Raw genomic sequence first — 46,213 nt, forward strand, 5'->3', positions numbered from 1 at the left:
AGGCACCTCGGTCCTCCTGAAATACCGCGGCGTCTTTGTTGGGGCGGCTTTGCCACCCAGCGCGGGGCAAGCCCGCTCACTACAGATGATGTGTTCTACCCACCATTTAACTGACTGGCATCAGGCCCCTCCCACATTTTTTGTCGCAGTTCTTTTTCAGGTAAATGTTGCAAAGATCTACAACCCCGCCGCTTTTACCGCTAGTCTGCGGACATCTGCAATGCCGACAACAGCCTTCTACAAGAGCCCGGCGATGACTGATCTGTCCCGAATCCAAGGGCCTGCGAGCGCAGCGATTCCGACGCTGGAAGCGCGCTTCTACAGGCCGCCGCTGCCTGACGGCTACGTGCTGCGACCGCGCTTGTGCGAGCGTTTGAGCGCCGGGTTGGAGGGGCGATTGCTGCTGGTCAGCGCGCCGGCCGGGTTCGGCAAAAGCTCATTGGCGGTCGAGTTCTGCCAGGCCCTGCCCACGCACTGGCAGAGCCTGTGGTTGGGTTTGAGCCCACGGGACAGCGACCCTGGTCGATTTCTTGAGCGCCTGCTCGACGGTTTGCAGCAATACTTCCCGCAGCTCGGCGCCCAGTCCCTCGGCCTGCTGAAAATGCGCCAACGCCATCAGCCCTTTGCTTTCGAGGAGTGGCTGGACGGTTTGCTGGATGAGCTGACGGGCTACCTGTCCACGCAGACGCCTTTATTGCTGGTACTGGATGACTACCATTTGGCCCAGGGGCCGGTGCTGGATCGTTGCCTGCAATTTTTCCTCAATCATTTGCCTGACGGCCTGGTGGTGTTGGTCACCAGTCGCCAGCGTCCGGATTGGCACCTGGCGCGATTGCGCTTGTCACGGCACCTGCTGGAATTGCATGAACAGGACTTGCGCCTGACTCATGACGAGTCCCTGGCAGTGCTGGACCGCCATAGCAGCTCATTGCGCGGTGAGGCCCTGGATAACCTGATTCGCCGCAGCGAAGGTTGGGTCGCCGGCCTGCGTTTCTGGCTGCTGGCGGCGTCCGAAGCCGGCAACGAAGGTGCGCTGCCGCAAAGCCTGCACGGCGGGGAAGGGCTGATCCGGGATTACCTGCTGGAGGAGGTCATCGACTGCCTGCCGGTGGAGGTGCAAGCATTTTTGTATGACACGGCGCCTCAGGATCGTTTTTGCAGCGAGCTATGCGATGCCGTACGCGAAGCCCATGACAGTGGTGAAATCCTGCGCTACCTGCTGGCTCATCAAGTCTTCCTGGTGCCTTTGGACGAGCAGGGGCATTGGTATCGCTACCACCATCTGTTTTCCGACCTGCTGCGTACGCGTCGCGCCAAGAGCGCCACATTGCCCTTGGCCAGCCTTCACCTGCGCGCCTGCCGGTGGTTCAACGCCCAGGGCCTGATCGATGAGGCGGTCGAGCAGGCACTGCGGGCCGGCCATCTCGATGTGGCGGCGAACCTGGTGCAAAACCTGTCTGAAGAGCAACTGCTGGCCGAGCAGAACGTGGGCATGCTGCTGCGCTGGAAGATGGACTTGCCCGACAGCCTGTTGATCAGCACGCCACGCTTGATCGTGTTGTATAGCTGGGCCTTGGGCCTGGCCTGCCAACTGGACGCGGCCGAAGAGTTATCCAGCTACCTCAGCCGCTTCCTGCCGGCGCCGTCAGCGACCGCACAGAAATCCATGCTCGCCCAATGGTTGGCGCTGAGCGGCATCATTGCCCGTGGCCGCGGGGATCGCGAATCGACTCAACGTTATTGCAGCGAGGCGTTGGAAAGCCTGCCGCACAAGCGCTACGGCCAGCGCCTGATGTGCCTGTCGACCCTCTCCAACCTGGCCATCGTCGATGCCGACCTATGGCGTGCCCGGGGCTTGAATCGAGAGTCCCTGGAGCTGGCGCAACGCGTCGGCAACCCCCTGTTTGAAGCACTGGCCCATTACGACCGGGCGCGGGTACTGCAGGCGCGTGGCGAGATCCTGCGCTCGCTCGACGAAGTGCGCCAGGGCTTGCAGCGCCTGCATGACCTGGCGCCACAACGGTTGTATGCCGTGCGCGCGCGGCTGTCGTTGTATGAAGGTTACCTGCTGCTGGTGCGTTTCCAGCCCGAAGCCGGCCTCGCGCGGTTGCGTGCCGGGCTGGCGGAAGCCCGTGCCTGTCGGGATATCAGCGTATTGATCGGGCATTGCGTGATCGCCAACTTCGAAGGGCGACGTGGGGATTTCCCCAAGGCGTTTGCCGAGCTGGCCGAGGCCGAGCGCCTGATGCATATCTGGGATGTGCCACCCATCTACTATCTGGCGATGATCACGCTGATCAAATGTGAGCTGTGGCTGATCCAGGGGCGCACTGACCTGGCCGATGCCTGGCTGACTCGCCTGGGGCAGACCTACAACGGCGAGCACGCTGCCGCCGCGCCGGAGTTTCATCCTCACTTGCCGCAACATATCGAGCTGCAGCAGGCCGCGCTGGATGCAACGCGCCATCAATCCGAGGCTTCACTGCGACGGCTTGAAGCGTTGGCGCAGCTAGCTCATAACGATGGGCGCCAGATGATCGCGCTGATGGCACTGACCCAGCAGGCGCACTTGCTACTGGAGTGCGGCCAGGAGGCCAAGGCCCGGTCCATCCTCGTCCAAGCCTTGGAAGCCAGAGCGGGCGGTGCGCTGCAACCGTTCCAGCGCTTGCTGGAAAACTACCCGGACTGGATGCGCGAACAACTTGGCAGGGACTCCCATGGCCTGTTGAACCAGAGTTTGCTGGCGCTGCTTCCCGTGGTGGTGCCGGCCGGAACTTCGCCTGCTCACGAAACCCTGAGCGCCCGAGAACGGGCGGTCCTGCAATTGATCGCGCAGGGGTGTTCGAATCAGGAAATCAGCAATCAGCTGTTTATTTCACTGCACACCGTCAAGACCCACGCCAGCCACATCAACAGCAAACTGGGGGTCGAGCGGCGTACTCAGGCGGTGGCACGGGCGCAGGAGTTGGGGTTGATTGGTTAGCGCTTCGCCCCGTGTATGCAAGGATGCGCCGGTTCAGTTTTTCACCGGCTTGTTGCGCCGGCAGCGCTGCGAGCAGTAAAGCACTTCATTCCAGCAACGGGCCCACTTTTTTCGCCAGGTAAAGGAGAGGCCGCAAGACACGCAGGTTTTCACCGGCAGCTCGCTCTTTTTCAAAATGACTCACCCTCATCCAGCCGGGCCAGCAGACTCTGCCCCCGTTGCCAGAGCGCCTGCTGCTTGGTCTCCGTCAGGCGGTCGAGGTTTTTATACACCATGCCCATGCGGTGATTGCCGCGCAGAAGGTCAGCGTGACGCATGAGAAAGTGCCAATAGAGCGCATTGAAAGGGCAGGCGTCTTCGGTGGTGCTTTCACTGACCTTGTAGGCACAGGTACGACAGTAGTCAGACATGCGTTTGATGTACTGACCGCTCGCACAGTAAGGTTTGGAGCCCAGGTACCCACCGTCGGCGTGCATCACCATGCCCAGGGTGTTTGGCAGCTCGACCCATTCGAATGCATCCATGTAGATCGCCAGGTACCACTCGCATATCTGGGGCGGAGCGATACCGGCCAAGAGGGCAAAATTGCCTGTCACCATCAACCGTTGAATGTGATGAGCGTAGGCGTGCTCCAGGCTTTGGTTGATGGCTTGGCGCATGCAGTTCATCCGGGTAGCGCCTGTCCAGTAGAACTCCGGCAGTGATCTTGTATTGCCGAACGCATTACCGTCGGCGTAGTCAGGCATCCTCAGCCAGTAGACGCCCCTGACATACTCCCGCCACCCGATCAGTTGGCGAATAAAGCCTTCTGCGGCATTCAGCGCGATGTTGCCCGACCAATAGGCGGCCTCGACATCGCTGCACAGTTGGCGAACATCCAGCAGGCCGATATTGAGCGCGGCACTGATACGGGCATGGAACAAAAAGGGCTCATCACTGGCCATTGCGTCCTGATAGTCACCGAAGGCCGCCAGCCCCCAATCGAGGAAGTAATCCCAGAGAGCCTGCGCATCTGCATGAGTGACCGGGTAGTCGAAGTTGGCCAGGGTGCCGTAGTGGCTGGAAAAGTGTTCAGCCACCAGCGCAAGGACTTCCTGGGTGAGGGTGTCTGGCGGGAAGCGGGCCGGCGCAGGCGGTCGTACTCCTTTGGGCAGGGGCTTGCGGTTGTCCGCATCAAAATTCCACGCACCGCCTACCGGGCTGCCGTCACCGTTGAGCAGTATCCTGTTTTTACGGCGCATTTCTCGATAGAAAAACTCCATGCGCAGCTGCTTTTTGTCTGCGGCCCAATCGGCGAATTCGGCACGGCTGCAGAGAAATCGACTATCGCGATGCCACTCAATCGCCAAGCCACACGTACGGATTGACTGTTCCAGGCGCCAATCGCCACATTCGGTGATGTGCAGTTCATCGGGCTGCAACAGTGACTGCCAGCGCCGTAGCTCACTTGGCACCGAGCCAGTGTTCTGTGGGTCATCGAGGGTAACGTAGTGGACCTGCGTTCCAGCTTGCCTCAATGCTTCGGCGAAGTGGCGCATGGCGCTGAAGACCAGGGCGATCTTTTGCGGGTGATGAGGGACGTGGCGGGCCTCTTCCATCACTTCGACGAGCAGTACGCTATCGCGCTCTTTATCCAGGCCCTGCAGCGAGGCCAGGTCGAAAGACAATTGATCGCCCAGAACCAGGCATAGTCGGCGATGTGCAGTCATCGAGCAGTTTCCAGTGATGGAGAAACGTATAGGGCGCAGGCATGCCGGAGCCACGGTGAGAGGGCGCACGGATGACTGACTGCTCACCTATACTTGTACAATAAAAATAATTTGTACAATTTTTTCGACGAGACGTGCAGTGATTTTTCGCAGGGGCAAACGGCTCACTCGTTGAGCGGAAGTTTTACGAGGAAAGTAGTGCCTTGCGTTGCGTCAGAAGTGACGTCGATTGAGCCCTTATGGGCGGTCACGATTTCTGACGCGATAAACAGGCCCAGGCCCAAGCCTTCGGTAGGTCCGTTTTCAGTGGTAGAGCGCTGAGAAAAACGCCCCATGGGGTTGAAGATAAACGGTAGGGCATCCTCAGGTATCGGTTGGCCGCTGTTATGGACGCTGAATACCGCGACGTCCTCCGTGACCGACAACTGCACGGTTATGGGATGCTGGATATTGCCGTGACTCACAGCGTTGCTGATGATGTTTGAAAAGACCTGCTCCAATCGCGGGCCGTCAAACCTGCCGGGAACCGCAGTGCGTGCGACAAACAGCACGTTGGCTTCAGGATGAAATGCCTGGATTTCTTCCACCACTCTGCGGCACAGCGGTAAAAGGTCCAGGTCTGTCTTGGTGACGGGAATACCGGGCCCCATGTGGCAGCGTGTCAGATCCAGCAAATCGCCAACGATACGGCTCGCCCGGGTAACGCTGGTATGTATCTGGGTCGCGACTTTGGCATCCCGCGCCCCGAGACCCTCGGAATGCTTGAGAATGTCGCTGCCCAGTAAAATCGCCCCGAGCGGGGTGCGCAAATCGTGGCCGAGAACGCCCAGGAAAATATTGCGCGACACATCAACGGCTCGGGAGTAACTGGCGATAGACTCCGCGAGAGTCTGGTCAATCGCTTCGTGGAAGCGGGTCATATCATCAATATTCAGTGACGTGCCATTTTTTACCTGGCTCATCCACTGTCTGAGCACGCTCGCCCTGAGGGCGCGATATTCAGAAACCATTTGATCGATGGTGAAGCCCGCCAGTAAGCGAGCCACTGCATGGGTCTCAGCGGCGGTTTCGTGCTCTTCCACCGGCCCCAGGCCATGCGACTTATCAATCTGCTCTTGTGCGGTCTGTGCGGTTCGCAGGTCGGCGACGATCGCCCGCAGCATTTGCTCTGCATGGTCGCGCAATGCACTGCGGTCGAGATCCGCGCCAGGTGTCTCGATCGTTCTCGCGAAATCTTCCCAGGCCTGCAAGATGGGTTCGAGGTTTTCTAGAATGAAATCCGGCAGGCGCATGTCGATGTCCTGATCAGGTCCGTCACAGGCGGACTAAACGAAACTGCGTAGGTCGGGGGCAATGTGGTGAGCCAGTTTAGGAGGTTCTCCAGTGGATTTCAAAGCGCGACCAAGCCGGCTTTACCCGATGTAGGGTCCGATATAGGGAGCGAGCATCACGCATTTTGACGCTTGCCCTGAGCCGTCGTGCTGAGAGGCTGTTCTATAGGCCCGCTGTCAACAATCTCAGCCTTTTCTCGACGGCGCTGTCGAAATGGTTGGACAGCAACTCACAACGCTCCGGCGGGAGGCCGGCACAGCAGGTTATTCCCAGGACGAACCCTTCGGCCTTCGCGCCGGTTTTTACTGCGAAAATCATCGAGCCTGCCCGCTCTATATCGTAAAAAAGCCTATCGGCCTGACGCTTGATGGCATCAGGCAAGTCATCTGTGTATGGGTTCATGACCTACTCCACATGCTTACTTCTGCAATCTGGTCTGACGCATGGGCGCTGTGCCTCATGCAATAAATGACCGTGGGTCGATTGAGATGTTCGTAATTTCTGGCCTTGGCGAGCGCTTGGGATCAAACGGCGTTTGAGCGTGTTGCTATCTGCAATAGACGGCAGGTTCATTCGGGCAAGGTGCATGAGTTCAAATTGCCAATAATTTAAATAACCTATTGAAATATAAGAGGTTTAAATTTTTTTTAAGGTGGCACGGCAAATGCGATAGCACTAGGGAGATAGCCGCCAAAGAACGGCTGAACCCTTCCGTGATAGCCATAGTGAGATAGAAAAATGAATGCCATCGACCTTCTCAAAGCCGACCACGAAAAAGTCAAAGCCATCCTGACCCAACTGAGTGAATCGACTGAGCGTGGGGTAAAGAAACGCACTGAGCTGCTGGATAAATTAGAGATGGAAGTGTCCATCCACACCCAGTTGGAGGAGCAGATTCTCTATCCCGCCTTCAAGGCCGCCGGTGGGAAAGACGAGGCCGAGATGTACTATGAGGCAAAAGAAGAACATCGCACGGTTGACTCTCTGGTGCTTCCCGACCTGAAAGCAACTGATCCTACCTCCCCGGAATTCGCAGGTCGGGTGAAGGTGGTCAAGGAATTGCTCGAACATCACATCGAAGAAGAGGAAACAGAGATGTTTCCCAAGGCCAAGAAGCTTCTGGGCAAAGCCGAGCTTGAAAAGCTGGGTGAACAGATGCTGGCCATGAAGTCATCGTTGAAAAAGAGTTACGTGTCTCAAAAAGTTGCAGCCTGAACCCATAGGCTTTAACTGCGCCTGTAGAAAGATGAGCCCGACGCCACGTCGGGTTCATTTTTTTTGCCCCTCGGAATCGGCCTTTGAACGGTCGAGCTTGGGTTGACTCAGCCTCGCTTTCTAATTGCGGTGTGATTGTTCCTGGATACCCAATGGCTACTTTCCGGCGACATTTGCAGAGAAATCGACAATCGCCGTTCAGCAATCGTCTGCTAGGGTTTGAGTGTGCTCGGCCGTTGTAGAGCACGGCGCCCGCCGGGCATGGAATTTTTACCGTTTGTCGTGTTCCAAGCTCGGCACAGGTCCATTGCCAATGTCCTCTGCATCACAGAATGCAAAAGTAGGAGCTTCCTTCATGTTTACTCCGCGTCGTCTGCTTGTTGTCGCTACCGCCGTAGCCTTGTTGTCCGGCTGCGCTTCACCTAATCCTTATGACGGCAGCAGCCAGGGACAGGCAGGTAATGAGTCCGGCGGTATGAGCAAGACCGCCAAGTACGGTGGCCTGGGTGCCCTGGCCGGCGCATTGGCAGGTGCGGCCATCGACCATAACAACCGTGGCAAGGGCGCACTGATCGGTGCGGCTGTTGCCGGTATTGGTGCTGCGGGTTACGGCTACTACGCCGACCAGCAGGAAAAGAAACTGCGTGAAAGCATGGCCAACACTGGGGTTGAAGTTCAGCGCCAGGGTGATCAGATCAAGCTGATCATGCCGGGTAACATCACTTTCGCCACCAACTCGGATGCCATCGCCAGCAGCTTCTACCAGCCGCTGAACAATCTGGCCAACTCCCTCAAGCAGTTCAACCAGAACACAATCCAGATTGTCGGCTACACCGACAGTACCGGTAGCCGCCAGTTGAACATGGACCTGTCCCAGCGTCGTGCGCAGAGCGTAGCGAACTACCTGACTTCCCAAGGCGTCAGCCCTGCCAACCTGAGCGCCCGCGGGGCCGGCCCGGATAACCCGATTGCCAGCAACGCCGACGTGAATGGCCGCGCCCAGAACCGTCGTGTAGAGGTCAACCTCGGTCCGATTCCTGGCCAGCAATACGGCCAGCCTGGTCAGCAGCAACAGGCACCCCAACAGAACAACCAGTTCCAGGGTAACCCGTACCAGCAGTACCAATAAACACGGGCGACAAGCGACAAAAAAGGGCGCCGTGCAGTCAATGCACGGCGCCCTTTTTCATGGCTGTGGGTTACATCAATCGATGTATTCGAACACCTTCACGATCTTCTGCACACCCGACACGCCTTGCACGAGGTTGGCTGCACGCGCGGCTTCCGCCTGGGTCAGCAGGCCCATCAGGTAGACGATGCCGTTATCGGTGACGACCTTGATGCGCGAGCCGGGAATCGCGCTGTCGGTCAGCATCTGCGTCTTGATCTTGGTGGTCAGCAGGGCATCGTTGCTGATGGCCAGCAGGGTGATCGGGTCCATCACTTGCAGTTCGTTGTTAACCTTCTTGACACGCTGGACACTCGAAGCGGCTTGTTCAGCCAGGGCCTTGAGGTCGGCACGCGGGGTTTGCCCGGCCAGCAATACCACGCCGTTGAAGCTGGTCACGACGATGCGCGAAGCACCGTTGCCCAGGTCCGGTGCGGCCTTGGCAATGTTGACCTCGACCTTGGTTTCGATCAGCGAGTCGTCGATCTTGCTGCCGAAGGTACGAGTGCCCTTATCGTCCTGAATGGGGGTGTCACGTGTTGCGGTGATTGCCGTGCTGCAGCCGCTGATGGCAAGGCACAGCGTAATGCCCAAAAGGCTGAGGCGTTTAACGGTCATTCTTCACTCCCGAACAGTTGGCTGTCGATCAGATCGCACAGGCAGTGGATCGCCAGCAGGTGGACTTCCTGAATGCGTGCAGTGACATTGGCCGGGACGCGGATCTCCACGTCCTCGGGCAGCAACAGCGAGGCCATGCCGCCGCCGTCGCGGCCGGTCAATGCTACGACAATCATTTCGCGATCATGTGCGGCCTGGATCGCTTGAATAATATTCGCCGAGTTGCCGCTGGTGGAAATCGCCAGCAGCACATCGCCCGGTTGGCCCAGGGCGCGGATCTGCTTGGAGAAGATCTCGTTGTAGCTGTAATCGTTGGCAATCGAGGTGATCGTCGACGAGTCGGTGGTCAGGGCGATGGCCGGCAAGCTCGGGCGCTCACGCTCGAAGCGGTTGAGCAGCTCGGAGGAGAAGTGTTGGGCGTCACCGGCCGAACCGCCGTTACCGCACGAAAGCATTTTGCCTTCGTTGAGCAAGGCGTTGACCATGACCTGACTGGCTTGCTCGATGTGCGGTGCAAGTACGTCCATCGCCTGTTGCTTGGTGTCGATGCTGGCCTGGAAAAGCTGGCGAATTCGGGATTGCATGTCCATCTGTGTGACCTTAAGTGGCGCGGCTGATTGGCACGAAAATGTGCAGCCCGCAATGCAAAGAGCAAAAGTGTGTGATGAAGGTGTCCGGTGAATCAGCTGTCGAAGGCATCTTTGAGCCAGTTCAGATCAGCTGGGCCTAACGGTGTGCTTTCTATGGCAACCACATCGAAACGGCAGGGAGAGTCAGCCCAGCGATGCTCTGTTTGCAGGAAAAACTGCGCGGCGAGTATCAGCTTCTGACGCTTGCGCCCGTCGATACTGGCGAGCGCACCACCCCATTGTGCGTGTTTTCTGTAGCGGACTTCGACGAATACTACTGTATCGCCGTCAAGCATGACCAGATCAAGCTCGCCGCGTTTACACAACCAGTTTTGCGCCAGCAGGCGCAAACCTTGTCGTTGCAGATACTGGAGAGCTTGCAGTTCGGCATCCTTGCCGCTTTGTGCGCTGGACCGCTCGGGCATCAGCGCGGGGTGTCCGGCAGGCGCTGGATGTCGCCACCGACAAACTTCGCCCAAGGCATCTGACGGTCGACACGCTGGTTGGCGCTGACGCCCAGGCTGCCCGAAAGCCCGTCAACCCGAGTGTCGGGCAGCGCCTTGAGCTGGCCCAGGCGCGGTGCCAGACGGTAGGCATCGACTCCCATTGCGTACAGGCGACCGAGGCTGCCATTGGCCTGTGGCCATTGTGCGGCGACCTGATTGCGCAGTGGGTCGGTGCTGTTGAGCAACCATGGGGTCTCGCAGAACATCACGTTGGTCATGTCCAGGTACTGGTTCTTGTCGCCGCTGGCACTGAACACGTGGGAGGTTGCGTAAACCGGCACATCACCGGCGTACTGGAAGTTCAGGGTGGGTTTGATCTGCTGGGCCAGCTGCGGAGTAACTGCCAGGAAGATGAACTCGATATCCTGGCGACGCGATGGCTGAGCGGCTACGTCAGTACCGACGGTGCTTTGCAGGCTCTTGGCGCGGCCTTCGCTTTTACGCAGCTGGAACAGGTCGGCGATCTGTTGGGCGAGGGCGACGGGCTGATCGACGTACTCAACACCGACGACGGTGCCGCCATTGGCTTCCCAATCCTGGCGGAAGGCCTTGTAGACGCGCTCGCCCCATTCGCCACGAGGGACCATGGCGGCGGCACGGTGCAGGCCATCGGCACGAGCACGGCGCGACACTTCGCGGGCTTCATCTTCAGCCGCCAGGCCGAACTGGAACAGTTGGGCCGGGTTGTGTTCAGCCTCGCTGTAGTTCAGTGCCAGGGTAGTGATCGGCAATTGCGGACGTGCGCTGAGTTGTTTGACCAGCGGTTTCTCCAGTGGGCCAACCACCAATTGCACGCCGGCGGCCTGGGCCTTGGCGTAGAAGTCGTCAAGCGAGGTCAGGCGCGAGCTGTCATAGAACTCGATCACCGGCGGCTTCTGCCCGGCCTGTTCGGCCTGGTAGTGCGCGGCCATGAAACCTTCACGCAGCGCTTTGCCGACCGAGGCCAGTTGGCCTTCCTGCGGCAACAGCAGGGCGATCTTGTTCAGGGGCTGGCTGGCCAGTTCCTTGAGCTTGGTCAGTGGCAGCGGCAGTTGCACCGCCGCCGGATGCCCCGGGTTCTGCGCACGCCAGGTATCGATAGCGGCTTGCTGCTGCTCCAGGGTGCCGGCGCCCTTGACCGCCTGGGCCAGTGTGATCCAGCCGTCCAATACCGGGTTGCCGCTGGCTTGCAACTGATCGGCTGGCAGCGCGGCAATCAACGTCCAGATCGCTTCGTGGTTGCTCTTGGCGGCGTCGCCGCTGAGCAGCGGGGCCATGGCGACGCGTTCGCGAGCGGCAGCCAGGGTCTGGCCATCGGCTTCATAAGCACGGGCATGTACGGTGCCGGTACGGATCTGCTGGTCTGTCGGCAGATCCTTCAGGCTTTGCAGGCTCGGGTGGTTGAGCGCTGCCAATGCAGCCTTGGGCTGATTGCGGGCCATGGCCAACTCAGCGGCCAGGGTGCTGGCAAATACTTGTGCGGCCGGTTTCAGGACATCCAGCGGCACCTGCGCAAGAATCTGCGACGAGCGGCCAGGGTTGTTCTGGTGGAACGCCAGGTCAGCCGCACTCAGGCGCAGCAGCGCGGCCTTTTCTGGCGTCTTGGCGGTAGTTGCCTGTTCGAGCAGTTGCTCGATACTGGCATCCGGGGTCCGGGGCAGGTCGCCAAGGCTGGAAGAGGGCGAGCTGGCGCAAGCGGCCAGGAGGGCAGCGAGGCAGAGGGCGGAGAGCAGCCGCAGGCAAGCGATCATGTAAGTGTTCCTGATACCGATCAAATTAGCGTGGAATTGTACCCAAGCACTGGCTCAGGCGCGATGTTACTGGCGTGAAAGCGTCGATTTAGGTCGTGCAAATGTTGCAATCGCTCGTCGATGGCTGAAAAAGCATCCATCGTGATGGCGTATTTTCGAAGCGCCTACGCGCTACACTATGGCTTTTGCCAACCATCGAGGTGTGCGTTTTGACTGCTCCAGGTCCTTTGAATTCCACTGCTGGCTCGCTTTTTGTGGTTGCGACGCCGATTGGCAACCTGGACGACATCAGTGCCCGGGCGCTGAAGGTGTTGCGCGAAGTCAAGCTGATCGCGGCGGAAGACACGCGTCACTCCCAGCGGTTGATGCAGCATTTTGGTATCAGCACGCCATTAGCGGCGTGCCATGAACACAACGAACGCGAAGAGGGCAGCCGCTTCATCACCCGTCTGCTGGCGGGGGACGATGTAGCACTGATCTCCGACGCGGGTACACCGCTGATTTCCGACCCGGGCTACCATCTGGTACGTCAGGCGCGTGCCGCAGGTATCAATGTAGTGCCTGTTCCGGGTGCGTGCGCGCTGATCGCCGCATTATCTGCCGCCGGCTTGCCGTCGGACCGTTTTATCTTCGAAGGCTTTTTGCCGGCCAAGGCGGTTGGGCGGCGTGCGCGCCTTCAAGCCTTGAAGGAAGAACCGCGTACCTTGATCTTCTATGAGGCTCCGCATCGCATCCTGGAATGCCTGGAAGATATGGAGCTGGTGTTTGGCGGTGAGCGCTTGGCGCTGCTGGCCCGTGAGCTGACCAAGACCTTCGAGACCCTCAAGGGGCTGCCGCTGGAGGCATTGCGTGCCTTTGTCGAGGGTGACAGCAACCAGCAGCGTGGCGAGTGCGTAGTGTTGGTGGCCGGCTGGACCGCGCCGGAAAACGAAGACGCTGTCGGCAGCGAGGCGATGCGCATCCTGGATTTACTGCTCAAGGAAATGCCCCTCAAGCGCGCCGCGGCCCTGGCGGCGGAAATTACCGGCCTGCGTAAGAATGTGTTGTATCAAGTTGCGCTTGATAAACAGAAAGCCGAATAGTTCCGGGGTTGAACCTGTATTTCGTCTGAACGTGATGGCCATTCTGAACTTTTATTACTTGTCCTGAGGCCGTCGTGCCGTTAACCTGCGCGGCGGAGAGTCGATTGGACAGTCGCTGCCCTCTATGAAAATTAGGGGGGGGAGGAAAGTCCGGGCTCCATAGGGCGAAGTGCCAGGTAATGCCTGGGAGGCGTGAGCCTACGGAAAGTGCCACAGAAAATAACCGCCTAAGCACTTCGGTGCCGGTAAGGGTGAAAAGGTGCGGTAAGAGCGCACCGCACGACTGGCAACAGTTCGTGGCTAGGTAAACCCCACTTGGAGCAAGACCAAATAGGGTCCCAAGGCGTGGCCCGCGCTGGGACCGGGTAGGTTGCTAAAGATGTCCAGTGATGGCCATCGTAGACGAATGACTGTTCAAGACAGAACCCGGCTTATAGATCGACTCTCCACCTTTTTTCCTTCTGTCCGGATCTCGGGCAGAAAACCGGTAGTAACGCAAGACTCCCTCCCTGCCGAATCATTGGCAGATGCATCTTCGTAATACCAAAAAAATCTTACTCTTAATAAATCACTTTAACTTTAAGCCATAGCTCCATGAGCTATTTGCGGTTGTTGAGTCAAAAACATCGCCAAACTCTCGTTTCTCCTCCTTTTGCGCTCCTAAATCTCCGTTCTGTAAGGCTTTTCCTTGAATCCGCGCCTTGACGGTGTGGTGGGCGCATTCCTATAGTGTGCGCAAGTGGCGGAAAGTGGCACAAAGTGGGTTTTTTGAACGTAAAACGCTAAAATTTGGAGAAACGCAACTGTGTTTCGCGGAGCCAACGCTATCAGTCTCGATGCAAAAGGCCGTCTCGCCATGCCGAGCCGGTATCGTGACGAGCTCATTTCGCGAAGTTCAGGCCAGTTAATCATCACGATTGATGCTGTTGACCCTTGTTTATGTGTTTACCCCCTCGATGAGTGGGAGTTGATTGAAACCAAGTTGCGCGCTCTGCCTTCATTGCGTGAAGAAAACCGTCGCCTGCAGCGTTTGCTGATTGGTAATGCCGTCGACCTCGAACTGGATGGCAGCGGTCGTTTCCTGGTGCCTCCGCGTCTGCGCGAATACGCCAAGCTCGACAAGCGCGCAATGCTGGTGGGCCAACTGAACAAGTTCCAATTGTGGGACGAAGATGCCTGGGATGCTGTTTCTGCAGCTGACCTGGCGGCTATTCAACAACCGGGCGCCATGCCTGATGAACTGCGTGATTTGATCCTGTGACTATTGATAGCGGCTTTAACCACATCACCGTACTGCTTGACGAAGCCGTCGAGGCTCTCGCCGTACGCGCGGATGGCTGCTATGTGGATGGCACCTTCGGCAGGGGCGGGCATAGCCGTTTGATACTCAGCCAGCTCGGATCTGACGGCAAACTCCTCGGATTCGACAAAGACCCTCAAGCGATTGCCACCGGGCAAGCGCTAGCGGCCGAAGACGGCCGCTTTGTCGTTGTGCAGCGTAGCTTTGCCGAGTTGGGTGCCGAAGTGGCCGAGCGCGGCATGGCAGGCAAGGTGGCCGGGGTTTTGCTCGATCTGGGCGTGTCCTCGCCACAACTCGACGACCCGGAGCGCGGCTTCAGCTTCATGAACGATGGCCCCCTCGATATGCGCATGGACCCTACCCGGGGCGTCAGTGCCGCGCAGTTCATCGCTACGGCGCCGGTGGAAGAAATCGCCCGCGTGTTCAAGGAATATGGTGAAGAACGTTTCGCCGGCCGCATGGCTCGCGCCGTGGTCGAGCGCCGCGAGATCCAGCCGTTCGAACGTACCGCCGACCTGGCCGAAGTGCTGAAGGTTGCCAACCCTGCTTGGGAAAAAGGTAAAAATCCGGCCACCCGTGCGTTCCAGGGCCTGCGTATTCACGTCAATAACGAACTGGGTGACTTGGAAGCCGGCCTTGAAGCCGCGCTGGATGCACTCGAAGTGGGGGGGCGCCTGGTGGTGATCAGCTTCCACTCCTTGGAAGACCGCATCGTCAAACTGTTCATGCGTCGCCTGGTCAAGGGCGAGACGGATAACCTGCCGCGCAACCTGCCGGTGCGTTTCGAAGCCTTTGTGCCGAAAATCAAGATCCATGGCAAAGCGCAGTTCGCTTCCGAAGCTGAACTCAAGGCCAACCCGCGTGCCCGTAGTGCCGTCATGCGTGTTGCGGAGAAGTTACGGTGAGCAAGCTTTTCGCCAAGCCCCTCCCGGGCGGTAGCTTCTTTATGTTGCTGCTGTTTATAGGCGTGCTGGTGTCCGCGATCGCGGTGTCCTACAGCGCCCACTGGAACCGCCAGTTGCTCAATACCCTGTACGGGGAATTGAGCGTGCGCGACAAGGCTCAGGCGGAGTGGGGTCGGTTGATTCTCGAGCAAAGCACCTGGACCGCCCACAGCCGTATCGAGGTGCTGGCCACCGAGCAGCTGAAAATGCACATTCCGGGCGCGGCCGAAGTCCGCATGGTGGCGCCATGATGAAGCTCGAAGGCGCACTCTACCCATGGCGCTTCCGCGTGGTGCTCGGCTTGCTGGCGCTGATGGTGGGCGCAATCGCCTGGCGCATCATCGACCTGCAGGTCGTCGACCGTGACTTCCTGATTGGTCAGGGCGATGCCCGTAGCCTGCGTCATATCCCGATCCCGGCGCACCGTGGCCTGATCACCGACCGCAACGGCGAGCCTCTGGCCGTCAGTACCCCGGTGACGACCCTGTGGGCCAACGCCAAGGAACTGCAGACCGCCAAGGAAAAATGGCCGGAACTCGCAGCCGCCCTGGGCCAGGATCCGAAAGCCCTGGCTGAGCGTCTGGAAGCCCAGGCCAATAAAGAATTCATCTACCTGGTTCGCGGGCTTACCCCTGAGCAGGGCCAGCAAGTGCTCGACCTTAAAGTCCCCGGTGTCTACGGCATCGAGGAGTTTCGTCGTTTCTACCCAGCCGGTGAAACCACCGCGCATATGGTCGGCTTCACCGATATCGACGACCACGGTCGCGAAGGTGTCGAGCTGGCCTACGATGAATGGCTGGCCGGGGTTCCCGGCAAGCGACAGGTCATCAAGGACCGGCGCGGCAGGCTGATCAAGGATGTCCAGGTCACCAAGAACGCCAAGGCTGGCAAGCCCTTGGCGTTGTCGATTGACCTGCGTCTGCAATACCTGGCCAACCGTGAACTGCGTAACGCGATCATAGAGAACGGCGCCAAGGCCGGTAGCCTGGTTATCATGGACGTGAAGACCGGCGAAATCCTCGCCATGGTCAACCAGCCGACCTACAACCCGAACAACCGTCGCAACCTGCAACCGGCGATGATGCGTAACCGCGCCATGATCGACGTGTTCGAGCCGGGTTCGACCATGAAAGCCATCTCCATGAGTGCCGCCCTCGAAACCGGGCGCTGGAAGCCGAGCGACAAAGTCGAGGTTTACCCAGGCACCTTGCAGTTGGGCAAATACACCATTCGTGACGTGTCCCGTACCGAAGGTCCGGTGCTGGATTTGACCGGTATTCTGATCAACTCCAGTAACGTGGGCATGAGTAAGGTCGCCTTCGATATCGGCGGCGAAACCATCTACCACCTGGCCCAGAAGATCGGCTTGGGCCAACCCACCGGCCTGGATTTTCCGGGCGAGCGCGTGGGCAACCTGCCGAACTACCGCGACTGGAAAAAAGCCGAGACCGCCACACTGTCCTATGGCTACGGCCTGTCGGTAACGGCGATCCAGCTGGCGCACGCTTTCTCGGTATTGGCCAATAACGGTCGCATGGTTCCGTTGAGCCTGATCCATGTCGACGAAGCGCCGAAAGCCACCCAGGTCATCCCGGAAAAAGTCGCCAAGACCATGCAAGGCATGCTGCAACAAGTGATCGAAGCACCGCGTGGCGTATTCCGCGCCCAGGTGCCGGCCTATCACGTGGCAGGCAAGTCCGGTACGGCGCGTAAAACGTCGGTGGGTACCAAGGGCTATGCCGAAAACTCCTACCGCTCACTGTTCGCCGGCTTCGGCCCGATGAGTGATCCGCGCTACGCCATCGTCGTAGTGATTGATGAGCCGAGTAAAGCCGGCTATTTCGGTGGCCTGGTATCGGCGCCGGTGTTCAGCAAAGTCATGTCCGGCACCCTGCGTCTGATGAACATCACGCCGGACAATCTGCCGCCGACCCAACAAGCGAATGCCGGAGCGCCGGCCGCCGCTGCAAAAGCCAATGGAGGGCGCGGCTGATGTCTCTTAGCCTGAACAAGATTTTCGCCCACGCCGGTCACGACCTGTTGATTCGCGAGCTGAGCCTGGACAGCCGTAGCGTACGCGCCGGGGACCTGTTCCTGGCGGTGCCTGGCGGCAAATTCGATGGTCGCGAGCATATCGCCGATGCGCTGCAGCGCGGCGCTGCGGCCGTGGCTTATGAAGTGGAAGGCGCCACCGTGCTGCCGATCACCGATGTCCCGTTGATTCCGGTCAAGGGCTTGGCGGCGCAATTGTCCGATATCGCCGGGCGTTTCTATGGCGACCCGAGTCGCCAGCTGAACCTGGTGGGCGTGACCGGTACCAATGGCAAGACCAGCGTGACCCAGTTGGTCGCACAAGCGCTTGACCTGCTGGGCCAGCACTGCGGCATTGTCGGTACACTGGGCACCGGTTTTTATGGCGCGCTGCAAAGCGGCCTGCACACCACGCCGAACCCGATCGCCGTGCAAGCCACCCTGGCCGACCTGAAAAAGGCCGGCGCCAAGGCGGTGGCCATGGAAGTGTCCTCCCATGGCCTGCACCAGGGCCGCGTTGCGGCGCTGGCCTTTGATGTGGCGGTGATGACCAACCTGTCCCGCGATCACCTGGACTACCACGGCACCATGGAGGCCTACGCTGCTGAAAAGGCCAAGCTGTTTGCCTGGAATGACTTGAAGTGCCGCGTGGTGAACCTGGATGACGCGTTCGGTCGTCAGCTGGCGGCCCAAGAGGGTGAGTCGCGCCTGATCAGCTACAGCCTGGAAGACGCCAGTGCGTACCTGTATTGCCGCGAAGCCCAGTTCAATGATGAAGGCGTGCTCGCCACGCTGGTGACGCCACAAGGCGAGCACCATTTACGCAGCAGCCTGTTGGGGCGTTTCAACCTGAGTAACGTCCTCGCCGCCATCGGCGCGTTGCTCGGCCTGGATTACGCCCTCGACGAAATCCTGAAAGTCCTGCCGAAGCTGGAAGGCCCGGTCGGCCGCATGCAGCGCCTGGGTGGCGGTTCGCAGCCGTTGGTGGTGGTCGATTATGCCCACACGCCGGACGCCCTCGAAAAAGTCCTGGTGGCCCTGCGCCCACACGCCAAGGGCAAATTGCTCTGCCTGTTCGGCTGCGGCGGTGACCGTGATCGGGGCAAGCGTCCGTTGATGGCCGAGATTGTCGAGCGCCTGGCCGATGGCGTGCTCGTGACTGACGACAACCCGCGCAGCGAAAATCCGAGCCAGATTTTCGACGACATCCGTGCTGGCTTCAAAGACGCTTCCAAGGCCACGTTCGTTGCCGGTCGTGGTGAAGCCATTGCCCAGTTGATCGCCAGCGCCGGCGCTGACGACGTGGTGGTGCTGGCCGGTAAAGGCCATGAGGACTACCAGGAAATCAACGGCGAACGCCATGCCTTCTCCGATCTGGTCGAGGCCGATCATGCCTTGACCGCCTGGGAGGTTGCCCATGCTTAAGGCGATGAAGTTCAGCGAACTGGCCCAGGCCCTTTCGGCCCGCGTGTTGTCGAGCGACTGCAGCTTCGATGGCGTCAGTATCGACAGCCGTAATATCAAGCCGGGCCAGCTGTTCGTGGCTTTGGCCGGCCCGCGCTTTGACGGGCACGATTACCTGAACGACGTTGCCGCCAAAGGTGCAGTAGGTGCTCTGGTGCAACGTGAAATTGCGGACTGCGCCTTGCCGCAGTTGCTGGTCGCCGATACCCGCCTGGCCCTCGGTCAACTGGGTGCGCTGAACCGCGCCGCCTTTGACAAGCCTGTCGCGGCCATCACCGGCTCCAGCGGCAAGACCACGGTCAAGGAGCTGCTTGCCGGTGTGTTGCGCACGCGTGGGCCGGTGCTCGCTACCCGTGGCAACCTGAACAACGATTTCGGCGCTCCGCTGACCCTGCTCGAACTGGCCCCGGAACACACGGCGGCAGTGATCGAACTGGGCGCTTCGCGCATCGGCGAAATCGCCTACACCGTGGCGCTGACCAAGCCTCACGTGGCGATCATCAGCAACGCCGGTACCGCCCACGTCGGTGAGTTCGGCGGCCCGCAGAAGATCGTCGAGGCCAAGGGTGAAATCCTTGAGGGTCTCGACGCATCCGGCACTGCGGTTTTGAATCTCGACGACAAGGCTTTCGAGACCTGGCGTGTACGCGCTGCCGGTCGCAAGGTGCTGACTTTTGCCGTACTGAATGCCGCCGCTGATTTCCACGCCTCCGATATCTCTGTCGACGCCCGTGGCTGCCCGTCGTTCACCCTGCACACCCCGCAGGGCAGTGAGCGGGTGCAACTGAATCTGCTCGGCAACCATAACGTCGCCAATGCCCTGGCCGCCGCCGCCGCCGCGTACGCCCTGGGTGTGTCGTTGTTCGGTATCGCGACCGGCCTGGGCGCGGTGCAGCCGGTCAAGGGGCGCACCGTGGCGCAGTTGGCAAGCAACGGTATGCGCGTCATTGATGACACTTACAACGCCAACCCATCCTCCATCAATGCCGCCGTGGATCTGCTCAAGGGTTTCGACGGGCGCAAGGTGCTGGTGTTGGGCGATATCGGCGAATTGGGCGACTGGGCTGAACAAGGCCACCGTGAAGTCGGCGCGTATGCCGCCGGCAAAGTCGATGCGCTTTACGCCGTCGGCTCGAACATGGCGCACGCCGTCAACGCCTTCGGCGCCGGTGCGCGGCACTTCGCGACCCAGGCCGAATTGATCCAGGCGCTGACGGCGGCTGAACAAGACAAACACACCACTATTTTGATCAAGGGATCGCGCAGCGCGGTGATGGAAAACGTCGTCGCAGCCTTGTGTGGCTCAAGTACGGAGAAACATTAATGCTGCTGCTGCTGGCTGAGTATCTGCAACAGTTCTACAAAGGCTTCGCGGTCTTTCAGTACCTGACCCTGCGCGGGATTCTGGGTGTGCTGACCGCGCTGTCTCTGTCGCTGTTCCTGGGGCCATGGATGATCCGTACCCTGCAGAACCTGCAAATTGGTCAATCGGTTCGCAATGACGGCCCGCAGTCGCACCTGTCCAAGTCCGGCACCCCGACCATGGGCGGAGCGTTGATCCTGTCGTCCATCGGTATCAGCACCTTGCTGTGGGCCGACCTGCACAACCGCTATGTGTGGGTGGTGTTGCTGGTGACCCTGTTGTTCGGCGCCATCGGCTGGGTGGACGACTACCGCAAAGTGATCGAGAAAAACTCCAAGGGGCTGCCAAGCCGCTGGAAGTATTTCTGGCAATCGGTGTTCGGGCTCGCCGCTGCGATTTTCCTCTACACCACCGCGCCAAGCGCGGTCGAGACCACCCTGATCATCCCGATGCTCAAGGACGCCAGTATTCCCCTCGGCGTTGGTTTCGTGGTGCTGACCTACTTCGTGATCGTCGGCTCCAGCAATGCGGTGAACCTGACCGACGGCCTTGATGGTTTGGCGATCATGCCGACGGTGATGGTGGGCGGCGCGCTCGGCATCTTCTGCTACCTGTCGGGTAACGTGAAGTTCGCTGAATACCTGCTGATTCCCTACGTACCGGGTGCGGGTGAGCTGATCGTGTTCTGCGGCGCACTGATCGGTGCCGGCCTGGGGTTCCTGTGGTTCAACACCTACCCGGCCCAAGTCTTCATGGGCGACGTCGGCGCACTCGCGCTGGGCGCGGCCCTGGGAACCATCGCGGTGATCGTTCGCCAGGAAATCGTGCTGTTCATCATGGGCGGTGTGTTCGTGATGGAAACCCTGTCGGTGGTCATCCAGGTGGCTTCCTTCAAATTGACCGGGCGTCGTGTGTTCCGCATGGCGCCGATTCACCACCACTTTGAACTCAAGGGCTGGCCCGAGCCACGCGTGATTGTCCGTTTCTGGATCATCACCGTGATTCTCGTGCTGATCGGCCTTGCCACCCTGAAACTGAGGTAGAAACGAGTGTCCCTGATCGCTTCAGACCACTTCCGCATCGTTGTCGGCCTCGGCAAGAGCGGCATGTCCCTGGTTCGCTTCCTGGCGAGCCGGGGCGTGGCGTTCGCCGTGGCCGACACGCGGGAAAATCCACCGGAGCTGGTCACGCTGCGCCGTGACTATCCGCACGTGGAAGTGCGTTGTGGCGAGCTGGATGTCGAGTTTCTGTGCCGCGCCGACGAGCTCTACGTGAGCCCCGGCCTGGCGCTGGCGACACCGGCCCTGCAAGCAGCAGCGGCGCGTGGCGTGAAGCTGTCGGGCGATATCGACTTGTTTGCGCGGCACGCGAAGGCGCCGATCGTGGCCATCAGCGGCTCCAATGCAAAAAGCACCGTGACCACCCTGGTTGGGGAGATGGCCGTGGCGGCCGGCAAGCGTGTGGCCGTGGGCGGCAACCTCGGCGTGCCGGCCCTGGACTTGCTCGGCGACGACGTCGAGCTGTACGTGATGGAGCTGTCGAGCTTCCAGCTGGAAACCACCCACGACCTGGGCGCCGAAGTCGCCACCGTGCTGAACGTCAGCGAAGACCACATGGACCGCTACAGCGGCCTGCCGGCGTATCACCTGGCCAAACACCGGATCTTCCGCGGTGCCAGGCAGGTAGTGGTCAACCGTCAGGATGCCTTGAGCCGTCCGCTGATGGGCGAGGGCCTGCCGTGCTGGACCTTCGGTCTGGGCAAACCCGACTTCAAGGCCTTCGGTATCCGTGAAGAAAACGGCGAGAAATACCTGGCCTTCGAATTCCAGAACCTGATGCCGGTGCGCGAGCTGAAAATCCGCGGTGCGCATAACCAGTCCAACGCCCTGGCGGCACTGGCGCTCGGTCATGCCGTTGGCCTGCCGTTCGATGCCATGTTGTCGAGCCTGCGCACGTTCGGTGGTCTTGAGCATCGCTGCCAGTGGGTTCGCGACCTGGATCGCGTCAGCTACTACAACGATTCCAAAGCGACCAACGTCGGTGCGGCGCTGGCGGCCATCGAAGGCCTCGGTGCCGATATCGAAGGCAAGCTGGTGCTGATTGCCGGCGGTGATGGCAAGGGCGCCGACTTCAAGGACCTCAAAGAGCCGGTCGCCGCACATTGCCGCGCCGTGGTGTTGATGGGCCGTGATTCGGACCTGATCGGTGCCGCCATTGGTGACGCCGTGCCGCAGGTTCGCGTGACGTCCCTGGACGACGCCATTGCGCAATGCAGGGCCCTGGCCCAGCCGGGCGATGCGGTGTTGCTGTCGCCGGCCTGTGCCAGTTTCGACATGTTCAAGAACTACGAAGAGCGCGGCCAGTTGTTTGCCCGCGGCGTGGAGGCCTTGGCATGAGCATCAATTTCAGAAACATCATCAAGCCGTACCCGTCGCCGATCATCACCGGGCGTGGTATCGACCTCGACTTCCCAATGCTCGCCGGCTGCCTCGCGCTGCTGGGCCTGGGCCTGGTGATGATCACTTCGGCATCCTCCGAAGTTGCCGCCGTGCAGTCGGGCAACACCCTGTACATGATGATCCGTCACCTGGTGTACCTGGTGATCGGCCTCGGGGCCGGCGTTGTCACCATGATGATCCCCATCGCCACCTGGCAGCGCCTGGGTTGGATGATGCTGATTGGCGCGTTCGGCCTGCTGGTCATGGTGATCCTGCCCGGCATCGGTCGTGAGGTGAACGGTTCGATGCGCTGGATCGGCTTCGGTGCGTTCAACGTGCAGCCGTCGGAAATCGCCAAGGTGTTCGTGGTGATCTACCTCGCCGGCTACCTGGTACGTCGACAGAAAGAAGTGCGCGAAAGCTGGATGGGCTTCTTCAAGCCGTTCATCGTGCTGCTGCCGATGGCCGGCCTGTTGTTGATGGAGCCCGACTTCGGCGCAACCGTGGTGATGATGGGCGCGGCGGCGGCGATGTTGTTCCTGGGCGGCGTGGGCCTGTTCCGCTTCACCTTGATGGTGGTACTGGCGGTTGCGGCGGTGACGATTCTGGTCCAGGCGCAACCCTATCGTATGGCGCGTCTGATTACCTTTACCGACCCCTGGTCCGACCAGTTCGGTTCCGGCTACCAGTTGACCCAGGCGCTGATCGCCTTCGGTCGCGGCGAGTGGCTGGGCGTGGGCCTGGGCAACAGTGTGCAGAAGCAGTTCTACCTGCCGGAAGCGCATACCGACTTCGTATTCTCGGTGCTCGCCGAAGAGCTGGGCGTGGTGGGTTCGCTGTGCACCGTCGCGTTGTTCCTGTTTGTGTGCGTACGCGGCATGTACATCGGCTTGTGGGCCGAGAAGGCCAAACAGTTTTTCGCCGCCTATGTGGCGTACGGCTTGTCGTTCCTGTGGATCGGCCAGTTCCTGATCAACATCGGGGTGAACGTCGGCCTGCTGCCGACCAAGGGCCTGACCCTGCCGTTCCTCAGTTATGGCGGCAGTTCGTTGGTGATCTGCTGCGTGTGCCTGGGCTTGTTGCTGCGCATCGAGTGGGAGAGTCGAACCCACCTGGGCAGCGAAGAGATGGAGTTCAGCGAAAGCGACTTCGCCGAGGAGCCGTCTCATGGGCGCTAATGTGCTGATTATGGCGGGCGGCACCGGGGGCCATGTGTTCCCGGCCCTGGCGTGTGCGCGTGAATTCCAGAGCCGTGGCTACACCGTGCACTGGCTGGGGACGCCACGTGGCATCGAGAACGATCTGGTACCGAATGCCGGCCTGCCATTGCATTTGATCAACGTCACCGGCCTGCGTGGCAAAAGCAAACTGTCTCTGCTCAAGGCGCCGTTTGTGCTGCTCAAGGCGGTGTTCCAGGCACGCAAGATCATTCGGGAATTGAAGCCGGTCTGTGTGCTCGGTTTCGGCGGTTATGTGACCGGCCCTGGCGGTGTTGCCGCCAGGCTCGCCGGCGTGCCGGTGATCGTGCACGAGCAGAACGCCGTCGCCGGCACTGCCAACCGCCTGCTGGCGCCGTTGGCTGCGCGGGTGTGCGAGGCTTTCCCGAAGACCTTTGGTGTCTCGGACAAACTGCGTACCACCGGCAACCCGGTACGCACCGAACTGTTTATGGATATCGCGCGCCAGGCCCTGGTCGGGCGCAAGGCTCACCTGCTGATCCTGGGCGGAAGCCTGGGCTCCGAGCCGCTGAACAAGCTGCTGCCGGAAGCGGTGGCGCAACTCCCGGTGGAGCTGCGCCCGGAGATCTTCCATCAGGCCGGCAAGGATCATGGTGAAGTCACCGCCACGCGCTATCGCGAGGCGGGTGTAGAGGCGAACGTACAGCCCTTCATCAAAGACATGGCCCATGCCTATGGCTGGGCCGACCTGGTGGTCTGTCGCGCTGGTGCGCTGACCGTCAGTGAACTGGCCGCCGCCGGTCTGCCCTCGTTGCTGGTGCCTTTGCCCCATGCCATCGACGATCACCAGACCCGCAACGCCGAATATTTGGCCGGGGAGGGCGCTGCCTTCCTGCTGCCGCAAAGAACGACTGGCGCCGCCGATTTGGCCGCACGCCTGACCGAGGTTTTGATGCAACCGGAACGACTCAGCAACATGGCGAGCACCGCAAGCCGCCTGGCCAAACCCGACGCTACCCGAACCGTGGTGGATATCTGCCTGGAGGTGGCCCATGGTTGAGAATCAGAAAGCCATGCCACAACCGGAGATGCGCCGCATCCGTCGTATCCACTTCGTCGGGATCGGCGGCGTGGGCATGTGCGGTATTGCCGAGGTCTTGCTGAACCTGGGTTACCAGGTCTCCGGTTCGGACTTGAAAGAGTCGCCGGTGACCGATCGCCTGAAGTCCTTCGGTGCACAGATCTTTATCGGCCATCGTGCCGAGAACGCCGCCGAGGCGGACGTGCTGGTGGTTTCCAGTGCCGTGAACACCTCCAACCCGGAAGTGGCCACCGCCCTTGAACGGCGTATTCCGGTGGTACCACGCGCCGAGATGCTGGCCGAGCTGATGCGCTATCGCCATGGCATCGCCGTCGCCGGTACTCACGGCAAAACCACCACCACCAGCCTGATCGCCTCGGTATTCGCCGCCGGTGGCCTGGACCCGACGTTCGTGATTGGTGGCCGCCTGAATGCAGCCGGCACCAATGCACAGCTCGGCACCAGCCGCTACCTGATCGCCGAAGCCGACGAAAGTGATGCCAGCTTCCTGCACCTGCAACCGTTGGTGGCGGTGGTGACCAACATCGACGCGGACCACATGGCGACCTACGACGGCGACTTCAACAAGTTGAAGAAAACCTTCGTCGAGTTCCTGCACAACCTGCCGTTCTACGGGTTGGCCGTGGTGTGCCTGGACGATCCGGTCGTGCGTGAAATCCTGCCGCTGGTCAAGCGCCCGACCGTGACCTACGGCTTCAGCGAAGACGCGGACGTGCGCGCAATCAATGTGCGCCAGGAAGGCATGCAAACCTTCTTCACCGTGCTGCGTCCTGACCGTGAGCCGCTGGATGTCTCGGTCAACATGCCGGGCAACCACAACGTGCTCAACTCCCTGGCGACCATCTGCATCGCCACCGACGAGGGCGTCAGCGATGAAGCCATTGTCGAAGGCTTGTCGCGCTTTGCCGGTGTCGGCCGCCGCTTCCAGGTCTACGGCCAGTTGCCGGTAGACGGTGGCGACGTGATGCTGGTGGACGACTACGGCCACCACCCGACTGAAGTCGCGGCGGTGATCAAGGCCGTGCGCGGCGGTTGGCCGGAGCGCCGCCTGGTGATGGTCTATCAGCCGCATCGCTACAGCCGCACCCGCGACCTGTATGACGATTTCGTCAATGTATTGGCCGATGCCAACGTGCTGCTGTTGATGGAAGTCTACCCGGCCGGTGAAGAACCGATTCCGGGCGCCGACAGCCGCAAGTTGTGCAACAGCATCCGCCAGCGTGGCCAGTTGGACCCTATCTACATCGAGCGTGGCGTGGATCTGGCGCCGCTCGTCAAGCCGCTGTTGCGTGCCGGCGATATCCTGCTGTGCCAGGGCGCCGGCGACATCGGTGGCCTTGCCCCTAAATTGCTGGCGAGCCCGCTTTTCGCCGCTGCCGAAAAGGGGAAGTCGAAATGACCACTGACTACGGCTCCCTGTTTTCCAGAATTACCCCGGCCGACTTCGGCCGTGTAGCGGTGCTGTTCGGCGGCAAAAGCGCCGAGCGCGAAGTGTCGCTCAAATCCGGCAACGCCGTGCTCGAAGCCTTGCAAAGCGCCGGTGTGAATGCCTTCGGTATCGACGTGGGCGATGATTTCCTCGCCCGCCTGCAGGCCGAGAAGATCGACCGCGCCTTCATCATTCTCCACGGCCGTGGCGGTGAAGACGGCAGCATGCAGGGTCTGTTGGAGTGCGCGGGCATCCCTTACACCGGCAGCGGGATCCTCGCTTCCGCCTTGGCCATGGACAAGTTGCGCACCAAGCAGGTGTGGCACAGCCTGGGGATTCCAACCCCGCGTCACAGCGTTCTGTGCAGCGAAGACGATTGTATTTCCGCGGCCAAGGAACTGGGTCTGCCTTTGATCGTCAAACCTGCCCATGAAGGCTCCAGTATCGGCATGGCCAAAGTGAACTCGGCCGCCGAATTGATAGACGCATGGAAAGCGGCAAGTACCTACGATTCGCAAGTGTTGGTGGAACAGTGGATCCAAGGTCCCGAGTACACCATCGCCACCCTGCGTGGCCAGGTATTGCCGCCTATCGCATTGGGTACGCCCCACACCTTTTATGACTACGACGCCAAGTACCTGGCCTCCGATACCCAGTACCGGATTCCATGTGGCCTCGATTCAACCAAGGAACAGCAATTGATGGACCTCACGGCGAAAGCCTGTGAGGCACTGGGTATCGCCGGTTGGGCGCGGGCAGACGTGATGCAGGATGAGCAAGGGAATTTCTGGTTCCTGGAAGTCAACACCGCTCCCGGCATGACCGATCACAGCCTGGTACCTATGGCCGCCCGTGCCGCCGGTCTGGATTTCCAGCAGCTGGTGCTGGCGATCCTGGCCGCAAGCGTTGAGTCAAGAGGCTAAGAACATGAACGGCGCATCGCTTCGTCATCAGCCCCCACCCGTACCGAGCCGCAAGCCGGTGCCGCGGGGTGCCAGCCGAATGGTGGCTAAAGAGCCGATGTCGGTGCGCTTGCCCAAGGCCAACTTTGGCTTCCTCAAGGCGCTGTTCTGGCCGGTGTTGCTGGTGGCGTTGGGTTTCGGCACCTACGAGGGCGCCCAGCGTCTGCTGCCGTATGCCGACCGACCGATTACCAAGGTCAGTGTGCAGGGCGACTTGAGCTACATCAGCCAGCAGGCGGTGCAGCAGCGCATCGGCCCGTACCTGGCGGCGAGCTTCTTCACCATCGACCTGGCCGGTATGCGCTCGGAGCTGGAACAGATGCCGTGGATCGCCCACGCCGAAGTCCGACGTGTATGGCCGGACCAGGTGACGATCCGCCTGGAAGAGCAACTGCCCGTGGCCCGTTGGGGCGATGGCGCGTTGCTGAACAACCAGGGGCAGGCGTTTGCGCCTCGTGAAGTGGCCAACTATGAGCACCTGCCGCAGCTGTTCGGGCCGCAGCGGGCGCAACAGCAAGTGATGCAGCAGTACCAGGCGTTGAGCCAGATGCTGCGGCCGCTGGGCTTCTCCATTGCACGCCTGGAATTGCGTGAGCGGGGCAGCTGGTTTTTGACGACCGGGGCAGGCAGTTCCGGCCCGGGCATCGAGTTGTTGCTGGGACGCGACCGCTTGGTGGAGAAGATGCGCCGCTTTATTGCCATCTATGACAAAACCTTGAAAGAACAGATTACGAACATTGCGAGCGTCGACCTGCGTTACGCCAACGGCCTGGCCGTCGGCTGGCGTACACCGGCTGCGCCCACGGCAGCACAACCCGCTGTCGCGAAGAATTAAGAAGAGGCAGGACCCATGGCAAACGTGCAAAGCGGCAAAATGATCGTCGGTCTCGATATCGGCACCTCCAAGGTGGTGGCGCTGGTGGGCGAGGTCGGGGAAGACGGCACGATCGAAATCGTCGGTATTGGCACGCATCCGTCCCGGGGCCTCAAGAAGGGCGTGGTGGTCAACATCGAGTCCACCGTGCAATCGATCCAGCGCGCCATCGAAGAAGCGCAGCTGATGGCCGGTTGCCGGATTCACTCGGCGTTCGTCGGCGTTGCCGGTAACCACATCCGCAGCTTGAACTCCCACGGCATCGTGGCGATCCGCGACCGCGAAGTCAGTTCGGCCGACCTCGAGCGCGTCCTCGACGCCGCCCAGGCCGTGGCCATCCCGGCTGACCAGCGCGTCCTGCACACCCTGCCGCAGGACTATGTGATCGACAACCAGGAAGGTGTTCGCGAGCCCCTGGGCATGTCGGGCGTACGTCTGGAGGCCAAGGTCCACGTGGTGACCTGCGCCGTCAACGCCGCGCAGAACATTGAAAAATGCGTGCGCCGCTGCGGCCTGGAAATCGACGACATCATTCTCGAGCAACTGGCTTCGGCCTACTCGGTACTGACCGACGACGAAAAAGAACTGGGCGTGTGCCTGGTGGACATCGGTGGCGGCACCACCGACATCGCGATCTTCACCGAAGGCGCGATCCGTCACACCGCCGTGATCCCGATTGCGGGCGACCAGGTGACCAACGACATCGCCATGGCGTTGCGGACACCGACCCAGTACGCCGAAGAAATCAAGATTCGCTACGCCTGTGCCCTGGCCAAGCTGGCCGGTGCCGGTGAAACCATCAAGGTTCCAAGTGTCGGCGACCGCCCACCGCGCGAACTGTCGCGCCAGGCCCTGGCCGAAGTGGTCGAGCCACGCTACGACGAACTGTTCACCCTGATCCAGGCGGAACTGCGCCGCAGTGGCTACGAAGATCTGATCCCGGCCGGCATCGTGCTGACCGGTGGTACTTCGAAAATGGAAGGCGCGGTCGAACTGGCCGAGGAAATCTTCCACATGCCGGTGCGCCTGGGCGTGCCTCATGGCGTGAAGGGCCTGGGCGACGTGGTGCGCAACCCGATTTATTCCACTGGCGTGGGCTTGCTGTTGTACGGGCTGCAAAAGCAGACCGACGGCATTTCCCTGTCGGGCCCGAGCATTCGTGACAGCTACCGCAGCGACGACGATGAGAAAGCGCCGTTGCTGGACCGGATCAAAAGCTGGGTGCAAGGCAACTTCTAACGGTTTACCGCAACACCGCAACACCGTTCCAAGCAGTAGGCGAAAAAACTAGAGAAAATGAAAGGAGAGGGAACATGTTCGAACTCGTAGACAACATCCCCGCAAGCCCGGTCATCAAAGTGATCGGTGTCGGCGGTGGCGGCGGCAACGCTGTCAACCATATGGTCAAGAGCAACATTGAAGGCGTTGAGTTCATTTGCGCCAACACTGATGCCCAAGCGCTGAAAAGTATCGGTGCGCGGACCATCCTGCAATTGGGCACAGCCGTGACCAAGGGCCTCGGCGCCGGCGCCAACCCGGAAGTCGGCCGTCAAGCCGCTCTGGAAGACCGCGAGCGTATTGCCGAAGTGCTGCAAGGCACCAACATGGTGTTCATCACCACCGGCATGGGCGGCGGTACCGGTACCGGTGCTGCGCCGATCATTGCCGAAGTGGCCAAGGAAATGGGCATTCTGACCGTCGCTGTGGTGACCCGTCCGTTCCCGTTCGAAGGCCGCAAGCGCATGCAGATCGCCGACGAAGGTATCCGTCTGCTGTCTGAAAGCGTCGACTCGTTGATCACCATTCCCAACGAGAAGCTGCTGACTATCCTGGGTAAAGACGCCAGCCTGCTGTCGGCTTTCGCCAAGGCTGACGATGTACTGGCCGGTGCCGTTCGCGGTATCTCCGACATCATCAAGCGTCCAGGCATGATCAACGTCGACTTTGCCGACGTGCGTACCGTGATGAGCGAAATGGGCATGGCGATGATGGGCACTGGCTGCGCCAGCGGTCCGAACCGTGCACGCGAAGCCACTGAAGCGGCCATCCGCAACCCGTTGCTGGAAGACGTGAACCTGCAAGGCGCGCGCGGCATCCTGGTGAACATCACCGCAGGTCCTGACCTGTCCTTGGGCGAATACTCCGACGTGGGTAGCATCATCGAAGCCTTCGCTTCCGAGCACGCCATGGTCAAGGTCGGCACCGTTATCGATCCGGACATGCGTGATGAGCTGCACGTGACCGTGGTTGCTACCGGCCTGGGTGCAAAAATCGAGAAGCCTGTGAAGGTCATCGACAACACCCTGCACAACAGCCAGGCCAGCCAGCCAGCTGCGGCTCCAGCGCCCGTGCGTCAGGAACAGCCGTCGGTGAACTACCGTGATCTGGACCGTCCGACCGTGATGCGCAACCAGGCCCAGGCCGGTGCTGCGGCGTCTCGTAGCCTGAATCCGCAAGATGATCTGGACTACCTGGACATCCCGGCATTCTTGCGTCGTCAGGCCGATTAATGGAATGTATCAGGGCTATGAAGGTGATTGGTGTTCAGCAAAGGTCTGGTCTGGTATTATCGCCAGCCTTTGTTGATACCAGTTCGCAATTTGCGCTGAAGCGGTCCAATCCATGATTAAACAACGCACCCTGAAGAATATTATCCGTGCAACAGGTGTAGGTCTGCACTCCGGGGAGAAGGTATACCTGACCCTCAAACCTGCACCTGTCGACACCGGCATCGTGTTTGTTCGTGCCGACCTGGACCCTGTGGTGCAGATTCCTGCTCGCGCGGAAAACGTTGGCGAAACCACTATGTCGACCACATTGGTCAACGGTGACGTCAAAGTGGATACGGTGGAGCACTTGCTCTCGGCCATGGCTGGCCTGGGCATCGATAACGCCTACGTCGAGCTCTCCGCGTCCGAAGTCCCGATCATGGATGGCAGCGCTGGACCCTTCGTATTCTTGATTCAATCTGCCGGCCTGGAAGAACAGGACGCAGCCAAGAAGTTCATTCGTATTCTGCGGGAAGTGACAGTAGAAGACGGCGACAAGCGCGCCACCTTCGTCCCGTTCGAAGGCTTTAAAGTGAGCTTTGAGATCGATTTCGATCACCCGGTATTCCGTGACCGCACCCAAAGTGCAAGCGTGGATTTTTCCAGTACTTCGTTCGTAAAAGAAGTCAGCCGCGCGCGTACCTTTGGTTTCATGAGTGACATCGAGTACCTGCGCAAGCACAACCTCGCACTCGGCGGTAGCGTTGAAAACGCCATTGTGGTCGACGCGGATGGTGTACTGAACGAAGACGGCCTTCGCTATGAAGACGAATTCGTGAAGCACAAGATCCTCGATGCAATCGGTGACCTCTACCTGCTGGGCAACAGCCTGATAGGTGAGTTCAAAGGCTTCAAGTCGGGCCACGCCCTTAACAACCAGCTGCTGCGCAAGTTGATTGAGCAGACAGACGCTTGGGAAGTCGTGACCTTCGAAGATGCCAGCACCGCACCGATCTCTTACATGCGTCCCGTTGCGGCGGTGTAAGTAACAACTCTCTTTCTTTAGTTTTGAAAGGCCACCTTCGGGTGGCCTTTTTTTATTCGCTCATTGCTATCCGGTTACGGCCCGAGTACTTGGCCTCATACAACGCCTGATCCGCACTGAGCAATAACGTCTCCAGGGACATGTGGCTGTGTTTGTCCCAGGTGCTCATGCCGATGCTCACGGTAATCGGCTGCTCGGCGCCGGGCACCAGTGGCAAGTGTTCGACACTGCTGCGGATATGTTCGGCGATCACCCAGGCGCCTTTGACGTCGGTGTGCGGCAGCACCACCGCAAACTCTTCTCCACCGTAGCGCGCGGCCAGGTCTGCCGGGCGCCGGATGTTGTCGCTGATCACCTGGGCAACCGTGCGCAGCGCCTCGTCGCCACCGTGATGGCCGTGGCGGTCGTTGAACGCCTTGAAGTGATCGACATCGATCATCAGCAGCGTCAGCGGCTCGGTCGAGCGTTGTGCGCGGTCCCATTCCAGTTGCAGGCGTTGGTCGAGCACGCGGCGGTTGGCCAGGCCGGTCAGGGCGTCGGTGGCGGCCAACTCCGACAGCACTTGTTCGGCGCGATAGCGGCGGCGCAGTTCGCGGCGCAGCATCCAGGTCAGCCATAACAAACCGATGCACAGTACACCGGTGGCACCACTGGTCAGCAACGCGGCACGTTTCCAGGGGGCGAACACATCCTCGCTGGACAGGGCCACCACCACGATCAGCGGCAGGTCGCCCACGTTGGTGAATGTATATAGGCGCTCTATCCCGGTGAGGGTGGAGACTGCCTGGAAGCTGCCTTCGCCTTCGCGCAGCATGCGCTTGAAGTTGGGGCGATCACTCAGGTCTTTGTCGATCATGTCGCGTTCCAGCAACGGCTGCTGGGCCAGGAGAATGCCGCGGTTGCTCAGCAGATTCACGGAGCTGCCACTGCCGATGGTAAGGCGATTGAACAATTGATCGAAATACGCCAGGCGCATGGTCGCCACCGCCACCCCGGCAAATTCGCCATTAGGCCCGGATACGCGGCGGCTGAATGCGATACGCCACACTTGCTCGCAGTCGCAGTGGATCTTGAAGGGGCGGCTGATAAACAGCCCGGCGTCGGGGTTCTGTTGCTGCACCAGGAAGTAGTCGCGATCAGCAAAATTGCGCCGTGTCGGATGCAGGGTCGAGGAGTCGGCAATCACCGCACCATTGGCATCCAGTAGCAGTACTTCGCCTTTGAAGGGTGCCGCGTTGGATTGATCAAACTGCACCAGGTGCCGGATGTCCGCAGGCACCGACGTCAAGTCCTTGTACGAGGTGGCCGCGATCAGACCCTGCAATGCCAGATCGTAGAGTTCGACGTTGCGCAGCACATCGGCGTTGATCAGCTGGGCGATGTTGGTGGTCATGCGCTTGGCCGCCTGCAGGGTGCTGGCGTGTTCACGGCTTAGCAGCGCGGTGACGATCACCACGATCAGGATTACGGTCAGGCTACTGCCCAAAAGCAGCAACAGTTCCGAACGGACGGGCAGTTTACGAGTGCGGGGTTGGCTCATCGCGCAGACTTCAACAGGAAGATACTGGCAGTTTAGTTCTGCACGATGAAAATTAAATCATTGGTTAATAAGAAAAGTTTTTTGATCAGAACACATTGATCGGGTAGTCCACGATCACGCGGTATTCATCCACATCCCGGTCTACCGCCGAGTAGCCATTGCCCCCGCGGTTGGTCGCCCATTGCAGGCGCACGGCCAGGTTCTTGGCCTTGCCGCCCTGTACCACGTATTTGAGGTCGATGTCGCGTTCCCAGTGCTTGGCGTCCTTACCGTCGGCGCTATACCAGGCGCTGTAGCCACGGCTGTTGGGGTCGACCTTGGTCAGGTCGGTCTTGCCGCTGATGTACGAGACGGCTGAGGTCAGGCCAGGCAGGCCGAGGCCGGCAAAATCATAAGCATACTTGAGCTTCCACGAGCGCTCGCCAGGTCCGTTGAAGTCCGAGTATTGCTGGGAGTTATCCAGGTAAATGCTGTCGCCTTGGGTGATGTAGTCGAATGGCGTGTTGCCGTTGACCCGTTGGTAGGCGGCGGTGACGCTGTGATGGCCGATGCCCACGGTCAGGTGCAGGCTGTAGGTGTTGTTGTCGATGCTGCCCAGCAACGATTGCCCGGTGTCCTGGGTGTGATAGTAGTGCAGGCCAGGGTTGAGGCTGACCAGGTCGTTCAGCGTGTAGGTGTAGTCCAGGTCGTAGTAGTACTGATGCCAGATGTCCTTGAGTTCGGAGGCGTATAGATTGCTGGTGAGGCCCGCAACACCGCTGAACGATACGCCGGCCCAGTTCAGGTGTCGGCTGTCGGTGTGGTGCGGCAGGGTGCCGTAGCTGGTGCCGATACGGCGGTGGCCGCTCTGGTTGTAGAGCTTGGTGAAACTGGCCTGGCCGCCTTCGATCATCCAACCGTCGAAACTGTGGTTGGCCAGGCTCACGCCACGGAAGGTCTGCGGCAACATGCGGGTCATGCCGCCGGCGATTACCGGGTTGTTGAGCAACAGGTCACCGGCTTTCAGCTCGGTGTCCAAAGCACGCATTTTCAAGGTGCCGCCGGCGGTGGAGAACGAGCCGGGGGCTTTGCCGTTGCCGCTGCCATAAGGAAGGATGCTGGAACCGTCGGTGCCGCCACCGCCGTCAAGCTTGAGGCCGAGCATGGCATTGAGGTCCAGGCCGAATCCGACCGTGCCTTGGGTGTAACCGGACTCGAAGGTGCCGATAAAACCCTGGCCCCACTCCTTGCTGTCATCGGTGTGAATGTCGCGACGGTCGCGGTTCATGTAGTAGTTGCGGGTGTTGATGTTGAGGTGCGAGCCTTCGACGAAACCGTCGGCGGAGGTCGGGTCGGCGGCGTGGGCGAGAGAGGTGATCGTTGCTGCAATAGCGACAAATAACGGGGTGAATGTCAGCGAGGTTTTCACCAGTGAAGCTCCTTTGGTCAATCATTGACGGCCAATGTCGTAGGGGGTGCCTGGCCTTTTTTTACGGCAAAAAAAAGCCGCTGAAGTCAGCGGCTTTAAGACGAATTCCCAGTGTAGAGCCCTGGAAATAAGTCGAGGGAAATTCGGGTGAGCGGGAAGCTGTCTTTGCCATCGCGCTCATCGATGCGTCAAAGTAACGCAGGTGAGCGGTGCGATACAGAGTGTAACAAGATAATGACTGTTGCCAAAACCGCAACAGTTTGGAATGGATGGTGCGTTTTGTTTCAAGTGTGGGAGGGGGCTTGCTCCCGATAGCAGAGTATCAGTCGCTACATTCGTGACTGATGCACCGCTATCGGGAGCAAGCCCCCTCCCACATTTGCCGGCCGATTCAGATTGGCAGGGTGATGCCAAAGGTGTTGCCGCCACCCTCACTGCGTACAAACACATCCCCCCCATGCATCAGCGCAATCGCCTTGACGATGGCCAGCCCCAATCCGTGGTTCGCTCCGCTGTTGCTGCGCGACGCATCCACCCGATAAAAACGTTCGAACAAGCGGGGCAAATGCTCGCCGGCAATCTCGTCGCCAGGGTTGGTCACGCCGATCGTCACCTGATGCGCCTGCTGTTCAATGCTCACGTCGATGACCTGCCCCGGCGCGGTGTGCTGCACGGCATTGCTCAGCAGGTTGATCAGCGCACGGCGCAGGTGGGCCTTTTCGATATGGACCAAGGCGTCGCCACGTACCTGCACTTTGACCTGGGCATCTTCAAGGATGAAGTCCAGGTAATCGAGGGTGGTGGCCACCTCATCGGCCAGTGAGCTTTCAATCAGCTTGGTCGCCTTGCTGCCCTGATCGGCGCTGGCCAGGAACAGCATGTCATTGATGATTGAACGCAGGCGTTCCAGCTCTTCAAGGTTCGATTGCAGGACCTCGAAGTAATGCTCCGCCGAGCGCCCCCGTGTCAGCGCGACCTGGGTCTGGCCGATCAGGTTGGTCAGCGGCGAACGCAGCTCGTGCGCCACGTCGGCGTTGAACGATTCCAGGCGTGAGTAGGCTTGTTCCACCCGGTCCAGGGTGGAGTTGAACGAGTTGACGAACTGGCTCAGTTCCGGCGGCAGCGGCGACAACTGTAGCCGCCCGGAGAGTTTGGGTGGCGCAAGCTTCTGCGCTTCGTCCGAGAGCTTGCCCAAGGGCTTGAGCCCGATGCGCGAGACCCAGAATCCCAGCAGAGCCGCCAGCACTACACCGACAAAGGCCAGGCCGATCAGGGCCATCAACAGCTGATGCTGGGTGGCGCGGAAGTTCTCGGTGTCGATGGCAATCAGGAAGCGCAAGGGCGGGCGTTGTTCTTTGGCCGGAAACTGGCTCACCAGCACTTTGAACGGATATTCATGCCCCGGCAGACGCAGGTCGCGTTTGCCGGTGGGGCCGGCGGCGAAGGCGCGAATCCGTGCATCCGGCTCACCGTATTCATACTGAGAGTCGCTGCTGACCACCCAAAACCGGATGCGTTTGTCTTCCTCACCCAGCAGCTTGAGTTTGGCGGTGATCTTCGCCCAGTGCTCCGGAGTACCGAAGCGTGTCACCGAAGACTCCAGCACGCTGTAGCGGGCATCCAGCTCGGCGCCGGGCAGCAAGCCCAGGCCACGGTCCACTTGCTGGTACAGCGCGCCGCCGATCAGCACGAAGATCAGCAGCGCGACCAGGGTGAACATGCCGCTCAGGCGCAGGGCGATCGAGTTAGCGGCCACTTGGGTTCTCCAGCACACGGCTTTCCAGTACATAACCCATGCCGCGAATGGTGTGCAGCAGTTTCTCCTCGAACGGCCCGTCGAGCTTGGCGCGCAGGCGCTTGATGGCAACTTCCACCACGTTGGCGTCACTGTCGAAGTTGATGTCCCAGACCATTTCCGCAATGGCGGTCTTGGACAGGATTTCGCCCTGGCGTCGCGCCAATACACTGAGCAGCGAGAACTCTTTCGCCGTCAGGTCCAGGCGCACGCCATTACGGCTGGCCTTGCGGCTGATCAGGTCGATCCACAGGTCGGCGACGGTGACCTGCACCGGCTCATGCCCGCCACTGCGGCGGGTCAACGCTTGCAGGCGCGCCACCAGTTCCAGGAACGAAAACGGTTTGCCCAAATAGTCATCGGCGCCTTCGCGCAGGCCACGAATACGGTCCTCCACGCGCTCGCGGGCGGTGAGCATGATCACCGGCGTCTGCTTGCGCGCGCGCAATGCGCGCAACACGCCGAAGCCGTCGAGGCCGGGCAGCATCACATCGAGCACGATCACTGCGTAGTCATTCTCCAGCGCCAGGTGCAAACCCTCGACACCTTCGCGTGCCACATCGACGGTGTAGCCTTGCTCGGTCAAGCCACGGTGCAGGTAGTCCGCGGTTTTCTCTTCATCTTCAACAATCAGAACGCGCATGAGCCGTTTGCTCCAGGACGGGCCTCAGCCTCAATGTGGGGTCGCCAGCCCAAGCGCTGGCTTGGGCCGGTGGAAGATCTTCTCAAGGTACAAGTATATGACCGGCGTGGTGAACAGCGTCAGCGCCTGGCTCACCAGCAGGCCACCCACCACGGCAATGCCCAGCGGTTGACGCAGCTCCGCACCCGGGCCGGAACCCAGCATCAACGGCACCGCACCGAGCAATGCGGCCAGGGTCGTCATGATGATCGGCCGGAACCGCGTGACGCACGCTTCATAAATCGCTTCTTGCGGTGCCAGCCCGCGCACGCGTTGGGCTTCCAGGGCGAAGTCGATCATCAGGATGCCGTTTTTCTTGACGATACCGATCAACAACACCAGGCCGATCAACGCCATGATCGAAAAATCCTGGCCCAGCAGCCACAGCATGATCAGCGCGCCCAGGCCCGCCGAGGGCAAGGTGGAGATGATTGTCAATGGGTGCACAAAGCTCTCATACAGCACCCCCAGGATAATGTAGACCGCCACCAGCGCCGCGAGGATCAGCCAGGGTTGGCTGGCCAGCGAACTCTGGAACGCCTGGGCCGCGCCCTGGAACGTCCCGATCAAGGTTGCGGGCATGCCGATTTCATTCTTGGCCTGGTTGAGCATGATCACCGCATCCCCCAGTGCGACGCCGGGCGCCAGGTTGAACGACAGGTTGGCGGCCGGGAACATGCCGTCATGGCTGATGGACAACGGCCCGACACTGGGCGGGTCGACCTTGGCCAGGGCCGACAGTGGCACCATCTCGTTGGTCAGCGGCGAGCGCAGGTAAAAGTAGTTCAGGCTTTCAGCCTTGCCGCGCTGCTGGCTGTCCAGTTCCAGTACCACCTGGTATTGATTGATCTCGGTCTGGAATTCGTTGATCTGGCGCTGGCCGAAGGCGTCGTACAGCGCCTGGTCGACATCGGTGGCGGTCAGGCCGAAGCGTGCGGCGGCCTGGCGGTCGATGCTGATGTGGGTGATGCTGCCGCCCAGTTGCAGGTCGTTGGACAGGTCGCGAAACGCCGGGTTGGCGCGCAGTTTTTCGGTGAGGCGCTGGGTCCAGGTGTTGAGCGTCGGGCCGTCGTTGCTCTTGAGCACATATTGATACTGGGCGCGGCTGGGGCCGGAGCTGAGGTTGATGTCCTGGCCGGCGCGCAGGTACAGCACGATGCCCGGCACTTTCGCCAACTGCGGGCGCAGGCGATCGATGAACTGGCTGGCGGACACATCGCGATCACCGCGGTCTTTCAAGGCGATCCAGAAGCGACCGTTGGCGATGGTCTGGTTGCTGCCGGTCACGCCTACCGAATGGGAAAACGCTTCCACCGCCGGGTCAGCCTTGATGATCTCGGCCAGGGCCTTGTGTTTGGCGACCATGTCCGGGTAAGACACGTCGGCTGCGGCTTCGCTGGTCCCCAGTACAAAACCGGTGTCCTGCACCGGGAAGAAGCCCTTGGGGATAAACACATAACCGACCACGGCCAGGGCCAGCGTCACCAGAAAGATCGCCGCCATGCTGCGTTGATGGGCCAGGGCGCGGCGCAGGTTGCGCGCATAGCCGGCCAGCAGGCGTTCGCTGAAGCCCGGTTTGTCGTGGGCGTGGTGAGTCGGTGCGCGCATGAACAGCGCGGCCAGGGTGGGCGCCAGTGTCAGCGAAACCACCACCGAAATCAGAATGGTCGAGGTGGCCGTCAGCGCAAACTCCTTGAACAGCCGTCCGACCACGCCGCCCATGAACAGCAGCGGGATAAACGCCGCCACCAGCGAGAAGCTGATCGACACGACGGTAAAGCCAATCTCGCCGGAACCCTTGATCGCCGCTTCACGTTTGTCGAGACCCGCTTCCAGGTGGCGGTGAATGTTCTCCACCACCACGATAGCGTCGTCCACGACAAAACCGACCGCGATCACGATCGCCACCAGGGTGAGGTTGTTGAGGCTGAAGCCCAGCACATACATCAGCGCGAAACTGGCGACCAGCGACACGCCAAGCACGCTGGACACAATCAGCGTCGCCGACAACTGGCGCAGAAACAGCGCCATCACCGCCACCACCAGCAGGATGGCGATCAGCAGTGTCACTTCCACTTCATGCAGGGATGCGCGGATGGTCTTGGTGCGGTCGCTCAACACACTGACGTTGACCGAGGCCGGCAGCATGCCTTCCAGGCGCGGCAGCGCGGCCTGGATACGGTCCACGGTCTCGACGATGTTGGCGCCCGGCTGGCGTGAAATCACCAGGTTGACGCCGGGCGTATCGCCTGACCAGGCCTGCACGTAGGCGTTTTCCGAACCGTTGATGACTTTGGCGATGTCACGCAGTTGAACCGGTGCACCGTTCTTGTAGGAAACGATCAGTTGGCCGTATTCGTCCGGGTGAAACAGCTGGTCGTTGGTCGACAGTGTCGACACGCTGTTCTCCCCGTAGATCGCGCCCTTGGCAAGGTTCAGGCTCGACTGCTGGATGGCCAGGCGCACGTCCGCGAGGGTCAGGCCGATGGCCGCGAGTTTGTCCGGCGAGGCCTGCACGCGAATCGCCGGGCGCTGCTGGCCGGTGATGTTGATCTGGCCGACGCCGTCGATCTGGCTGATCTGGCGGGCCAGCAGGGTTTCCACGTAGTCGCTCAGTTCGGTGCTGGGCATGCTGTCGGCGCTGACGCTGAGGATCAGTACCGGGCTGTCTGCCGGGTTGACCTTTTTCCAGGTCGGCAGGCTCGGCATGTCCCTGGGCAGTTTGCCGGACGCAGTGTTGATCGCCGCCTGGACTTCCTGTGCCGCGGTGTCGATGCTTTTGTTCAGGGTGAATTGCAGGGTCAGCAGGCTTGAGCCCAAGGCGCTGCTGGAGGTCATCTGGGTCACGCCGGGAATGGCGCTGAATTGCACCTCCAAGGGCGTTGCGACCGACGAGGCCATGGTGTCCGGGCTGGCTCCGGGCAGGGTAGCGGTGACCTGGATCGTCGGAAACTCCGCTTCCGGCAGTGGGGCGACGGCCAGGCGTGGGAAGGCAATCAGCCCCAGCAACACCAGGGCGAAGGTCAGCAGCAGGGTGGCAACCGGATGGTCGACGCACCACGCGGAAGGCGAACGGCTGCCGCTCATGGTTGCACCTGAGGGGCAACGGTCTGGATCACTTGGGGCGGTTCCTTGAGCACCTCCACCCGCGCCCCGGCCTTGAGCCGCGACTGACCATCGCTGACCAGCACGTCCCCGGCCTGTACCCCCTTGATGATGTTGAGGTCGCTGTTCTGGTAGACCACTTGCACCGGCACCACTTCAACCTTGTCACCGCTGACCCGGTACACGAAGTGCGAGTCCAGGCCGCGTTGCACCACGGTCGGCGGTACCACCAAGGCATTGTTGTCCATGGCGGTCTGGATCTTGAGGGTCACCAGCTGCCCCGGCCACAGGCGCTGGGCGGCGTTGTTGAACTCGGCTTTGGCGCGCAGGGTGCCGGTGGTGGAGTTGATCTGGTTGTCGATCAGGCTCAAATGGCCTTCGGCGAGCAGGTCGCCGGTCTGGCCGTCGGTGTCGGCGCCCATGTAGACATCGACGTTGGCCTGGGTCGGCGCGGCGATCAAGCCTTGCAGGGTCGGCAGCATTTGCTGTGGCAGGGAAAATTCGACGGCAATCGGGTCGATCTGCGTGACGGAGAACAGACCCTGGGTATCACTCATACGCAGGAAGTTACCCTCATCCACGGTGCGAATACCGACGCGGCCGCTGACTGGCGAGTGTATCTGCGTATAGGAAAGTTGCACCTGAGCCGAGTCGATAGCGGCCTGGTTGCCCTGGACCGTGGCCTTGAGCTGATTGACCAAGGCTTGTTGCTGGTCGTAAGTCTGCTTGGATACGCCGTCGTCAACACTCAATGCCTTGTAGCGCTTGAGGTTGACCAACGCCACCTGCAACTGGGCCTGGCTTTCTCCCAATTGTGCCCTGGCCTGGTCGAGGCTGGCGCGGATCGAGCGGTCGTCGAGGGTTGCCAGCAGGTCGCCGGCCTTGACCCACTGGCCTTCCTTGACCAGCAGTCTGGTCAGGATGCCGTCGATTTGCGGGCGAATCACCACACTGTGCAGCGACAGCACCGAACCGATACCACTGACGAAACGCGGGACATCCTGTTGTGCAACGCTCACCACACGCACCGGAATGGCAGCCGGTGCAGCCAGTTTGGTCTTGGCGGGGCGGGTCAATNCAATGCCCAGGCTGCAACCGCCAGCACCAAAAGGACGCCCACCAGCAGGGCCGTGTTTCGTTTTATTTGCATAGGTGAGGCGCCAGGGCAAAGGATCGTAAGAATGAATGAACCTTTATAGCTCGCCGACCCGGTCAGCAAAGTGACCGCTGTCTGACGGCGCTGTCAGTTAAGGTCCGACCATTCGTACGACAATAGATAAAGATACGAGGGCCGCAGGTATACTGCGCGCCAGTGTGGCCTGCAAGCCGGTCCCTCTCCATTTTTTGCCCGCTCCGGAGCTTTCATGACTTCCCCGACCCAACCCGCTGTTGAAGCGACCGACCTCGTTGATACGGCCAATGCCGACGGCGTTGAAAAAGCCGAGATCCCGGCTTTCAAGTTCCCTTTCAAGCCGGGTGAACTGGCCGGGGCCAAGAATGCCGGCCAGCCTTGGTACAAGGGCGGTGTCAAGAACGGTCATACCAAGACGCCGGGCATGGCGCCACCCGGTACTCGCCGTTCCATGGGTAAACGTTAAGAGTAAAAATTCGCGGGCAATACCGATCATTGCCTACGGCAATAGCTGAAATTTCGTATTGTCGGCCCGCGGACCTTTCTTGAAAGCTTGCACGGTATCCGCTTCGCTCCGGTTGTTTTTGCCGGAGCGAAGGTGAGATGAGGCTGGCTTTTCCGGAAAGGATATCCCCCTGATGCTGAAACAGCTCTGTGTTGCGTTTGCCGTATTACTGCTGCTCGTCATGTTCAGCACTGCCGCTGCCAGTGATCCACCCAGACACGAAATCCGTTTTGCCGTCGCCGCGCATTTTCCCCCGTTTCAAAGCCGCAATCAGCAAGGCCAACTGGTGGGGCTGAATATCGAATTGGGCAACGCCCTGTGCGTGCAGCTCAATGTGCGTTGTACCTGGGTCGACCAGGTGGTTGTGGAAAACTTTCCTGCCCTTGAAGCCCGGCAATTCGATGCGATCATGGGCATGGCGCCGACATCGGCCCGGCGGCAGTGGGTGAACTTCACGGATGATCTCTACCCGATCACCACCCGCCTGGTGGGCCGTAGATCATCGGGTTTGACTCCGGATCGGCGGTCGCTCAAGGGCAAGCGTGTCGGCGTCCTGGTGAAAAGTAACCGTGAAGCCTTTGCCCTGTCGCAGTGGGCGCCGGCAGGGGTGACCATCAAGAGTTTCTGGCTCAATGACCAGCTGGTTCGCAGCCTGGTCGCGGGTGACATCGATGCGACGCTGCAAGGTACTGTGGAAATCCGTGAAGCGCTGCTCGACACACCCGACGGCCTGGGTTTCGACTTCCTCGGCCCTGTCGTCTCGTCGCAACTATTGGGTAACAGCGTGGCGATTGCGGTGCGTAAGCCCGATACGGCGTTACGCAGTGAACTCAATCGTGCACTCGAACAACTGATGCAGAACGGCGAGTACCGACGCATCCTGCACTCTTACCCTGTTAACGGGCTGCATGCCTGTCCATGACCGCCCGTTTCCCCAGGGTCAGGCGGCGCGCAAGGAGATGAATGCATAGTTGGCAGGCACTTCGGTAACGATTTGTGCCCCGGCATCCAGCACCTGTTCGGCGATATCCATCCCGGACACATGAAACACCCACTCATGGGCCGCATACGGCTGGTCAACCGCCAACTCGATCGCCTGGGTAAAGGCGTGCATGTCCGGTAAGTAGGCCGTAAAACCGTCACCCTTCAGCGCTGTGGTGCGGATGCCGAGTAAGGCGCACACCGCCTCTTTGGTCTGTACATCATCACGGTCAGCCTGGCGTGAGCGACGAATCAGCTCCGCCAATGCAGGGTCCATCAGCTCACCCCCGACGATCAGGGCCGGCCCTTGTTCCCAGGATTCCGGTGGGCAATCCTTGGCCGCCGGGTTCAGCGGAATATGCGGGTTGATTTCCATCGGGTAGATCCGACACACCAGCGGGCGCCGCTCGTAGATGCCGCAGCGGTTGTCTTCGTCAAGATTCCGGCAGCGCCCGGCGTTGTAGGCGGCAAAGGTGATTGCCACGAAGGCCTCGGTATTGCCGCTGGGCACGCTCACCGAACGGCGCTCGGCGTGTTCGCGCTGCTGCTGCGGCACCCCCAGTCCGCTGGCCAGGAAACCTTCTACAAGAACGATCACATTACCGCCATCCGCCGCCCATTGCCGGGCTTCGTCGAGGGTCAGGGGGACGTGGTGGTCGGTGCAGCACTTGCCGCAACCTACGCAGGAAAAATGAGTGTTCATGGGCAAGTTCTGTCACCAGGCAAGGTCAGAGGGCACGCAGGAACGGTGACGGGTTTTTACCTCTATCCACCATTCGGGCTCTCTTGAAGCAAGTTACACGCCAGTGCCTGTCAGTCCTCTATCACTACATCGCGTAGGACAAATCTCATGCCTGCGCTTTCATAGAGCTGCCGCGCGCGTACGTTGCTTTCCAGCACCTTGAGGTCCACGTAGGGTTCGCCGCGCTGCTTGAACATTGCAAAGGCCTGCAGCAATAACGCACGCCCCAACCCCTGGCCTTGGGCGCAGGGGTGAATCGAGAGGTTCTTGATAAAGGCGCTGGTCCAGCATTGAGCCACGCCGAGCACGCCGTCAGCGTTACTGGCCACCAGGCACAGCGTCGGGTCGAACTCGGCATCCGTGATGAATTGATGTTGCCATTGCTCCAGGCTGGGCACGCGACCGCCACCCTGGTCCTGGGTCAGGCGCAAGACTGAATGGATGGCAGGGGCCAGTTCGGCCCGGTAATGATCCAGCTCAATACCCGCCGGCCACTGTGGCGCGGGCAGGCTGCCCGTCAGGTCACGGCGCAGCAGCTGGAAGTATTCCCGCATGCCTCACAGACCTTTTTGCGCCACGCTCTGGGCGGCGACCACCAGGCATTTGGTCAATTCTGGCGAGGAGAACTTGGTCAGCACCGCGTTGGCCCCGGCCAAGCGCGCTTTCTCGCTGTTCATCGCGCTGTCCAGGGAGGTGTGCAGCAGCACATAAAGGTCTTGGAAGTCCGGAGTTTCGCGCAAGGTGCGGGTGAGGGCGTAACCGTCCATTTCGGACATTTCGATGTCCGACACCACTACGTTGATCTGCGCGTCGGTGCCTTGCAGCTCCAGCAGCACATCAATCGCTTCCTTGGCGCTGCGGGCGGTGTGGCAGGTCAAGCCGAGGTTGCGCAGGGTATGTACCGACTGTTGCAAGGCGACCTGGCTGTCATCCACCACCAGGATGCGGGCATGGCCAAGGACTTCGGCTTCTTCCATGGTCAGGTCGGTCGGCGCTGCTTCAATCGGGGCCGGGGCGATGCCATGGATGACTTTCTCGATATCCAGCACTTGCACCAACCCGCCTTCCACCTGGGTAACCCCGGTGATAAAGGCACGGTTGCCACCGGAGCCATAGGGCGGTGGGCGGATATCGGTGGTCAGGCAGTGCACGATCTTGCTCACCGCCTGCACATGCAGGCCCTGCTTGGAGCGGCTGACATCGGTGACGATCAGGCAGCCGCCGTCGGGGTCTTGCAGGGGCATCTCCCCCAGGGCGCGGCTCAGGTCGATCACCGACAGCGAAGCGCCGCGCAACGTGGCAATGCCTTTGACGTGGGGGTGCGACTCCGGCAGCCGGGTCAACGGCGGGCAGGGGATGATTTCACTGACTTTCAGCAGGTTGATCGCCATCAGCTTGCCGCTGCGCAAGGTAAAGAGCAGAAGCGAGAGTGAGTCTGCGCGGGCTTTGGTGGTGGACATAAAAACCTTCTGTGGATCAGGGAGTGTGATCTGTAGCAGGTTATCGACTCGGGGGAGCCAGGCTTTAACCGGATTTTGTTGCGGGCCGGCTCCCCCCACCGTGGATCTGTATCAGCCCTTCCACACTTGTGGGTTCACCAAATCCTGCGGACGCTGCCCCAGCAAGGCGCTGCGCAGGTTATCCAAGGCACGGTTGGCCATGGCTTCGCGGGTTTCATGCGTCGCCGAGCCGATGTGCGGCAGCGTCACGGCATTGCTCAGTTGAAACAACGGCGACTCGGCCAATGGCTCCTGTTCATACACATCCAGACCGGCACCGCGAATTTGCCGGTTTTGCAGGGCCTCGATCAGCGCCGGTTCATCGACGACAGGCCCACGGGAAATATTGATCAGGATCGCGCTGGACTTCATCAGCCCCAGCTCGCGGGTGCTGATCAGGTGGCGGGTCTTTTCGCTCAACGGCACCACCAGGCACACGAAGTCGGCTTCGGCCAGCAATTGGTCCAGGCTACGGAACTGCGCGCCCAGCTCCTGCTCCAGCGCCGTCTTGCGACTATTGCCGCTGTACAGGATCGGCATATTGAAACCCAGGCGACCGCGTCGGGCCACCGCTGCGCCAATATTACCCATGCCCACGATACCGAGGGTCTTGCCGTGCACATCGCAGCCGAACAACGGTGCGCCGACGCTGGCTTTCCACTGGCCGGCCTTGGTCCAGGCGTCCAGCTCGGCCACGCGGCGCGCGCTGCTCATCAGCAGGGCGAAGGCCAGGTCGGCGGTGCTTTCGGTGAGTACATCGGGGGTATTGGTGAGCATGATCCCGCGCTCGTTGAAGTAGGGCAGGTCATAGTTGTCGTAACCCACCGAGACACTGGACACCACTTCCAGCTTGCTCGCCGCTTCGAGTTGCGCATGGCCCAGCCTGCGGCCCACGCCAATCAGGCCGTGGGCATGGGGCAGGGCGTCATTGAATTGAGTGTTGATGTCGCCGCGCTTGGGGTCGGGCACGATCACCTCGAACTCCTGTTGCAGGCGTTCGATCATGGGCGGGGTGATACGGCTGAAGGCAAGGACAGTCTTTTTCATTGCAGGCGGGCTCATCGACTACGGAAGAATGCCAAGCACGCTAACATTTATCCCCCCAACGCAACACCACTGTAGTGAGCGGGCTTGCCCCGCGCTGGGCGGCGCAGCCGCCCCAAACCCAGGCACCTCGGTCCTCCTGAAATACCGCGGCGTCTTTGTTGGGGCGGCTTTGCCACCCAGCGCGGG

General features: G+C 60.6%; 39 protein-coding genes, 1 other RNA gene and 1 pseudogene. 23 read left to right on the plus strand and 18 right to left on the minus strand.

Going from position 1 to position 46,213, the window contains the following annotated elements:
• The first annotated feature begins 253 nt into the window (after nt 1-253).
• On the plus strand, nt 254-2,983 hold the full coding sequence (locus C9383_RS14290) for a winged helix-turn-helix domain-containing protein (protein WP_090366712.1): 2,730 nt from the start codon (nt 254-256) through the stop codon (nt 2,981-2,983).
• Nucleotides 2,984-3,016: 33 nt separating this feature from the next.
• On the opposite strand, the gene C9383_RS14295 is transcribed toward C9383_RS14290, so the two are convergent.
• The 4 genes from C9383_RS14295 to C9383_RS14310 form a co-directional block, all read right to left on the minus strand.
• Nucleotides 3,017-3,157 carry a DUF2256 domain-containing protein gene (locus C9383_RS14295; protein ID WP_081086983.1) on the minus strand — a complete coding sequence of 47 codons (141 nt, stop codon included), beginning with the start codon at nt 3,155-3,157 and terminating at the stop codon, nt 3,017-3,019.
• Nucleotides 3,154-4,692, minus strand: a complete 1,539-nt coding sequence (locus C9383_RS14300; protein WP_090366710.1) for a cryptochrome/photolyase family protein — start codon at nt 4,690-4,692, stop codon at nt 3,154-3,156. The genes C9383_RS14295 and C9383_RS14300 overlap by 4 nt, the downstream gene beginning before the upstream one ends.
• Before the next feature lie 164 nt (nt 4,693-4,856).
• Nucleotides 4,857-5,984, minus strand: coding sequence for a sensor histidine kinase (locus tag C9383_RS14305; RefSeq protein ID WP_090366708.1), 1,128 nt, complete (start codon nt 5,982-5,984; stop codon nt 4,857-4,859).
• Nucleotides 5,985-6,186: 202 nt separating this feature from the next.
• Nucleotides 6,187-6,426 carry a hypothetical protein gene (locus C9383_RS14310; RefSeq protein WP_090366706.1) on the minus strand — a complete coding sequence of 80 codons (240 nt, stop codon included), beginning with the start codon at nt 6,424-6,426 and terminating at the stop codon, nt 6,187-6,189.
• Nucleotides 6,427-6,762: 336 nt separating this feature from the next.
• Between C9383_RS14310 and C9383_RS14315 the strand changes: the two genes are divergently transcribed.
• Both C9383_RS14315 and C9383_RS14320 read left to right on the plus strand, forming a co-directional pair.
• A complete protein-coding gene (locus tag C9383_RS14315) occupies nt 6,763-7,239 on the plus strand; it encodes a PA2171 family ribosome-binding persister protein (RefSeq protein ID WP_090366704.1) in 477 nt (158 codons plus the stop codon).
• 355 nt (nt 7,240-7,594) lie between these two features.
• Nucleotides 7,595-8,368, plus strand: coding sequence for a YiaD family glycine zipper/OmpA-like lipoprotein (locus C9383_RS14320; RefSeq protein ID WP_060753922.1), 774 nt, complete (start codon nt 7,595-7,597; stop codon nt 8,366-8,368).
• 75 nt (nt 8,369-8,443) lie between these two features.
• On the opposite strand, the gene C9383_RS14325 is transcribed toward C9383_RS14320, so the two are convergent.
• From C9383_RS14325 to C9383_RS14340, 4 genes are all read right to left on the minus strand, one after another.
• Nucleotides 8,444-9,025: a BON domain-containing protein gene (locus tag C9383_RS14325; RefSeq protein ID WP_090366702.1), complete on the minus strand. Its 582-nt coding sequence runs from the start codon at nt 9,023-9,025 to the stop codon at nt 8,444-8,446.
• Nucleotides 9,022-9,615, minus strand: coding sequence for a phosphoheptose isomerase (locus tag C9383_RS14330; protein ID WP_007904374.1), 594 nt, complete (start codon nt 9,613-9,615; stop codon nt 9,022-9,024). Before C9383_RS14330 ends, C9383_RS14325 begins: the two co-directional genes overlap by 4 nt.
• Before the next feature lie 92 nt (nt 9,616-9,707).
• A complete protein-coding gene (locus tag C9383_RS14335) occupies nt 9,708-10,079 on the minus strand; it encodes a YraN family protein (protein ID WP_090366700.1) in 372 nt (123 codons plus the stop codon).
• Nucleotides 10,079-11,890, minus strand: coding sequence for a penicillin-binding protein activator (locus tag C9383_RS14340; protein WP_090366698.1), 1,812 nt, complete (start codon nt 11,888-11,890; stop codon nt 10,079-10,081). Before C9383_RS14340 ends, C9383_RS14335 begins: the two co-directional genes overlap by 1 nt.
• Before the next feature lie 209 nt (nt 11,891-12,099).
• On the opposite strand from C9383_RS14340, the gene rsmI reads away from it, so the two are divergent.
• From rsmI to lpxC, 18 genes are all read left to right on the plus strand, one after another.
• Complete coding sequence (gene rsmI, locus C9383_RS14345) at nt 12,100-12,972, plus strand: 16S rRNA (cytidine(1402)-2'-O)-methyltransferase (protein ID WP_090366696.1); 873 nt, start codon at nt 12,100-12,102, stop codon at nt 12,970-12,972.
• A gap of 96 nt (nt 12,973-13,068) precedes the next feature.
• Nucleotides 13,069-13,422, plus strand: an RNA gene (gene rnpB, locus C9383_RS14350) — RNase P RNA component class A.
• 355 nt (nt 13,423-13,777) lie between these two features.
• Complete coding sequence (gene mraZ, locus C9383_RS14355; RefSeq protein ID WP_003171868.1) at nt 13,778-14,233, plus strand: division/cell wall cluster transcriptional repressor MraZ; 456 nt, start codon at nt 13,778-13,780, stop codon at nt 14,231-14,233.
• Nucleotides 14,230-15,177 carry a 16S rRNA (cytosine(1402)-N(4))-methyltransferase RsmH gene (gene rsmH, locus C9383_RS14360; RefSeq protein ID WP_162493817.1) on the plus strand — a complete coding sequence of 316 codons (948 nt, stop codon included), beginning with the start codon at nt 14,230-14,232 and terminating at the stop codon, nt 15,175-15,177. Before mraZ ends, rsmH begins: the two co-directional genes overlap by 4 nt.
• Nucleotides 15,174-15,467 (plus strand): cell division protein FtsL, encoded by a 294-nt coding sequence (gene ftsL / locus C9383_RS14365; RefSeq protein ID WP_003171871.1) that lies wholly within the window; start codon nt 15,174-15,176, stop codon nt 15,465-15,467. The genes rsmH and ftsL overlap by 4 nt, the downstream gene beginning before the upstream one ends.
• Nucleotides 15,467-17,209, plus strand: coding sequence for a peptidoglycan D,D-transpeptidase FtsI family protein (locus tag C9383_RS14370; protein ID WP_162843543.1), 1,743 nt, complete (start codon nt 15,467-15,469; stop codon nt 17,207-17,209). The genes ftsL and C9383_RS14370 overlap by 1 nt, the downstream gene beginning before the upstream one ends.
• On the plus strand, nt 17,209-18,672 hold the full coding sequence (locus tag C9383_RS14375; RefSeq protein WP_090366694.1) for a UDP-N-acetylmuramoyl-L-alanyl-D-glutamate--2,6-diaminopimelate ligase: 1,464 nt from the start codon (nt 17,209-17,211) through the stop codon (nt 18,670-18,672). Before C9383_RS14370 ends, C9383_RS14375 begins: the two co-directional genes overlap by 1 nt.
• Entirely contained in the window at nt 18,665-20,035 is a 1,371-nt protein-coding gene (locus tag C9383_RS14380) for a UDP-N-acetylmuramoyl-tripeptide--D-alanyl-D-alanine ligase (protein WP_090366692.1), read from the plus strand. The genes C9383_RS14375 and C9383_RS14380 overlap by 8 nt, the downstream gene beginning before the upstream one ends.
• On the plus strand, nt 20,035-21,117 hold the full coding sequence (mraY, locus tag C9383_RS14385) for a phospho-N-acetylmuramoyl-pentapeptide-transferase (protein ID WP_060753913.1): 1,083 nt from the start codon (nt 20,035-20,037) through the stop codon (nt 21,115-21,117). The genes C9383_RS14380 and mraY overlap by 1 nt, the downstream gene beginning before the upstream one ends.
• 6 nt (nt 21,118-21,123) lie before the next feature.
• Nucleotides 21,124-22,470: a UDP-N-acetylmuramoyl-L-alanine--D-glutamate ligase gene (murD, locus tag C9383_RS14390; RefSeq protein ID WP_090366689.1), complete on the plus strand. Its 1,347-nt coding sequence runs from the start codon at nt 21,124-21,126 to the stop codon at nt 22,468-22,470.
• Nucleotides 22,467-23,690 (plus strand): putative lipid II flippase FtsW, encoded by a 1,224-nt coding sequence (gene ftsW / locus C9383_RS14395; protein WP_060753911.1) that lies wholly within the window; start codon nt 22,467-22,469, stop codon nt 23,688-23,690. Before murD ends, ftsW begins: the two co-directional genes overlap by 4 nt.
• Nucleotides 23,680-24,750, plus strand: a complete 1,071-nt coding sequence (gene murG, locus C9383_RS14400) for an undecaprenyldiphospho-muramoylpentapeptide beta-N-acetylglucosaminyltransferase (RefSeq protein WP_060753910.1) — start codon at nt 23,680-23,682, stop codon at nt 24,748-24,750. Before ftsW ends, murG begins: the two co-directional genes overlap by 11 nt.
• On the plus strand, nt 24,743-26,191 hold the full coding sequence (gene murC, locus C9383_RS14405; protein ID WP_060753909.1) for a UDP-N-acetylmuramate--L-alanine ligase: 1,449 nt from the start codon (nt 24,743-24,745) through the stop codon (nt 26,189-26,191). The genes murG and murC overlap by 8 nt, the downstream gene beginning before the upstream one ends.
• Complete coding sequence (locus C9383_RS14410; RefSeq protein ID WP_060753908.1) at nt 26,188-27,144, plus strand: D-alanine--D-alanine ligase; 957 nt, start codon at nt 26,188-26,190, stop codon at nt 27,142-27,144. The genes murC and C9383_RS14410 overlap by 4 nt, the downstream gene beginning before the upstream one ends.
• A 4-nt stretch (nt 27,145-27,148) precedes the next feature.
• The gene (locus C9383_RS14415; RefSeq protein ID WP_060753907.1) at nt 27,149-28,018 is read left to right on the plus strand and encodes a cell division protein FtsQ/DivIB; all 870 of its coding nucleotides are present in this window, start codon (nt 27,149-27,151) and stop codon (nt 28,016-28,018) included.
• Between the two features lie 15 nt (nt 28,019-28,033).
• Nucleotides 28,034-29,296: a cell division protein FtsA gene (ftsA, locus tag C9383_RS14420; protein ID WP_060753906.1), complete on the plus strand. Its 1,263-nt coding sequence runs from the start codon at nt 28,034-28,036 to the stop codon at nt 29,294-29,296.
• Between the two features lie 74 nt (nt 29,297-29,370).
• Nucleotides 29,371-30,567 (plus strand): cell division protein FtsZ, encoded by a 1,197-nt coding sequence (gene ftsZ / locus C9383_RS14425; protein WP_060753905.1) that lies wholly within the window; start codon nt 29,371-29,373, stop codon nt 30,565-30,567.
• 112 nt (nt 30,568-30,679) lie between these two features.
• Nucleotides 30,680-31,591, plus strand: coding sequence for a UDP-3-O-acyl-N-acetylglucosamine deacetylase (gene lpxC / locus C9383_RS14430; RefSeq protein ID WP_003171886.1), 912 nt, complete (start codon nt 30,680-30,682; stop codon nt 31,589-31,591).
• A 52-nt stretch (nt 31,592-31,643) separates the two neighbouring features.
• Here lpxC and C9383_RS14435 read toward each other — a convergent pair whose 3' ends face one another.
• The 6 genes and pseudogenes from C9383_RS14435 to C9383_RS14460 form a co-directional block, all read right to left on the minus strand.
• Nucleotides 31,644-33,131 (minus strand): GGDEF domain-containing protein, encoded by a 1,488-nt coding sequence (locus C9383_RS14435; RefSeq protein WP_090366687.1) that lies wholly within the window; start codon nt 33,129-33,131, stop codon nt 31,644-31,646.
• 85 nt (nt 33,132-33,216) lie between these two features.
• The gene (locus C9383_RS14440) at nt 33,217-34,539 is read right to left on the minus strand and encodes an OprD family porin (protein WP_090366685.1); all 1,323 of its coding nucleotides are present in this window, start codon (nt 34,537-34,539) and stop codon (nt 33,217-33,219) included.
• 391 nt (nt 34,540-34,930) lie between these two features.
• A complete protein-coding gene (locus C9383_RS14445) occupies nt 34,931-36,295 on the minus strand; it encodes a heavy metal sensor histidine kinase (RefSeq protein WP_090366683.1) in 1,365 nt (454 codons plus the stop codon).
• Nucleotides 36,285-36,977 (minus strand): heavy metal response regulator transcription factor, encoded by a 693-nt coding sequence (locus tag C9383_RS14450; RefSeq protein WP_060753901.1) that lies wholly within the window; start codon nt 36,975-36,977, stop codon nt 36,285-36,287. Before C9383_RS14450 ends, C9383_RS14445 begins: the two co-directional genes overlap by 11 nt.
• A gap of 30 nt (nt 36,978-37,007) precedes the next feature.
• On the minus strand, nt 37,008-40,103 hold the full coding sequence (locus C9383_RS14455; RefSeq protein WP_090366680.1) for a multidrug efflux RND transporter permease subunit: 3,096 nt from the start codon (nt 40,101-40,103) through the stop codon (nt 37,008-37,010).
• A pseudogene (locus tag C9383_RS14460) lies at nt 40,100-41,271 on the minus strand (efflux RND transporter periplasmic adaptor subunit). Before C9383_RS14460 ends, C9383_RS14455 begins: the two are co-directional and overlap by 4 nt.
• A gap of 214 nt (nt 41,272-41,485) precedes the next feature.
• On the opposite strand from C9383_RS14460, the gene C9383_RS14465 reads away from it, so the two are divergent.
• Complete coding sequence (locus tag C9383_RS14465; RefSeq protein WP_060753898.1) at nt 41,486-41,719, plus strand: hypothetical protein; 234 nt, start codon at nt 41,486-41,488, stop codon at nt 41,717-41,719.
• Nucleotides 41,720-41,891: 172 nt separating this feature from the next.
• Entirely contained in the window at nt 41,892-42,680 is a 789-nt protein-coding gene (locus C9383_RS14470) for a transporter substrate-binding domain-containing protein (RefSeq protein ID WP_090366676.1), read from the plus strand.
• 18 nt (nt 42,681-42,698) lie between these two features.
• Here the strand turns inward: C9383_RS14470 and C9383_RS14475 are convergent, their stop codons facing one another.
• The 4 genes from C9383_RS14475 to C9383_RS14490 all read right to left on the minus strand — a co-directional run bounded on the left by C9383_RS14475 (nt 42,699) and on the right by C9383_RS14490 (nt 46,027).
• The gene (locus C9383_RS14475) at nt 42,699-43,442 is read right to left on the minus strand and encodes a YkgJ family cysteine cluster protein (protein ID WP_090366674.1); all 744 of its coding nucleotides are present in this window, start codon (nt 43,440-43,442) and stop codon (nt 42,699-42,701) included.
• 110 nt (nt 43,443-43,552) lie between these two features.
• Nucleotides 43,553-44,035: a GNAT family N-acetyltransferase gene (locus tag C9383_RS14480; RefSeq protein WP_090366672.1), complete on the minus strand. Its 483-nt coding sequence runs from the start codon at nt 44,033-44,035 to the stop codon at nt 43,553-43,555.
• A gap of 3 nt (nt 44,036-44,038) precedes the next feature.
• Nucleotides 44,039-44,941 carry a chemotaxis protein CheV gene (locus C9383_RS14485; protein WP_090366670.1) on the minus strand — a complete coding sequence of 301 codons (903 nt, stop codon included), beginning with the start codon at nt 44,939-44,941 and terminating at the stop codon, nt 44,039-44,041.
• 111 nt (nt 44,942-45,052) lie between these two features.
• Nucleotides 45,053-46,027: a 2-hydroxyacid dehydrogenase gene (locus tag C9383_RS14490; RefSeq protein WP_090366668.1), complete on the minus strand. Its 975-nt coding sequence runs from the start codon at nt 46,025-46,027 to the stop codon at nt 45,053-45,055.
• Nucleotides 46,028-46,213: the final 186 nt, after the last annotated feature.

It is taken from the genome of Pseudomonas palleroniana (genome assembly GCF_003031675.1).
Taxonomy (GTDB): domain Bacteria; phylum Pseudomonadota; class Gammaproteobacteria; order Pseudomonadales; family Pseudomonadaceae; genus Aquipseudomonas; species Aquipseudomonas palleroniana.

Excerpts from the sequence above, each read along its gene's own strand:
- C9383_RS14290 (WP_090366712.1), top strand. The coding sequence starts at position 254 with ATGACTGATCTGTCCCGAATCCAAGGGCCTGCGAGCGCAGCGATTCCG.
- C9383_RS14300 (WP_090366710.1), bottom strand. The coding sequence starts at position 4,692 with ATGACTGCACATCGCCGACTATGCCTGGTTCTGGGCGATCAATTGTCT.
- C9383_RS14305 (WP_090366708.1), bottom strand. The coding sequence starts at position 5,984 with ATGCGCCTGCCGGATTTCATTCTAGAAAACCTCGAACCCATCTTGCAG.
- C9383_RS14310 (WP_090366706.1), bottom strand. The coding sequence starts at position 6,426 with ATGAACCCATACACAGATGACTTGCCTGATGCCATCAAGCGTCAGGCC.
- C9383_RS14315 (WP_090366704.1), top strand. The coding sequence starts at position 6,763 with ATGAATGCCATCGACCTTCTCAAAGCCGACCACGAAAAAGTCAAAGCC.
- C9383_RS14320 (WP_060753922.1), top strand. The coding sequence starts at position 7,595 with ATGTTTACTCCGCGTCGTCTGCTTGTTGTCGCTACCGCCGTAGCCTTG.
- C9383_RS14325 (WP_090366702.1), bottom strand. The coding sequence starts at position 9,025 with ATGACCGTTAAACGCCTCAGCCTTTTGGGCATTACGCTGTGCCTTGCC.
- C9383_RS14330 (WP_007904374.1), bottom strand. The coding sequence starts at position 9,615 with ATGGACATGCAATCCCGAATTCGCCAGCTTTTCCAGGCCAGCATCGAC.
- C9383_RS14335 (WP_090366700.1), bottom strand. The coding sequence starts at position 10,079 with ATGCCCGAGCGGTCCAGCGCACAAAGCGGCAAGGATGCCGAACTGCAA.
- C9383_RS14340 (WP_090366698.1), bottom strand. The coding sequence starts at position 11,890 with ATGATCGCTTGCCTGCGGCTGCTCTCCGCCCTCTGCCTCGCTGCCCTC.
- C9383_RS14370 (WP_162843543.1), top strand. The coding sequence starts at position 15,467 with ATGAAGCTCGAAGGCGCACTCTACCCATGGCGCTTCCGCGTGGTGCTC.
- C9383_RS14375 (WP_090366694.1), top strand. The coding sequence starts at position 17,209 with ATGTCTCTTAGCCTGAACAAGATTTTCGCCCACGCCGGTCACGACCTG.
- C9383_RS14380 (WP_090366692.1), top strand. The coding sequence starts at position 18,665 with ATGCTTAAGGCGATGAAGTTCAGCGAACTGGCCCAGGCCCTTTCGGCC.
- mraY (WP_060753913.1), top strand. The coding sequence starts at position 20,035 with ATGCTGCTGCTGCTGGCTGAGTATCTGCAACAGTTCTACAAAGGCTTC.
- ftsW (WP_060753911.1), top strand. The coding sequence starts at position 22,467 with ATGAGCATCAATTTCAGAAACATCATCAAGCCGTACCCGTCGCCGATC.
- murG (WP_060753910.1), top strand. The coding sequence starts at position 23,680 with ATGGGCGCTAATGTGCTGATTATGGCGGGCGGCACCGGGGGCCATGTG.
- murC (WP_060753909.1), top strand. The coding sequence starts at position 24,743 with ATGGTTGAGAATCAGAAAGCCATGCCACAACCGGAGATGCGCCGCATC.
- C9383_RS14410 (WP_060753908.1), top strand. The coding sequence starts at position 26,188 with ATGACCACTGACTACGGCTCCCTGTTTTCCAGAATTACCCCGGCCGAC.
- C9383_RS14415 (WP_060753907.1), top strand. The coding sequence starts at position 27,149 with ATGAACGGCGCATCGCTTCGTCATCAGCCCCCACCCGTACCGAGCCGC.
- ftsA (WP_060753906.1), top strand. The coding sequence starts at position 28,034 with ATGGCAAACGTGCAAAGCGGCAAAATGATCGTCGGTCTCGATATCGGC.
- ftsZ (WP_060753905.1), top strand. The coding sequence starts at position 29,371 with ATGTTCGAACTCGTAGACAACATCCCCGCAAGCCCGGTCATCAAAGTG.
- lpxC (WP_003171886.1), top strand. The coding sequence starts at position 30,680 with ATGATTAAACAACGCACCCTGAAGAATATTATCCGTGCAACAGGTGTA.
- C9383_RS14435 (WP_090366687.1), bottom strand. The coding sequence starts at position 33,131 with ATGAGCCAACCCCGCACTCGTAAACTGCCCGTCCGTTCGGAACTGTTG.
- C9383_RS14450 (WP_060753901.1), bottom strand. The coding sequence starts at position 36,977 with ATGCGCGTTCTGATTGTTGAAGATGAAGAGAAAACCGCGGACTACCTG.
- C9383_RS14455 (WP_090366680.1), bottom strand. The coding sequence starts at position 40,103 with ATGAGCGGCAGCCGTTCGCCTTCCGCGTGGTGCGTCGACCATCCGGTT.
- C9383_RS14465 (WP_060753898.1), top strand. The coding sequence starts at position 41,486 with ATGACTTCCCCGACCCAACCCGCTGTTGAAGCGACCGACCTCGTTGAT.
- C9383_RS14470 (WP_090366676.1), top strand. The coding sequence starts at position 41,892 with ATGCTGAAACAGCTCTGTGTTGCGTTTGCCGTATTACTGCTGCTCGTC.
- C9383_RS14475 (WP_090366674.1), bottom strand. The coding sequence starts at position 43,442 with ATGAACACTCATTTTTCCTGCGTAGGTTGCGGCAAGTGCTGCACCGAC.
- C9383_RS14480 (WP_090366672.1), bottom strand. The coding sequence starts at position 44,035 with ATGCGGGAATACTTCCAGCTGCTGCGCCGTGACCTGACGGGCAGCCTG.
- C9383_RS14485 (WP_090366670.1), bottom strand. The coding sequence starts at position 44,941 with ATGTCCACCACCAAAGCCCGCGCAGACTCACTCTCGCTTCTGCTCTTT.
- C9383_RS14490 (WP_090366668.1), bottom strand. The coding sequence starts at position 46,027 with ATGAAAAAGACTGTCCTTGCCTTCAGCCGTATCACCCCGCCCATGATC.